The organism is Pseudomonas sp. 5Vm1k (assembly GCF_056161485.1).
Genome location: NZ_JBSPCZ010000007.1, coordinates 230687 through 287404 on the forward strand (window position 1 = coordinate 230687; position 56718 = coordinate 287404).

The 56718-nt window shown below is 59.5% G+C and carries 55 protein-coding genes (2 of these 55 only partly in view); 12 read left to right on the forward strand and 43 right to left on the reverse strand.

Annotated features, from left to right (window positions below; translation table 11 throughout):
* Positions 1-3067, reverse strand: partial view of an NEL-type E3 ubiquitin ligase domain-containing protein gene (locus tag ACWIKB_RS16305; protein ID WP_475268123.1) — the 5' portion only. Its footprint begins 1763 nt before the window's first position; the window shows 3067 of its 4830 coding nt (coding positions 1-3067); its start codon is at positions 3065-3067; its stop codon lies beyond the left edge, outside the window.
* A gap of 364 nt (positions 3068-3431) precedes the next feature.
* On the opposite strand from ACWIKB_RS16305, the gene ACWIKB_RS16310 reads away from it, so the two are divergent.
* The 4 genes from ACWIKB_RS16310 to ACWIKB_RS16325 all read left to right on the forward strand — a co-directional run bounded on the left by ACWIKB_RS16310 (position 3432) and on the right by ACWIKB_RS16325 (position 8858).
* Complete coding sequence (locus ACWIKB_RS16310; protein WP_475268124.1) at positions 3432-5204, forward strand: N-acetylglutaminylglutamine amidotransferase; 1773 nt, start codon at positions 3432-3434, stop codon at positions 5202-5204.
* Positions 5205-5207: 3 nt separating this feature from the next.
* Positions 5208-6956 (forward strand): N-acetylglutaminylglutamine synthetase, encoded by a 1749-nt coding sequence (ngg, locus tag ACWIKB_RS16315; RefSeq protein WP_475268126.1) that lies wholly within the window; start codon positions 5208-5210, stop codon positions 6954-6956.
* Between the two features lie 266 nt (positions 6957-7222).
* Positions 7223-8413 (forward strand): osmoprotectant NAGGN system M42 family peptidase, encoded by a 1191-nt coding sequence (locus ACWIKB_RS16320; RefSeq protein WP_054051863.1) that lies wholly within the window; start codon positions 7223-7225, stop codon positions 8411-8413.
* Between the two features lie 217 nt (positions 8414-8630).
* Complete coding sequence (locus tag ACWIKB_RS16325; RefSeq protein WP_010461751.1) at positions 8631-8858, forward strand: YheU family protein; 228 nt, start codon at positions 8631-8633, stop codon at positions 8856-8858.
* Positions 8859-8863: 5 nt separating this feature from the next.
* Here the strand turns inward: ACWIKB_RS16325 and csrA are convergent, their stop codons facing one another.
* The 3 genes from csrA to ACWIKB_RS16340 all read right to left on the reverse strand — a co-directional run bounded on the left by csrA (position 8864) and on the right by ACWIKB_RS16340 (position 10416).
* A complete protein-coding gene (csrA, locus tag ACWIKB_RS16330; protein WP_475268129.1) occupies positions 8864-9049 on the reverse strand; it encodes a carbon storage regulator CsrA in 186 nt (61 codons plus the stop codon).
* Between the two features lie 153 nt (positions 9050-9202).
* Positions 9203-9535 carry a YnfA family protein gene (locus ACWIKB_RS16335; protein WP_475268131.1) on the reverse strand — a complete coding sequence of 111 codons (333 nt, stop codon included), beginning with the start codon at positions 9533-9535 and terminating at the stop codon, positions 9203-9205.
* 65 nt (positions 9536-9600) lie between these two features.
* Positions 9601-10416, reverse strand: coding sequence for an SDR family oxidoreductase (locus ACWIKB_RS16340; protein ID WP_403027107.1), 816 nt, complete (start codon positions 10414-10416; stop codon positions 9601-9603).
* A 411-nt stretch (positions 10417-10827) separates the two neighbouring features.
* Between ACWIKB_RS16340 and ACWIKB_RS16345 the strand changes: the two genes are divergently transcribed.
* The gene (locus ACWIKB_RS16345; protein ID WP_177331420.1) at positions 10828-10986 is read left to right on the forward strand and encodes a DUF3309 family protein; all 159 of its coding nucleotides are present in this window, start codon (positions 10828-10830) and stop codon (positions 10984-10986) included.
* 62 nt (positions 10987-11048) lie between these two features.
* Here the strand turns inward: ACWIKB_RS16345 and ACWIKB_RS16350 are convergent, their stop codons facing one another.
* The 10 genes from ACWIKB_RS16350 to ACWIKB_RS16395 all read right to left on the reverse strand — a co-directional run bounded on the left by ACWIKB_RS16350 (position 11049) and on the right by ACWIKB_RS16395 (position 20947).
* Positions 11049-13142: an LTA synthase family protein gene (locus ACWIKB_RS16350; protein WP_475268133.1), complete on the reverse strand. Its 2094-nt coding sequence runs from the start codon at positions 13140-13142 to the stop codon at positions 11049-11051.
* A 464-nt stretch (positions 13143-13606) separates the two neighbouring features.
* Complete coding sequence (locus ACWIKB_RS16355; protein WP_475268134.1) at positions 13607-14212, reverse strand: START domain-containing protein; 606 nt, start codon at positions 14210-14212, stop codon at positions 13607-13609.
* 42 nt (positions 14213-14254) lie between these two features.
* Complete coding sequence (locus ACWIKB_RS16360) at positions 14255-14509, reverse strand: YkgJ family cysteine cluster protein (protein ID WP_475268136.1); 255 nt, start codon at positions 14507-14509, stop codon at positions 14255-14257.
* 166 nt (positions 14510-14675) lie between these two features.
* On the reverse strand, positions 14676-15155 hold the full coding sequence (locus tag ACWIKB_RS16365) for a translation initiation factor 2 (RefSeq protein WP_475268138.1): 480 nt from the start codon (positions 15153-15155) through the stop codon (positions 14676-14678).
* Positions 15156-15245: 90 nt separating this feature from the next.
* Positions 15246-16685, reverse strand: coding sequence for an aminotransferase-like domain-containing protein (locus ACWIKB_RS16370; protein WP_054051847.1), 1440 nt, complete (start codon positions 16683-16685; stop codon positions 15246-15248).
* 343 nt (positions 16686-17028) lie between these two features.
* Positions 17029-17841 (reverse strand): OmpA family protein, encoded by an 813-nt coding sequence (locus ACWIKB_RS16375; protein ID WP_475268140.1) that lies wholly within the window; start codon positions 17839-17841, stop codon positions 17029-17031.
* Positions 17838-18194, reverse strand: coding sequence for a DUF4398 domain-containing protein (locus tag ACWIKB_RS16380; protein ID WP_475268142.1), 357 nt, complete (start codon positions 18192-18194; stop codon positions 17838-17840). The genes ACWIKB_RS16375 and ACWIKB_RS16380 overlap by 4 nt, the downstream gene beginning before the upstream one ends.
* 9 nt (positions 18195-18203) lie before the next feature.
* A complete protein-coding gene (locus tag ACWIKB_RS16385; RefSeq protein ID WP_475268143.1) occupies positions 18204-19040 on the reverse strand; it encodes a substrate-binding periplasmic protein in 837 nt (278 codons plus the stop codon).
* Positions 19041-19267: 227 nt separating this feature from the next.
* Complete coding sequence (locus ACWIKB_RS16390) at positions 19268-20197, reverse strand: electron transfer flavoprotein subunit alpha/FixB family protein (protein ID WP_305425765.1); 930 nt, start codon at positions 20195-20197, stop codon at positions 19268-19270.
* Positions 20198-20947 (reverse strand): electron transfer flavoprotein subunit beta/FixA family protein, encoded by a 750-nt coding sequence (locus ACWIKB_RS16395; protein WP_017340080.1) that lies wholly within the window; start codon positions 20945-20947, stop codon positions 20198-20200.
* A 545-nt stretch (positions 20948-21492) separates the two neighbouring features.
* On the opposite strand from ACWIKB_RS16395, the gene ACWIKB_RS16400 reads away from it, so the two are divergent.
* The gene (locus tag ACWIKB_RS16400) at positions 21493-23157 is read left to right on the forward strand and encodes an electron transfer flavoprotein-ubiquinone oxidoreductase (RefSeq protein WP_475268144.1); all 1665 of its coding nucleotides are present in this window, start codon (positions 21493-21495) and stop codon (positions 23155-23157) included.
* A gap of 185 nt (positions 23158-23342) precedes the next feature.
* Here the strand turns inward: ACWIKB_RS16400 and ACWIKB_RS16405 are convergent, their stop codons facing one another.
* Positions 23343-24233 carry an AraC family transcriptional regulator gene (locus ACWIKB_RS16405; RefSeq protein ID WP_475268145.1) on the reverse strand — a complete coding sequence of 297 codons (891 nt, stop codon included), beginning with the start codon at positions 24231-24233 and terminating at the stop codon, positions 23343-23345.
* Between the two features lie 180 nt (positions 24234-24413).
* On the opposite strand from ACWIKB_RS16405, the gene ACWIKB_RS16410 reads away from it, so the two are divergent.
* Entirely contained in the window at positions 24414-25466 is a 1053-nt protein-coding gene (locus ACWIKB_RS16410) for an NAD(P)-dependent alcohol dehydrogenase (RefSeq protein ID WP_475268146.1), read from the forward strand.
* Between the two features lie 15 nt (positions 25467-25481).
* Here ACWIKB_RS16410 and ACWIKB_RS16415 read toward each other — a convergent pair whose 3' ends face one another.
* The 7 genes from ACWIKB_RS16415 to ACWIKB_RS16445 all read right to left on the reverse strand — a co-directional run bounded on the left by ACWIKB_RS16415 (position 25482) and on the right by ACWIKB_RS16445 (position 32283).
* Positions 25482-26285 (reverse strand): IclR family transcriptional regulator, encoded by an 804-nt coding sequence (locus ACWIKB_RS16415; RefSeq protein ID WP_475268147.1) that lies wholly within the window; start codon positions 26283-26285, stop codon positions 25482-25484.
* Positions 26286-26345: 60 nt separating this feature from the next.
* On the reverse strand, positions 26346-27656 hold the full coding sequence (locus tag ACWIKB_RS16420; RefSeq protein ID WP_475268148.1) for an MFS transporter: 1311 nt from the start codon (positions 27654-27656) through the stop codon (positions 26346-26348).
* A 176-nt stretch (positions 27657-27832) separates the two neighbouring features.
* A complete protein-coding gene (gene dgoD, locus ACWIKB_RS16425) occupies positions 27833-28981 on the reverse strand; it encodes a galactonate dehydratase (RefSeq protein WP_090186690.1) in 1149 nt (382 codons plus the stop codon).
* Positions 28982-29045: 64 nt separating this feature from the next.
* The gene (locus ACWIKB_RS16430; RefSeq protein ID WP_475268149.1) at positions 29046-29666 is read right to left on the reverse strand and encodes a 2-dehydro-3-deoxy-6-phosphogalactonate aldolase; all 621 of its coding nucleotides are present in this window, start codon (positions 29664-29666) and stop codon (positions 29046-29048) included.
* Positions 29667-29685: 19 nt separating this feature from the next.
* On the reverse strand, positions 29686-30678 hold the full coding sequence (locus ACWIKB_RS16435; protein WP_475268150.1) for a 2-dehydro-3-deoxygalactonokinase: 993 nt from the start codon (positions 30676-30678) through the stop codon (positions 29686-29688).
* Between the two features lie 99 nt (positions 30679-30777).
* Complete coding sequence (locus tag ACWIKB_RS16440) at positions 30778-31707, reverse strand: hypothetical protein (protein WP_475268151.1); 930 nt, start codon at positions 31705-31707, stop codon at positions 30778-30780.
* A gap of 93 nt (positions 31708-31800) precedes the next feature.
* Positions 31801-32283, reverse strand: coding sequence for an N-acetyltransferase family protein (locus tag ACWIKB_RS16445; RefSeq protein ID WP_475268152.1), 483 nt, complete (start codon positions 32281-32283; stop codon positions 31801-31803).
* A 229-nt stretch (positions 32284-32512) separates the two neighbouring features.
* On the opposite strand from ACWIKB_RS16445, the gene ACWIKB_RS16450 reads away from it, so the two are divergent.
* The 4 genes from ACWIKB_RS16450 to ACWIKB_RS16465 all read left to right on the forward strand — a co-directional run bounded on the left by ACWIKB_RS16450 (position 32513) and on the right by ACWIKB_RS16465 (position 35211).
* Positions 32513-33166 carry an HD domain-containing protein gene (locus ACWIKB_RS16450; RefSeq protein ID WP_475268153.1) on the forward strand — a complete coding sequence of 218 codons (654 nt, stop codon included), beginning with the start codon at positions 32513-32515 and terminating at the stop codon, positions 33164-33166.
* Between the two features lie 112 nt (positions 33167-33278).
* On the forward strand, positions 33279-34481 hold the full coding sequence (locus tag ACWIKB_RS16455) for an MFS transporter (protein WP_475268154.1): 1203 nt from the start codon (positions 33279-33281) through the stop codon (positions 34479-34481).
* Between the two features lie 84 nt (positions 34482-34565).
* Positions 34566-34901, forward strand: a complete 336-nt coding sequence (locus ACWIKB_RS16460; protein WP_475268155.1) for a hypothetical protein — start codon at positions 34566-34568, stop codon at positions 34899-34901.
* Between the two features lie 52 nt (positions 34902-34953).
* The gene (locus ACWIKB_RS16465) at positions 34954-35211 is read left to right on the forward strand and encodes a hypothetical protein (protein ID WP_475268156.1); all 258 of its coding nucleotides are present in this window, start codon (positions 34954-34956) and stop codon (positions 35209-35211) included.
* A gap of 207 nt (positions 35212-35418) precedes the next feature.
* On the opposite strand, the gene ACWIKB_RS16470 is transcribed toward ACWIKB_RS16465, so the two are convergent.
* The 10 genes from ACWIKB_RS16470 to ACWIKB_RS16515 form a co-directional block, all read right to left on the reverse strand.
* On the reverse strand, positions 35419-36348 hold the full coding sequence (locus ACWIKB_RS16470) for a PfkB family carbohydrate kinase (RefSeq protein ID WP_475268157.1): 930 nt from the start codon (positions 36346-36348) through the stop codon (positions 35419-35421).
* On the reverse strand, positions 36341-37807 hold the full coding sequence (locus ACWIKB_RS16475; protein WP_475268159.1) for a purine-cytosine permease family protein: 1467 nt from the start codon (positions 37805-37807) through the stop codon (positions 36341-36343). Before ACWIKB_RS16475 ends, ACWIKB_RS16470 begins: the two co-directional genes overlap by 8 nt.
* Before the next feature lie 179 nt (positions 37808-37986).
* Positions 37987-38985, reverse strand: a complete 999-nt coding sequence (locus ACWIKB_RS16480; RefSeq protein WP_475268160.1) for an ADP-ribosylglycohydrolase family protein — start codon at positions 38983-38985, stop codon at positions 37987-37989.
* Complete coding sequence (locus tag ACWIKB_RS16485) at positions 38982-39695, reverse strand: GntR family transcriptional regulator (protein ID WP_475268161.1); 714 nt, start codon at positions 39693-39695, stop codon at positions 38982-38984. Before ACWIKB_RS16485 ends, ACWIKB_RS16480 begins: the two co-directional genes overlap by 4 nt.
* Before the next feature lie 292 nt (positions 39696-39987).
* Positions 39988-40956 (reverse strand): L-arabinose ABC transporter permease AraH, encoded by a 969-nt coding sequence (araH, locus tag ACWIKB_RS16490; protein ID WP_475268248.1) that lies wholly within the window; start codon positions 40954-40956, stop codon positions 39988-39990.
* A gap of 12 nt (positions 40957-40968) precedes the next feature.
* A complete protein-coding gene (gene araG / locus ACWIKB_RS16495; RefSeq protein ID WP_475268163.1) occupies positions 40969-42510 on the reverse strand; it encodes an L-arabinose ABC transporter ATP-binding protein AraG in 1542 nt (513 codons plus the stop codon).
* 64 nt (positions 42511-42574) lie between these two features.
* The gene (locus tag ACWIKB_RS16500; protein WP_475268164.1) at positions 42575-43579 is read right to left on the reverse strand and encodes a substrate-binding domain-containing protein; all 1005 of its coding nucleotides are present in this window, start codon (positions 43577-43579) and stop codon (positions 42575-42577) included.
* 130 nt (positions 43580-43709) lie between these two features.
* The gene (locus ACWIKB_RS16505; protein ID WP_475268166.1) at positions 43710-44528 is read right to left on the reverse strand and encodes an SDR family oxidoreductase; all 819 of its coding nucleotides are present in this window, start codon (positions 44526-44528) and stop codon (positions 43710-43712) included.
* 198 nt (positions 44529-44726) lie between these two features.
* Positions 44727-45602 (reverse strand): SMP-30/gluconolactonase/LRE family protein, encoded by an 876-nt coding sequence (locus ACWIKB_RS16510; protein WP_475268168.1) that lies wholly within the window; start codon positions 45600-45602, stop codon positions 44727-44729.
* A gap of 134 nt (positions 45603-45736) precedes the next feature.
* A complete protein-coding gene (locus ACWIKB_RS16515; RefSeq protein WP_123510057.1) occupies positions 45737-46453 on the reverse strand; it encodes a FadR/GntR family transcriptional regulator in 717 nt (238 codons plus the stop codon).
* Between the two features lie 223 nt (positions 46454-46676).
* On the opposite strand from ACWIKB_RS16515, the gene ACWIKB_RS16520 reads away from it, so the two are divergent.
* The gene (locus ACWIKB_RS16520) at positions 46677-47549 is read left to right on the forward strand and encodes an esterase/lipase family protein (RefSeq protein ID WP_475268250.1); all 873 of its coding nucleotides are present in this window, start codon (positions 46677-46679) and stop codon (positions 47547-47549) included.
* A gap of 62 nt (positions 47550-47611) precedes the next feature.
* Here ACWIKB_RS16520 and ACWIKB_RS16525 read toward each other — a convergent pair whose 3' ends face one another.
* The 11 genes from ACWIKB_RS16525 to fabF form a co-directional block, all read right to left on the reverse strand.
* Entirely contained in the window at positions 47612-48172 is a 561-nt protein-coding gene (locus ACWIKB_RS16525) for a DUF1285 domain-containing protein (RefSeq protein ID WP_475268170.1), read from the reverse strand.
* A 16-nt stretch (positions 48173-48188) separates the two neighbouring features.
* Positions 48189-48794 carry a DUF4823 domain-containing protein gene (locus ACWIKB_RS16530; RefSeq protein WP_475268172.1) on the reverse strand — a complete coding sequence of 202 codons (606 nt, stop codon included), beginning with the start codon at positions 48792-48794 and terminating at the stop codon, positions 48189-48191.
* A 233-nt stretch (positions 48795-49027) separates the two neighbouring features.
* Positions 49028-49996 (reverse strand): GTP 3',8-cyclase MoaA, encoded by a 969-nt coding sequence (locus ACWIKB_RS16535; protein ID WP_475268173.1) that lies wholly within the window; start codon positions 49994-49996, stop codon positions 49028-49030.
* Between the two features lie 139 nt (positions 49997-50135).
* A complete protein-coding gene (locus ACWIKB_RS16540) occupies positions 50136-50774 on the reverse strand; it encodes a TetR/AcrR family transcriptional regulator (protein WP_008152317.1) in 639 nt (212 codons plus the stop codon).
* A gap of 394 nt (positions 50775-51168) precedes the next feature.
* Positions 51169-51960 (reverse strand): TatD family hydrolase, encoded by a 792-nt coding sequence (locus tag ACWIKB_RS16545; protein WP_475268176.1) that lies wholly within the window; start codon positions 51958-51960, stop codon positions 51169-51171.
* A 14-nt stretch (positions 51961-51974) separates the two neighbouring features.
* The gene (locus tag ACWIKB_RS16550; RefSeq protein ID WP_427634412.1) at positions 51975-52331 is read right to left on the reverse strand and encodes a PilZ domain-containing protein; all 357 of its coding nucleotides are present in this window, start codon (positions 52329-52331) and stop codon (positions 51975-51977) included.
* Between the two features lie 42 nt (positions 52332-52373).
* On the reverse strand, positions 52374-53360 hold the full coding sequence (locus ACWIKB_RS16555; protein ID WP_475268179.1) for a DNA polymerase III subunit delta': 987 nt from the start codon (positions 53358-53360) through the stop codon (positions 52374-52376).
* A complete protein-coding gene (gene tmk / locus ACWIKB_RS16560) occupies positions 53353-53985 on the reverse strand; it encodes a dTMP kinase (protein ID WP_475268180.1) in 633 nt (210 codons plus the stop codon). Before tmk ends, ACWIKB_RS16555 begins: the two co-directional genes overlap by 8 nt.
* A 19-nt stretch (positions 53986-54004) precedes the next feature.
* Positions 54005-55270, reverse strand: coding sequence for an endolytic transglycosylase MltG (mltG, locus tag ACWIKB_RS16565; protein ID WP_475268182.1), 1266 nt, complete (start codon positions 55268-55270; stop codon positions 54005-54007).
* A gap of 3 nt (positions 55271-55273) precedes the next feature.
* Complete coding sequence (gene pabC, locus ACWIKB_RS16570) at positions 55274-56089, reverse strand: aminodeoxychorismate lyase (protein ID WP_475268184.1); 816 nt, start codon at positions 56087-56089, stop codon at positions 55274-55276.
* On the reverse strand, positions 56089-56718 hold the 3' portion of the coding sequence (gene fabF / locus ACWIKB_RS16575) for a beta-ketoacyl-ACP synthase II (RefSeq protein ID WP_109633845.1). Its footprint extends 615 nt past the window's final position; 630 of the gene's 1245 nt are visible here — the last part of the coding sequence; its start codon lies beyond the right edge, outside the window; it ends in the stop codon at positions 56089-56091. The genes pabC and fabF overlap by 1 nt, the downstream gene beginning before the upstream one ends.

Consider the following 56718-nt stretch of genomic DNA (forward strand, 5'->3'; position numbering starts at 1 on the left):
GCGGATAGAGCTTCTTCACTTTGCGCACCAAGGTACGGGCGTGGGTCGATGACGGCAGTGCCGGGTCAGCCTGGATACAGGAAACCGGCGTCGCTGTTTCGGCCAACGGTTTACCTGCCAGTAAACGGGCACACACCTCACGTTCTTCCGTGGCCCGGGTCAACAATTGGCCGCGCAACAGCCCGGCTTGTGCCGGCAGTTGATTACCCAGCCCCATGGCCGTCCGTTGTGTTGCAGGAAGGGCTTGCACGATGGCTTCGTACAAGGCGTCCGGACCTTTTGCCGCCGGGGCGAGGGACTTTCCATCGCTGCCAAAAGCCTGGTAGCCGGCCGATGATTTAACGACGGTGCGCTTCAACACACTGCCCTGCTGACCAACACTGTGCAGCACGTTGCCGGTGACTGAGCCTTCACGCACTTCAAGCAACATTTTGCTGTCCCAACCACGCACGTGTTCGAGCAAGGCCAGCGCCAGTTTTTCGCTGTCGCCACTGGCGATTTCTGGCAAGTACAAGCCGCTGATGGCTTTGTCCAGTTGCACCTGCGCCAAGGCTTCGCGAGACTTTTGCGTCAGCCCCATCGGTATGCGCTTCGTGGCCCGCAGCCGCAAACGCTCGACGCTACTGGCCTGATCGATCAGTTCCTGCGCCATGTCGACGGGCAACTGGGCAAATGCCTTTCTGACGACTTCCACGTCACTCGCCGTGCTGACGTCGTGCAGCGCATACAAGCGATTGAACAGTGGCAAGCGATCCTGCTTCAACGAAGTGGCGAGTTTTTTGGCCAGTGCATCGACTTCCTTTTCAGTGCTCGCTTTAGCTCCGATCAAGGTGTCCACCTCAGTCTGGTACAAGCCAGCCACCACTTTCTCGAACAACTTGCCCTGGGTCAGATCTGTTTCAGTGACATCAACGGCCAGGTCTTCGTCAGCGACACGGGCGGTTTTCGGATACACCGCGCTGACTTTTTGATCGCGCCCCAGCACCCGGATATATCGCCCGGCTGGCCAGCCGCTCATCGATGGCAAGGCCAGCAGGTGCTCCGGCGCATGCTTGGCACTGAGTGGATCGCCTGCTTCCAAAGCGGCGATACAGTCACGGATTCGCTGGTCCAGGCGAAAACGCTCGATGCTGTCCTTCAACCGGGCGCTCAACACCTGGCTTTCTTCGTTGAGATGATGCAGGTCGGGAACTGAGGTTCCGGTAACACGGCGAAGGTTCTCCACCCGACTGTCCTCCAGCGCCGCCAGCCGTGAATCCGCACGTTTGAGCGCATAGCTGCCTTCACGCCATTGATGGGGTTGCTCAAATGCCAGGCGCCAGCCACGCTCGCCGTTGTGTTCCAGGACCGGAGAAAACGCATCGACCCGCGAAGGATGACCCACCCGCCATTTTTTCAGCGCCGGGTCGTAGTGAATCCGATAAGTACTGTCGTCGATGCGGATGTGTGGATGTCCGTCAACCTGGTAAACCCCTTCGGCATCGGCAGCCCGTCCACTCAGCAAACTGAGTGGACGCTTGTACGGCTGGAGGTCGGTCTTCCATAGACGCGGCTTGCCGCTGCCGTTGGTCATCGGTTCGAACTGACTGAAAAACTCCGGGTGTTCGCGCACGGTTTTCTTGATCAGGGAACCGGCCACTTTGCCGCCGACGGCAAAGGCGCCCATCAGGGCAAGGTTTTCCGCGACGCTGAGCAGGTGGGAAAGGGCTTCCTGTTTGTCGCCGTGTTGCCAGTCCTGCACACCGTCATAGACTTCGGCCAGCACCATCGCGACGCTGACGCCGATCATCAACTGCCCCAGCACAGGGACAAACAATGCTGCGACATTGGCGACCGTCAAACCAAGTTCAATGAAGCTCTCCAACCGCTTCTTGTGCACCTCTTCATCCACATCCGCCGTCGGCACGGCCATCTCCCGTGCATCGATCTGCATCTTGCCGAGGGCACTCTGGATCATGAATTGGGAGAGCGACACCGTGATCGGCAGCGCCTTGAAGGTGTCCAGGTTGGCGGCCTGCGCCGCCGACTTGAAGAACGCCAGTTTCTGGTCTTCTTCAATGCCGTGGGCGAAGTAGTCCTTGTAGCTGTTCACCTTCAACTTCAGGCACAGATACAACTTGAACTCGGCAAAGGTCTTGTATTCGTAGAGCGGCCGGCCCGGTTCGTTGGGCATGTAAACCACGCACCAATCATTCGGGTATGTTTCAACCGAACGCTTGGAGAACACCACCACGCCCCACACACAGGTGCCGAACAATTCCATGCCCTGGATGATCAGCGGTTCATTGCCGTGGGTGATTTTCTGGAGGCCCGTCTCGTTGCCTGTTCCGCTTTGGGTGTTGAGCGTAAGCAGGGTTTTATAGGCGGCTTCACTGATGTGTTGTTTCATAAATGCCAGGTGCGCATCGACCCTGAGTTTCTTGATCTTGAGCCACTTGAGGTCGTTGACCAGGCCGTCCGAAGTCGTCGGTAATTGGAACACTTCGCGGATATGGTCTTGATAGCGCTGGCCCAGGTCGAGCTCTCGACAGAGGGTGGCAAAGGCTTGTGGTGTCAGGCCCGCCAGACCTTTCGGGGCCGAGGCGACAGCGACCGTGCTTTCGGCTGGAAACCCGTCCTTTTCGGTTTCAGCGGTGGTGAAGTTTTGCATCGCGGCCTGCAGCAAACTGCGCCGGATCGAGGGGATTTTGATCACCCCCTCGGTTTCCGTCTGTGCGCCATCGCAGCCACAGTCGAACCCGGGAAGCACCAGTGCATCGTGGTTCACATCGAAAGCCACGGGCCACTTTTTGCTCAGCGCACTCGACAGTTGCGACGCGCAAAAAGTGTCCAGCGGTTGCAGTTTCTGCATCAGCAATTCGAATTTTTGCTGGTAGACCAGCAGCTCTCGCGCCTCCGTGTCGAGGGCCGCGAGCACCGTCGAGGATGCCTTGAGTAACCAGGCAGGAAGGCCCTTTTGCAACGTCTCGGCGATGTCCAGATCCCCGGTGGCTTCCAGCAGGGCGGTGAGGGTTTCGGTGTGACTCAATGGCCGGCGCACCGGCACCGGCGTTTGCGGGGTCAACATCAGCAATATCCTTATTGCAGGTCAGTAGCCCCTTAACCTATCGACTCTGCATCAGGAAAAAAAACGCGAAAACTGGGGCGTTCCGGCACTGTTTCAAGCAGTAACTCGCATGCTTCCTATAACTATCTACCACCTGGCGCCCCTGCCGTTGTGCCTTCACGGCTACAAAGCGACGGCGTAGCAACTGACTGCCGAACAACCCCTACGGGGACAGGTTCTAGCTTTGTCCGCAACAGCCCCGCCCTGCTACTTATAACCGATCGATCTAAAACTCCCGCCAACCCATCGGGTCAGTTTCAGAGTACCCGCCGTTTTGGCGCGGTAGCGATTGACCCTCCCCAACGGAAAAACCGGTAAGGACTTTATGTGCGGATTAGCTGGCGAGTTACGCTTCGATCATCAACCTGCGGACCTCGCGGCCGTTGAACGGATTACCCATCACCTGGCTCCTCGCGGCCCGGATGCATGGGGTTTTCACAGCCAAGGGCCGATTGCCCTGGGCCATCGTCGCCTGAAAATCATGGACCTGTCGGACGGCTCGGCGCAGCCGATGATCGACAACCAACTGGGCTTGTCCCTGGCCTTCAACGGCGCGATCTACAACTTCCCGGAACTGCGCACCGAGCTCGAAAGCCTCGGTTATGCCTTCTATTCCGGCGGCGACACCGAAGTGCTGCTCAAGGGCTATCACGCCTGGGGTGAAGCACTGCTGCCCAAGCTCAATGGCATGTTCGCCTTCGCTATCTGGGAGCGCGACGCCAAACGTCTGTTCATCGCCCGTGACCGTCTCGGCGTCAAGCCGTTGTACCTGTCGCGCACCGGCCAGCGTTTGCGCTTTGCCTCGGCGTTGCCGGCGCTGCTCAAGGGCGGCGATATCAGCCCGATGCTCGATCCGGTGGCACTCAATCACTATCTGAATTTCCACGCGGTGGTCCCGGCCCCGCGCACCTTGATTGCGGGCATCGAAAAACTGCCGCCGGCGACCTGGATGCGCATCGAGGCGGATGGCACCACCGAGCAGAAAACCTGGTGGACCCTGCCCTACGGTCCCCACGCCGATGAGATGAACCTGACCCTGGAAGACTGGCGTGACCGTGTGCTCGACAGCACCCGCGACGCGGTAGCGATCCGTCAGCGTGCCGCCGTCGATGTCGGCGTGCTGCTGTCCGGCGGTGTCGATTCGAGCATGCTGGTCGGTCTGTTGCGTGAAGTCGGCGTGGAGAACCTGTCGACCTTTTCCATCGGCTTCCAGGATGCCGGCGGCGAACGCGGCGACGAGTTCCAGTATTCGGACCTGATCGCCAAGCACTACGGCACCCAGCATCATCAGTTGCGCATCCAGGAAAGCGAGATCATCGAGCAACTGCCCGCGGCGTTCCGCGCCATGAGCGAGCCGATGGTCAGCCATGACTGCATTGCCTTCTATCTGTTGTCCCGGGAAGTGGCCAAGCACTGCAAGGTGGTGCAAAGCGGCCAGGGCGCGGACGAGTTGTTCGCCGGTTATCACTGGTACCCACAAGTGGACGGCGCGGCCGATCCGTATGCGGCCTATCGTGATGCGTTTTTCGACCGCAGCTACGAAGAGTACGCCGCCACTGTGCAGCCGAAATGGCTGACGGCGAATGACGCGGCGGGCGACTTCGTGAAGGAACATTTCACACAACCCGGCGCCGATGCGGCGGTGGATAAAGCTTTGCGTCTGGACAGCACGATCATGCTGGTAGACGACCCGGTCAAACGCGTCGACAACATGACCATGGCCTGGGGCCTGGAAGCGCGCACGCCGTTTCTTGACTATCGCCTGGTGGAATTGTCGGCCCGGGTGCCGGGCAAATTCAAACTGCCGGATGGCGGCAAGCAAGTGCTGAAAGAAGCCGCGCGACTGGTCATTCCAAGCGAAGTGATCGACCGCAAAAAGGGCTACTTCCCGGTGCCCGGCCTCAAGCATCTGCAGGGCGATACGCTGAACTGGGTGCGCGAACTGCTGCTCGATCCAAGCCAGGATCGCGGCCTGTTCAAACCGGCCATGCTCGACCGCTTGCTGACCGACCCGCAAGGCCAGTTGACCCCGTTGCGCGGCTCCAAGCTGTGGCAATTGGCGGCGCTGAACCTGTGGCTCAGTGAACAAGGACTCTGATCGATGAAACCCCATGCTACGGCTTACAGCCAACGCTTGTTGCGCGGTCAGTCACCCACTTACGAACGCTTGCAAGCGCGCCTGGCCGAGGACGGCAGTGAACTCGGTGCGGCGCCGATTGCGGTGCATTGCGGTTGGGGCCGGTTGCTGATCGGGCATACGTTTCCTGATCCGGCGAGCATCGCCCAGGAATTGCTCAACGAACATCCCGGCGAGCGCGATATCGCCCTGTATGTGGCGGCGCCCCAGCAAGTGTTGGGGCTGGAGCCGGCTCAGTTGTTTCTTGATCCGTCGGACACCTTGCGCCTGTGGTTCAGCGATTATCGCCAGTCGACCCGGGTGTTTCGCGGCTTCCGTATTCGCCGGGCCCAGAGCGAGGCGGATTGGCAGGCGATCAATCTGCTGTATCAGGCGCGCGGCATGTTACCGATCGATCCGTCATTGCTAACCCCGCGTCATATGGGCGGTCCGGTGTATTGGCTGGCGGAAGACGAGGACAGCGGCGCGATTATCGGCAGCGTCATGGGCCTCAATCATCACAAAGCCTACAACGATCCGGAAAACGGCAGCAGCCTCTGGTGCCTGGCGGTCGACCCACATTGTTCGCGGCCCGGTGTCGGCGAAGTGCTGGTGCGGCATCTGATCGAGCACTTTATGAGCCGTGGGCTGAGTTACCTGGACCTGTCGGTGTTGCACGACAACCGCCAGGCGAAAAGTCTCTACGCCAAGCTCGGTTTTCGTAACCTCTCGACCTTCGCCATCAAGCGCAAGAACGGCATCAATCAGCCGTTGTTTCTTGGGCCGGGGCCGGAAGCCGAGTTCAATCCGTATGCGCGGATCATCGTCGAGGAAGCTCACCGACGCGGCATTGATGTGCAGGTCGATGACGCCGACGCCGGGATGTTTACCCTCAGCCATGGCGGGCGCCGGGTGCGCTGCCGCGAATCGCTCAGCGACTTGACCAGCGCCATCAGCATGAGCCTGTGCCAGGACAAAAGCCTGACGCACAAGGTGTTGAAAGCAGCCGGTTTGAACCTGCCCTCCCAGCAACTGGCGGGTAACGGCGACGATAACCTGGCGTTTCTCGACGAGCACGAACGGGTGGTCGTCAAGCCGTTGGACGGTGAGCAGGGCCAGGGCGTGGCGGTGGATTTGCAGACCATTGAAGAGGTCCAGCAAGCCATCGAAGCGGCGCGTCAGTTCGACACCCGTGTGTTGCTGGAAAGCTTCCACGAAGGTCTTGACCTGCGAATCGTGGTGATTGGTTTCGAAGTGGTTGCGGCCGCGATTCGCCGGCCGGCGGAGGTGGTCGGTGACGGCCAGCATTCCATCGGTGCGCTGATCGAAGCCCAGAGCCGGCGTCGTCAAGCGGCCACCAGCGGCGAAAGCAAGATCCCGCTGGACCACGAAACCGAGCGCACCTTGCAGGCGGCGGGTTACGACTACGAGAGCATTCTGCCGGCCGGCGAGCATCTGTTCGTTCGGCGTACGGCGAATCTTCATACCGGTGGTGTGCTGGAGGATGTCACCGCGATCCTGCACCCGACGCTGATAGATGCCGCCGTACGCGCGGCGCGGGCGCTGGATATCCCGATGGTCGGGCTCGACCTGTTGGTGCCGGCGGCCGACCAGCCGGAGTATGTGTTTATCGAAGCCAATGAACGCGCCGGCCTGGCGAATCATGAACCACAGCCAACGGCGGAGCGGTTTGTGGATTTGTTGTTTCCGCACAGTCAGCCGGCGGTTTCTTAGTGATGTAGTGCCTGGACTGGCGCCTTCGCGAGCAAGCCTCGCTCCTACATTCGACCGCATTCCCCTGTGGGAGCGAGCTTGCTCGCGATGAGGCCTTGGCAGGCGATACAAACTCTCATGATCGTTCCCACGTCGAGGCGTCGAACCGTCTGCGTGGGAATGACTCCTCGGACGCTCCGCGTCCGCTCTTGGGACGCAGAGCGTCCCTGGCTGCATTCCCACGCGGAGCGTGGGAACGATCAGCCGTTTACTCATCAGGAGTTTCCATGACCAGCAAAATTCCAGAACCGGATCTCAACTACCTGCAAAAAGTCCTGCTGGAAATGCTCGCCATTCCCAGCCCGACCGGGTTCACCGACACCATCGTGCGATACGTCGCCGAGCGGCTCGAAGAGCTGGGCATTCCATTCGAAATGACCCGTCGTGGCACTATCCGCGCCACCCTCAAGGGCAAGAAAAACAGCCCGGACCGTGCGGTGTCTGCGCATCTGGACACCATCGGCGCAGCGGTGCGTGCGGTGAAGGATAACGGGCGTTTGACCCTGGCCCCGGTCGGCTGCTGGTCCAGCCGTTTTGCCGAAGGCAGCCGGGTCAGCCTGTTTACCGACAACGGCGTGATTCGTGGCAGCGTGTTGCCGCTGATGGCCTCCGGTCATGCGTTCAATACAGCCGTGGATGAAATGCCGATCAGTTGGGATCATGTCGAATTGCGCCTGGACGCCTACTGCGCAACCCGCGCGGATTGCGATTCCCTGGGGATCAGCGTCGGTGATTTCGTCGCGTTCGACCCGTTGCCGGAATTCACCGAAAGCGGCCACATCAGCGCCCGTCACCTCGACGACAAGGCCGGGGTTGCCGCACTGTTGGCGGCGATGAAAGCGATCATCGACAGCGGTGAAGAACTGATGATCGACTGTCATCCGCTGTTCACCATTACCGAGGAAACCGGCAGTGGCGCGGCGGCGGCGTTGCCGTGGGATGTCAGCGAATTCGTCGGCATCGACATTGCGCCGGTCGCGCCAGGCCAACACTCCAGCGAACACGCAGTGAGCGTGGCAATGCAGGATTCCGGCGGCCCGTACGACTATCACCTGTCGCGTCATTTGCTGCGATTGGCCAGCGACAACGACCTGCCGGTGCGCCGCGACCTGTTCCGCTATTACTTCAGCGATGCCCATTCGGCGGTGACCGCCGGGCATGACATTCGCACCGCGCTGCTGGCGTTTGGTTGCGATGCGACCCATGGCTACGAACGTACGCACATTGATAGCCTGGCGGCGTTGAGTCGTTTGCTCGGCGCGTACATTCTGAGCCCGCCGGTGTTTGCCAGCGATGCGCAACCGGCCAAGGGTTCGCTGGACCGATTCAGTCATCAGATCGAACATGACACGCAGATGGAAAGTGATACGCGGGTGCCGTCAGTGGACAGCCTTGTTGGGCAGCGTAACGAGAGCTGATTTTCAGCTTGAGAAGTTTGGTGTTTGAAAGATCGTCTTCGCGGGCAAGCCTCGCTCCTACAGGGTATGTGTCGATCCCATCTGTCGTGATCGGCGCGAAACCTGTAGGAGCGAGGCTTGCCCGCGAAGGTGTCAGAACAAACACCGCAGGAGACCAAGGCTAGCCGCAAAACCTCATTCGCCGTAGCATCGCGCCATTGTTTTAGCCGAGGTGCCTATGCTGATCCCTTACGACCAACTTGAAGTCGACACTCTCACCCGCCTGATCGAAGACTTCGTGACCCGCGACGGCACGGACAATGGTGATGACACGCCGCTGGAAACCCGCGTACTGCGGGTTCGCCAGGCGCTGACCAAGGGCCAGGCGCTGATCGTTTTCGACCCGGACAGCGAGCAATGCCAGTTGATGCTCAAGCATGACGTGCCCAAGCACCTGTTCGACTGAATCGCTCAGCGGCCTTTGCTTTTAGCCGTTTTGGTCTGGATGCGTTCGTAGACTTCAGCTCGGTGCACATTGACGTCTTGCGGCGCTTCGACGCCGAAGCGCACGCTGCCGCCGTTGACCGCCAGAATGCGCACGGAAATGTTGTCACCGATGGAAATCAATTCACCTACGACACGACTGAGTACAAGCATGGCCTTCATCCTTCAGGGGTTACCGGTCCCTGAAGATGCCCGGCGCGTGTCAGGGCTTCAATGCGCTGCGGGCAAATCAGTCTTGCCCTACAGCGCAGGATATTTCGCCTGACGGACACGTCCTGCAAACCGACCAAATGAAGGACTAATCCTTCAGGATGCGGAGAAGCGCGGGCCGAAAAGGATGACAGACGCGCCGACCACGCACAGCGCCACGCCGATCCAGTCCGAGCCCAGCGGACGCACCCGCTCGACCACCGCCAGCCAGCCAATCGACGCAATGATGTAGATGCCACCGTAGGCGGCATAGGCGCGGCCGGCGTAGGTCGATTCGATCCGGGTCAATAACAACGCGAACAAGGTCAGGCTCAGCAGCGCCGGTATGACCCACCAGACACTTTTGCCTTGACGCAGCCACATCCAGAACGCGAAGCAGCCGGCGATTTCGAACAGCGCGGCGAGGAAAAACCACAGGTAATTGAGCATGCAGACGTCTCGTAGAGGATGGCCGAATGCGGCCACCCTAACGATGGTGTTGTCGGCGGGCAAGATCAGCCGGCGGATTGTTTGGCCTTGGCGCGCATTTTGTCGGCCATGACGGTCATTTCGTTGTAGAGCAGTTGCGGATTTTTCTGCTTCAGCGCCCAGGCCATGCGCCCCTGCTCGTGGGGCAGGATCATGAATTCACCGGCGGCCACTTGCGTATAGATGTAGTCGGCAATGTCAGTGGCAGTAATCGGTGAGCTTTCCAGCAACTTGCCGACCTGGGCTTTCATGGCCGGTGTCGGGCCACGGAAAGAATCCAGCAAGTTGGTCTGGAAGAACGACGGGCACACCACATGCACGCCGACTTCCTGTTGCGCCAGTTCGATCAACAGGCTTTCGGACAACGCCACCACGCCGGCCTTCGCCACGTTGTAGTTGCTCATGGCCGGACCTTGCATCAGCGCGGCCATCGACGCGATGTTGATGATCTTGCCTTTGCTTTTTTCCAGCAGCGGCAGGAAGGCCTTGCAACCTTTGACCACGCCCATCAGGTTGATCGCGATCTGCCAGTCCCAGTCTTCCAGGGACAACTCGCTGAAGAACCCGCCCGACGCCACACCAGCGTTATTGACGATGACATCGATGCCACCGAGCTTCTCTTCGCACGCCTGGGCGAACGCGGTCAGCTGGCTGTAGTCGCGCACATCGCAACGCTGGATAAAACCGTCACCGCCCGCTTCGCGCACCAGTTTCAGGGTTTCCTGCAGACCGGGTTCGCTGACATCCGACAAGGCCAGTTGCCAGCCTTCGCGGGCCCAGCGCAGCGCGATTTCGCGACCCAGGCCTGAGCCTGCGCCAGTGATCATCATGCGATTTTGCATAGCAAACAGCCTTGTTGTTCTGGGGAAGATGCGCCGAGTGTAGCGAAGGATATTGCCCGACCCACGCTCCATCAGATTGCTGAATGGTCCGCGCAAACCGGCGCACGGCTTGGGACCATGTCGCGGCCTTCGCGGGCAAGCCTCGCTCCTACAGGTTTTGCATCGGTCATCACATGCGGGATCGACTCTCCCCCCTGTAGGAGCGAGGCTTGCCCGCGAAGAACGATGACGCGGTTTAACTAACCAACTATCAAATCGCTAAAACGAAATAAGCCTGGTTTCTAAAAAACATTAAAAAACTTTGAATTTTCTTTCATTCGCGTGAGTCGGATTTTGTAAGCAGTTCGGATTTATCGCATTCCGGCTGATAGTTAAAACATTCGGTCAATCCGGAACACTTCCAACAAGGAAATCGTCATGGGCACAATTCTTATCGTTATTCTGATCCTCTTGCTGATCGGTGGTCTGCCAGTCTTCCCACACTCCAGAAGTTGGGGTTATGGCCCATCGGGTATCCTCGGCGTGGTGTTGGTAGTGCTGTTGATTCTGCTCTTGCTTGGCAAGATATAAAGATTTAACCGACCCAAAAAAAGAGGCCCTTGAAAAGGGCCTCTTTTTTATTGCGTCAACGATCAGTCCGGCTTGCCGTTCACCACACCGGCGGTGTTATCCAGCAGGCTCTTGGTCGCGGTTTGCAGGAACGACTCGAGTTTCTGTTTGAGGGCCGCTTCATCAGACGACTCTGGAATCACTTCACCTTTAGGGTTGGCGCCCAGTTCGTAGTGATACAGTTTTGGCGGCATCTCTTTCGGCAACACCAGCACACGGTCGGCGGTTAGCAAGGCCACGGTCTGGTCGCTGCCCGAAGGCTTGATCACGCCGAAACCCTTGTCGCCTTCCGGCAGGTTCAGCAGGTCGCGGCCCCAGCATTGATGAACCACATCGCCACCGACGCGGCCCATGATGGTCGGTACGATGTCGATCTGGGTGCCCACGGTGTGGTCACGCTGACCGAATTTTTCCTGGATGCCCGGGCCGATCATCAGCATCGGCACGTTAAAGCGGCCCAGGTCCATTTCGGTGATCTGCTGCTCGTCGCCAAAACCATGGTCGCCAACGATCACGAACAAGGTTTCATTGAAGTACGGCTCTTTACGGGCCTTCTCGAAGAACTGACCCAGCGCCCAGTCGGAGTAACGCATGGCGGTCAAGTGTTCGTTCAAGGTGCCACGATCGGTCACAGGCGGCACCGGCAGTGGCGTCGGCAAAGCATATGGCGTGTGGTTGGATAGGGTTTGCAACAAGGCATAGAACGGTTTTTTGTCCTTGCCATCGCGAGCCTTCAGTTCTTCCAGGCCACGGTTGAACATGTCCTGGTCGGACACGCCCCACGTCGGATCGGAGAACACCGGGTTCACGAAATCGTTACGACCAATGAAGTTGGTCATGCCCTGGTTGCTGAAGAAGCCCGACTGGTTGTCCCAGGCGAAGTCGCCGTTGTAAACGTACACATCGTCATAGTCGCGAGCGCTGAGCAACTGCGGCAAGCCGGACAACTTGTGGCTGCCTTCCGGGGTCTGCATCAGGTATTCGAAACCCGGCAGGTTCGGGAAGCACGCCATGGTGGCGAACATGCCTTGGTGGGTATGGGTGCCGTTAGAGAAGAAACGATCGAACAACAGGCCTTCCTTGGACAACTTGTCGAAGGATGGCGTGATATTGCCCGGACGGCCCAGCGCGCCCACCGAGTGACCGGCGAAGCTTTCCATCAGGATCACGACGACGTTCTTGATCGGCAACGTCTTGTTGGCGTCAGGCGTGTAGTTACGGCGCACTGCTGCAATGTCGGCGTCGACCAGTTTGTCATTCGGGGTCAGCAGCATGTCACGCACGGTCTGCTGGGCCAGTGGCTGATCCAGCGTCGCTTTCCAGATATTGCTGCGCTCGTCCGACATCCGGCTCTTGGCAGCGGCAATCAGTTGCAAGGTGCCATTGAGGCCCAACTGGTTGGCGAAGTTCGAGTCGGTGGTGTAAACGTCACCCCAACGCAATGGCGGGCCTTGACGCAGAGTGCCGCGGGCGGCAACCACGCAGACCAGCAGACAAACCACGAACACCGCGATACGCGCATACCACGGGGCGATCTGGCGAGTGCCGATGCTGCCGCCGCTGAACGGGCCGCGTGGACGGGTGGCGCGGTCGGCGCCCTTGAATGCCAGGGTCAGAATCAAGGTACCCACGGCCCAGGCCAGCAGGTAGCGAACCACCGGAAAACCGTACCAGAGCATGCTCATTACGGTTTTCGGGTCTTCTTTTACGTACTGGAAGACCAGGCCGTTGAGGCGCTGGTGGAATTCACGGTAGAAGTCCATCTCCATCAGGCCGAGGAACAACGCGATGCTGGAGGTCACGGTCAACCAGAATCGGAAGAGCCCGCGAGCCGCCATGGCTCGGGCGCTGAACAGCGCCAGCAGCAGCGGAATAATGAGATAGACCACAATGCGCAGGTCGAAACGCAGGCCATTGGCGAATGCTTCGAGGAAGGTCGAAGCCGGTGTATCGAGGATCATCGATCGGTTGTAGACCAGCAGCGCGACGCGCAGCAGGCTGAACATGACCATCATGACCAGGGCACACAGCAGCGTGTAGGCCAGATGCGATTTGACGGTCGGTTGCAGCAGGCGACTAGAAGCTCGCTGCTGATTCAGGGCGTCCGGGTTTGCCATGTCGTTTTAGGACCCATTGGAAGTTGAAGTTTCAAAAATACAGCTGCGCCCTGCCCTCTGTTGGCCAGTACTTGGCCCCGGGGCTTGCGCGGGTGCGCAAATGTTGCACGATCACTCGCGGCATTGCTATTGATTACTGTCCAGCGTGCCCAACTCTGCGTGGTAACGCTCTGGAACAAGGGCATTGACGCAATATCGAGGGGAAAGTTGCGCGAAAGGATTGTCTTGGAGGCTTTGTGAAAATTTCGTGCAACGTATATCTGGAAACACAATAAAACCCTGATCTGATAGAGCACAGACCTGTGGGAGCGGGCTTGCTCGCGAAGGCGGAGTGTCAGTCGATATCAATGTTGAATGATTAACCGCATTCGCGAGCAAGCCCGCTCCCACAGGGTTTGTGTTTATGCTTTCCTCAAAGAAAAACGCCCCGAACAAGTCGGGGCGTTGTCGAAAGAGCGGCGCGGTTACTTCTCGGCGCGTTCTTTCAGGGCCTTCAAGGTATTGAACGGCGCATCGACCACGAACTTGTTGGCGATCATCGACGGCACGCTGCCACCTGGCTCGGTGTGCACCTGATAGGTCACTTCGACCTGATCACCCTTGGGTACGAACTTCCAGAAGCCATCGACCTTGGCGACCCGAACAAAGCCTTTCTCTTCAGGAATGTACTTCGGCACGCCTTCGAGTTTTCGGGTCAGGCTGCCATCGGCGCCTTCGACGGTGGTGACGTGCAACACCGAATCGCGCGGGGTGACGGGCCATGGGGTATTGAATTGGGTGTAAGTCCAGCTGTCAGCGCCTTCGTGCTTGAGCAACTTCTGGGCTTTGCACTCGTGAATCCAGGAACAGGCTCCCGCCACGTCTTCCTGAAGTGCGCGCAATTTGGCGACGGTCGTCTTCATCAGGGTGACGCCCTGATAGGCCTTGTAATCGGAACCGGCCACTTCACTCAAGGACACCTTGATGCCCTCTTCGTTTTTGGCGACTTTCCAGTCTTCAGCCTGAGCGGCCGTGGTGGCCAGCGCAACCGTCAAACCACACAGCACAGCAATACGATGCAGCGAACCCATAGTCTTATTCCTTATTGTTGAAGTTCCGTTCGTTTGAGCACATCACGCCGCCGTCATTTGCTCCCACCAGCCAAGCAGCCGGATGGCTTCTTCACTGCTATTTCCGCAGACCTCGATATCGGCCTCGAAGGCCGAACAGACTGCCGGACGTTCTGCCCGGCCGAAAATGTTGCACAGGTTTTCGACAGAAAGTTGTACGCAACGTTCTCCGGCGGCTTTGCCATCTGGCATGCCGGGAATCGGTGAACTGATGGAGGGGGCAATACAACAAGCGCCACAGCCTTCACGGCATTTCATGACGACAAGCTCCTCGCGACGGGTGATGTGTAAAAGGGACGAGGCACAGAGTAACCGCTAAAACGACTGTTTAAAATTACCTGCACCGCAGTTTTTGCGTTCAAGCGAACGTGACTGACCAGTCTCCGACGAAGCGTCTGGCTCGCGGCTCACAGATGGGAATGATTTATTGCTTGAACTCGAATTCCAGCGCCGCGCCTTCGACTTCTCGACGCTCTTCGTTGCGCAGTTGCAGCTTCATTTCATTACTGATCAGGCGACCGTTAAGCTGGAACTGACTGGTCTTGTCGCCAAACATTTGCGGCAACACTCCATCGTGCCTGGGCAACGGCACAGTACCGACGGGCTTGAGTTCGTCGACCATGTGTTGAGGCAGGCTCAAGTCGAGATTGGCGGGCGGCAATTGGGTGGTTTTTACCACTTCACTGGCCGGCTTGGACTTTGAGGCAATGGGTGGACGTTTTTTTACCGGCGCGGCCTGCTTTTTTACCGGAGCCGCTTTTTTGCTCGCAACCGGTTTTTTCGGCGTGGCTGTGGTGGTGCTGGCTCCCGGCGTTTCCTGGGTGGCAGCCGCCATGACACCTTCCGGTAAAGCAGTCAGCAACAGACAGATCGACAGCCAAGCGGCAGAAAAAATCGGTTTCATGGAACCAACGAAGCGAACGGCAGAGGGCCATATGCTCGCTTGTTGCAAGCAACATGACAAGCGCGGGCAGCAGATGATCTGCCCGCGTGATCAAAATCCGCTGGCAGTCTCCTGACAGAGTTGGGTCGCCAACAGCCCGAGCGTCATCAGTGCACGTTCGGCCTCACGGTTCCAGGGCGTGCCACAGTTCAGTCGGATGCAATGATTGAATTGCTCGGTGTTACTGAAAATCAGCCCCGGCGCGATGCTGATACCTTGCTGCAAGGCCCGCACATGCAATTCCTGGGTGTTGACCCGCCCCGGCAGACTGACCCACAAAATGAAGCCACCGGTTGGCCGGCTCATCTGCGTGCCTTCGGGGAAGTACTGCTGCACCGCCAACTGGAAGGCGCTGAGGTTTTTGCGGTACTCCTGACGGATGTAGCGCAAATGCCGGTCGTAGCCGCCGTTTTCCAGGTAAGCAGCAATCCCCATTTGCGTGACGCTGCACGCCGAATGGGTGCTGAATGTCTGTAGACGCTGGATCTCCTGCTGGTACTTGCCGGCGATCATCCAGCCGATCCGCACTCCTGGCGACAAGGTTTTGGAGAAGCTTGAGCAATAGATCACTCGATCCAGCCGATCATAAGCCTTCAACGCTTTGGTGCGCCCTTGCTCGAACATCAACTCGCCGTAGATATCATCTTCGACGATCTGGATATCAAAATCCGAAGCCAGGCGCAGCAGTTGCTTCTGGCGTTCTTCGGGCATGGTGCCACCCAGTGGATTACTCAGGCGGGTGGTCAACACCAACGCCTTGATCGACCATTGGTTAGCGGCCAGTTGCAGGGCTTCCAGGCTCATGCCGGTCGCGGGGTCGCTGGGGATTTCGATGACTTTGAGGCCGAGCAAGTCGGCCAGTTGCAGCAAACCGTAATACGTCGGCGACTCTGCGGCGATCAGGTCGCCCGGCCGGGTCAATACCCGAAGCGACATCTGCAAGGCATCGACGCAGCCGTGGGTGATCACCACTTCGGACGGATCGACCACCACGCCGGCATCGCGCATGCGAATCGCCACCTGACGGCGCAACGGTTCAAAACCCGGGCTGAACATGTAGCTGAACGCCCGCGGGCTATGGAATCGAGTGACTTTAGCCAACTGCTGATGCAGGGCCCGGACCGGCAAATAATCGACGCTCGGCACTGCCGCGCCCAGCGGGAAAACGCCCTCGCGGCGGGATTCGACCAGGACTTGTTGGATGATGCTGCTGCGAGTGACCAGACCGGGCCGTTCGACCCGGGCAATGTCCGGTGTCGGCGCCGTCAGGGCCGGGGTCTGGTGTACGTAATAGCCGGACTGCGGCCGGGCCCGGATCAGGCCCTGATCCTCAAGATTGGCGTAAGCCTGCAACACGGTTGCATGGCTGACATTGAGCTGCGAGCTCATCTTGCGCACCGAAGGCACGCGCTCCCCCGGTTGATAAACACCGCGACGGATGTCCTCGGCCAGTTGCTGAGCAATACGTTGGTAGAGCAAGAGATTGGTCATGACGCAGCACTCGATTTCACGGGCATTTTATTCTTGTGTGAAACAATACCGGAACAGTTTAGAAGTGTACGGGGACAGTTGCCACAATAGTCGACCGTACAGTGCAGTGTCAGCAAAATCTGTACTGCTTTGCGAACCAATTAACAGGCGTAAAAAAACCCGACGCTGACGGGCAGGCCGGGTTTTATGAACCGGATAAATCGTATCAACCCCACAAACCGTAGGAGCTGACGAGTGAAACGAGGCTGCGATCTTTTCAGGCCCACTTGAGTCTCAAGCGATAGATCAAAAGATCGCAGCCTCGTTTCTCTCGACAGCTCCTACAGGAGTACTGGCGCCCCCGTTAGCGGGCGGCGCCGAGCTGGCCTTTTTCGTCGGAGAACACAATTTCCACCCGACGATTCTGCGCGCGACCGCGCTCGGTCGCGTTCACGTCCACCGGGTATTCATCGCCATACCCTTCGACCTGAATGCGTTTATCGTCGATGCCCAGGTCCATCAGCACATCTGCCACCGATTGTGCACGGTCGCGGGACAGTTTGAGGTTGTCCTGCTTGCCGCCGGTGCTGTCGGTATAACCCTCGATCCGCACCACACGCTTGGGATTGAGCTGCAGGAACTGGACGATCTTCAGCACCACGCGGTTCGCCGAGTTCTTCAACTCTGCTTCGCCGGTATCGAACAACACGTCACCCAGAGTCATCACCAGGCCACGGTCAGTCTGGGTAGTGGCCAGTGCGACGATCTGCTCTTCAAGCCACTTGCCCTGTTGCTGCACGCTGAGCAGCTTGGATTCGCGCAGGGCCAGTTGCAGACGCTGGCGTTCCAGTTCGAGTTTCGCCGCCTGCTCCTCGTTGAGTACCTGATTGGTGTGTTCGCGGGCAATTTCGCTGTAGCGCTGACTCAGATACGCGTAATGCACCACATCCGAACCGCTGCCCCAGTAGCTGGACAAACGATCGGCACGGGCCAGGGATTCACCGGCACGGATCACGTCCTTGGGCGCGATGCGCAACACGCTGGAGTCTTCCTTGACCTTCTGGAAGTCGGCGCTGGCTTCTTGCAACGCGGCTTCGCTGTGCTGACCCGCGCAACCATACAGGCTGGCGCAACCAGCGAGAATCAAACCGCCGAGTGCTTTGGATTTGAGGCTCATTGGGCATCTCCCAGTTGCTTGCGCAGGCGAGCGATGCGGGTATTGAGTAAGTTCAACTGCTCTTGGCTCTTGAGGGTCAGGACCCGGGCTTCTGCCAGACGCGCGTCCAGTTCGGCCTGTTCGGCGCGCATACGTGCGTGCTTGTAGGATTGGTCGGTCATGTCGCCCTGGGCGCGCGCGAACTTGTCTTCGGCCAGTTTCAGTTCTGGCACTTCATCAGCGGTGGCGCCAACGGCTTTGGCTTGTTCAAGTGCCTGCTCGGTCAGGCGAATTTGTTCATTCGGCGCCGGATCGGCTGCACAACCCGCCAGAGCCAGAACGGCCAGGGCAGCGAAAAGAGGTCGAATACTCACTAAAAATCCCTACTGTTTTGGGGTACTGGCGGGTTGCTGCTGCGGTTGTTGCTGTTGCGCTTTCCAGCGCTCGATATTGCGTTGCAGCACAGCTTCCGTCAGTCCGGACGCGGGCAATTCTGTCATCTTTTTGGCCAGCTGTCCGCGCAACCACGGATCGTTGCAGGCGGAGTTATGGGAAATCGCGAGGAACAGGCCGGGCCTGTCGACAGGTTGCGGGAACGCCTGCAAGTCATTGGCCATGCCCAATGCCTGCGCGGCCGCCATGCCCGAGTAGCGTCCGGCGAGTACATATTCCACCTCGCCCAGCAGCAATTTCTGAAGGGCCTGGGTCAGGTTTGGTGTACGGAGAAGGGTCAATTGCTGCTCGGCGAAAGTGCCGAATTCGCGGGTCAATCGAGCCTTTTCCGACACGGCGCCGGAGTGTCCGTGCAGGTCTTTGGCTTCGCTGTAGGTCAGCGTCGAGCCCTTGCGGGTCCAGACCAGGTAGTCGTTTTCCAGCAGCGGCGGGTGGATGTAATCCAGGGTTTCCAGCTCGCTGAGCGTCAACGGCGCGTCCGCCAGCATGTCCATGCGCCCGCTGCGCACTTCGTCCAGGGCCTGGGCGCGTTTGCCGGCATACAGCATGTCGATCTTGATGCCCAACTCCCCCGCCACTTGCTGCAACAAGTCGGCGCTGGCGCCGATCAGGTGCTTGGGGTTTTGCGGGTCTTGCCACAGGTATGGCGGTGCATCCGGACTGCCGGTGACCACCAGGCGTTCGCACTTGCCCGCAGCGTTTGCGAGCCCTGACAACAACGTCAGGCCCAGCAGCATTGACCAGCCAGACACGCGATGCAGATCCATGGCAATACTCTCCACTCAAATCCAGTTAAATCGCTTGATTTGTGTAGGAGCTGTCGAGTGAAACGAGGCTGCGATCTTTTGATCTTTCGCTTGAGACTCAAGTGGACCTGAAAAGATCGCAGCCTCGTTTCACTCGACAGCTCCTACACAGCTCCTACCAGCGCCTACAGAAGAACAAAAAAAAGCCCGGCCAAAAGGCCGGGCTCTTTATAGTTTAAGCCGCTGGATTAGACCAGCTTCTCGAACTCAGGGATTGCTTCGAACAGATCCGCCACCAGGCCGTAATCGGCCACCTGGAAGATCGGCGCTTCTTCGTCCTTGTTGATCGCAACGATCACTTTGGAGTCTTTCATGCCGGCCAGGTGCTGGATCGCGCCGGAGATACCGACCGCGATGTACAGCTGTGGAGCAACGATCTTGCCGGTCTGACCGACCTGCATGTCGTTGGGTACGAAACCTGCGTCGACCGCCGCGCGGGAAGCGCCGACAGCAGCGCCCAGCTTGTCGGCCAGGGCGTACAGGTGTTTGAAGTTGTCGCCGTTCTGCATGCCGCGGCCGCCGGAAACGACGATCTTGGCAGCGGTCAGTTCCGGACGATCGGACTTGGCCAGTTCTTCGCCGACGAAGCTCGAAGTACCCGCGTCGTGGGCAGCAGCAACCGCTTCAACGGCAGCGGAACCACCTTCAGCAGCAACCGGGTCGAAACCGGTGGCACGCACGGTGATCACTTTGACCGCAGCGTTCGACTGAACAGTGGCGATGGCGTTACCGGCGTAGATCGGGCGCTTGAAGGTGTCAGCGCTTTCCACCGAGATGATCTCGGAGATCTGGTCAACGTCCAGGGTCGCGGCAACGCGCGGCAGGATGTTTTTGCCGTTGGAAGTAGCGGCAGCCAGGATGTGGCTGTAGCCCTTGCCCAACTCTGCGACCAGCGGAGCAACGTTTTCCGGCAACTGGTGAGCGTAGGCGGCGTTGTCGGCCACCAGCACTTTCGCCACGCCAGCAATTTTCGCAGCGGCTTCAGCCACGGCGCCAGCGCCTTGACCTGCGACCAGAACGTGGATGTCACCGCCGATTTTGGCGGCAGCAGCGACGGTGTTCAGCGTGGCCGGGGCCAGCACTTTGTTGTCGTGTTCAGCAATAACCAAGATAGTCATTTAGATTACCTTCGCTTCGTTTTTCAGTTTCTCGACCAGTTCAGCCACCGACTTGACCTTGATACCCGCGCTGCGTGCAGCAGGCGCTTCGACTTTCACGGTCTTGTTGGTGGAGGCGGTGGAAACGCCCAAAGCGTCCGGAGTCAGCACTTCGAGAGGCTTCTTCTTGGCTTTCATGATGTTTGGCAGGGACGCGTAGCGCGGCTCGTTCAAACGCAGGTCGGTGGTGACGATGGCTGGCAGTTTCAGGGAAACTGTCTGCGCGCCGCCGTCGATTTCGCGGGTCACGGCAACGCTGTCGCCGGACACTTCGACTTTCGAAGCGAAGGTGCCCTGACCGTAGCCGCTCAATGCCGCGAGCATCTGGCCGGTCTGGTTGTTGTCGCTGTCGATGGCTTGTTTGCCGAGGATCACCAGCTGAGGCTGTTCCTTGTCGACAACGGCTTTCAACAGTTTGGCAACCGCCAGGGACGTCAGATCTTCAGCGGATTCGACGAGGATGGCGCGGTCGGCACCCAGAGCCAGCGCGGTGCGCAGTTGCTCTTGAGCGGTGGACGGGCCAACGGAAACGACGACGATTTCAGTCGCAACGCCTTTCTCTTTCAGGCGTACGGCTTCTTCCACGGCGATTTCGCAGAATGGGTTCATCGACATCTTCACGTTAGCGAGGTCGACGCCGGAATTGTCCGCCTTGACGCGAACCTTGACGTTGTAATCCACAACGCGTTTGACAGCTACAAGAACCTTCATGGATTCCTCGTTACTCTCCGGTGAAAAGAAAGTCGCCTAGGCGAACCTGGCGGTTGATGCTCGTGGGCGCAAGGGCACCTCTAAAAACGCTGGCATCTGAACGGGGTGACACTCGCGCGTAAATTAATGACCGTTCGTCAGTGGTGACTGATGAGTCATTCATTACCGCGGCGTGTAAACTGCGCGCCGAATCCTCGCTGCGCATCACCTTGTACTGCCATCGCCCTGTCTTTAGAGGTGCTCTTGAAACCAACAGTCAGCCTACGGCGAGCGCAAAACCGCCCGTATCTTGACCGGAACGCCTATTCCGGTCAATACGGCAAAATGGCCAGTCATAAGCCGCGTTACTTTGATTTCTCTGGCCTGGAGCCAATTCAAACAAACGTTTGTATTGGACGCTAGGAGTGGTGTAGATATAATGCGCCACCCAGAGAGAAAGGTGGTTCATCGATTGTCCTCTTCCGGCATTGCGCCGGAATTCATGGATGCGACACCAAACCTCCAATTAGAAAAAAAACTGTTGAGCCTTGAGTAGGAGATAACCTGTGGAACGCGAATACATGGAATTCGACGTGGTCATCGTCGGTGCCGGCCCCGCTGGTCTTTCCGCCGCCTGCCGCTTGAAGCAGAAGGCTGCTGAAGCCGGTAAGGAAATCAGCGTCTGCGTGGTCGAAAAAGGCTCCGAAGTCGGTGCTCACATCCTCTCCGGTGCCGTGTTCGAACCACGCGCCCTGAACGAATTGTTCCCGGACTGGAAAGAACTCGGCGCCCCGCTGAACACGCCGGTCACTCGCGATGACATCTTCGTTCTCAAGAACGCCGACAGCGCGCAGAAAATCCCAGACCTCTTTGTGCCCAAGACCATGCACAACGAAGGCAACTACATCATCTCCCTAGGCAACCTGTGCCGCTGGCTCGCCCAGCAGGCTGAGAACCTGGGCGTGGAAATCTACCCGGGCTTCGCCGCCCAGGAAGCGCTGTTCGACGAGAACGGCGTAGTCCGCGGGATCATCACCGGCGATCTGGGCGTTGACCGCGAAGGCCATCCGAAGGAAGGCCTGTACACCCCGGGCATGGAACTGCGTGGCAAGTACACGCTGTTCGCCGAAGGTTGCCGTGGCCACATCGGCAAGCAGTTGATCAAGCGCTTCAACCTCGACAGCGATGCCGACGCTCAGCACTACGGCATTGGCCTGAAAGAAATCTGGGAAATCGACCCGGCCAAGCATCAACCAGGCCTGGTGGTCCACACCGCCGGTTGGCCGCTGGACATCATGGGCACCGAAAACACCGGCGGCTCGTTCCTCTATCACCTGGAAAATAATCAGGTGGTCGTCGGTCTGATCGTCGATCTTTCCTACAGCAACACCTACTTGTCGCCGTTCGACGAATTCCAGCGCCTCAAGCATCACCCGGTGCTCAAGCAGTACCTGGAAGGCGGCAAGCGCATCAGCTACGGCGCTCGCGCGATCTGCAAGGGCGGCCTGAATTCGTTGCCGAAAATGGTCTTCAAGGGCGGCGCGCTGATTGGTTGCGACCTCGGTACCCTGAACTTCGCCAAGATCAAAGGCAGCCACACCGCGATGAAGTCCGGCATGCTCGCGGCTGAATCCGTGGCCGAGGCGCTGTTCGCCGAGAAAGATGGCACCGAAGAACTGACTTCTTACGTCGACGCCTTCAAGAAGAGCTGGCTCTACGACGAACTGTTCGCCAGCCGCAACTTCGGTCCGGCGATCCACAAGTTCGGCGCTATCGTTGGCGGTGGTTTCAACTGGCTCGACCAGAACATCTTCGGCGGCAAACTGCCGTTCACCCTGCACGACACCAAGCCGGATTACGCGTGCCTGAAGCTCGCGGCGGACTGCAAGAAGATCGACTACCCGAAACCGGACGGCAAGCTCAGCTTCGACAAACTCAGCTCGGTGTTCATCTCCGGTACCAACCACGAAGAAGAACAGCCGTGCCACCTGAAGCTGACCGACCCGAGCATCCCGATCAGCAAGAACCTGCCGCTGTACGATGAGCCTGCCCAACGCTACTGCCCGGCCGGCGTGTACGAAGTGGTGACCAAGGAAGACGGCGAGAAGCGCTTCCAGATCAACGCCCAGAACTGTGTTCACTGCAAGACCTGCGACATCAAGGACCCTGCACAGAACATCACCTGGGTGGCGCCAGAAGGCTCCGGCGGCCCGACTTACCCGAACATGTAAGCCGAACGCTTGAACATCAAGGCTCCCGAAACGGGGGCCTTTTTGTTGCGCGGGATTCAAGCAGCAACACAAAACAAATGTGGGAGCGGGCTTGCTCGCGAAAGCGGTGTATCAGTCACCCTTTAAATCGACTGACACACCGCATTCGCGAGCAAGCCCGCTCCCACAGGGGGATTTGCGGTGGTTCATGCAGCGCGTTCATCCCCCGGACTACGCTCAAAGTAGCGCTTATATTCGCGACTGAACTGCGACGTGCTCTGGTACCCCACTCGATGCGCCACCTGCGCCACACCCAATCCTTCACCCAGCAACAATTGCTGCGCCTTGAGCAACCGCAAACGCTTCAAATACTGCACCGGCGACAACAACGTGCTGCGCTTGAAATGCTCATGAAAGGTCGATGCGCTCATGTTCGCGCAACCGGCCAGCGTCTCGACATTCAACGGCTCGGTGAAATGCCCGTGCAGATGGTTAAGCGAAGCGGCAATCCGCGCGAATTGCCCCTGCTGCTCCACCAGTGCCCGCAACACATCGGCCTGCGGACCACGCAATGCCACGAACAACAACTCACGCAAACGCGCCGGGCCCATGATCTGGCATTCCAGCGGATCGTGCAGACAGCGTAACAACCGCTCCACGCAACCACGCATGCCGTCATCAAGCACGGTGGAGGTCATGGACTCAAGCGTCTGCGCCGCAATACTGCGCCCCGACACCAGCCCCATGGCCAACACCAATTCGCCGAGTAATACCCGATCGATGGCAATGGAAATACCCAGCATCGGCCCTTCTGGCGCGGCAAAGGTTTCGCACTCGAACGGCACCGGCAACGCCTGAATCAGGTAATGCCCGGCGCCGTACTCCAGGGTACGTGGTCCCAGGTACGCCAACTTGCTGCCCTGAACGATGATGACCAGGCTCGGTTCATAGATCTGCGGACCACGGGCCACATCGCAACTGGCGCGCAATACCTGCACGCCCGGCAATGCCGTGGGGGCAAAACCATCGCGAGTGGTCAGTGGCTGGAGCAGTGAAACCAACGTGGCATTGGCATCTAGATGACGAGTCAACAGCATGGCGAAAACTTCGTAGAAATCGGGATGAAAACATCATCGCAGGTCTGACGGCCAATGCGACCAATCCGAGGCACATGCCGGAGGATTAGGCATGACACCCGGAGGAATCACCATGGCCGCACCCAGGTGCGACGCCCAAAATGGCGCATCTCATCTGTCACTGCTTTTGCGAGGTTCCTCATGTACACCGCTATCGGATACGCCGCCCAGTCGGCCACCACTCCCCTCGCCTCCGTGAAATTCGAACGTCGCAGCCCTCGGGCCGACGACGTCGCGATCGATATTCTCTACTGCGGCGTCTGCCATTCCGACATCCACCAGGCCCGTAACGAGTGGGGCATCGCCGTTTATCCACTGATGCCCGGCCACGAGATCGTCGGCAAAGTTACCGCTGTTGGTACGAACGTCACCAAACACAAAATTGGTGATCTGGTCGGCGTCGGCTGCATGGTCGATTCGTGCCGCAGCTGCGAAGCCTGCCAGGCCGACCTCGAGCAATATTGCCTCGAAGGTCCGACCATGACCTACGCCACCCCGGACCGGGTCGATGGTAGCAACACCATGGGCGGCTACTCGGACAGCATCGTGGTCAGCGAGCATTTCGTGGTGCGCATCCCGGAATCACTCGACCTGGCCAGCGCCGCACCGATCCTCTGTGCCGGCATCACCACCTACTCGCCGCTCAAGCATTACGGCGTGAAGGCTGGGGACAAGGTCGGGATTCTCGGCATGGGTGGCCTGGGCCACATGGGCATCAAGTTCGCCAAGGCCATGGGCGCGGAAGTGACGTTGTTCACCCGCTCGGCGAGCAAGGCTGAAGAAGGTCGTCGCCAAGGTGCGGACCACGTGATCGTGTCCACCGATGCCGAACAAATGAAGGCTGCCGCCGGACATTTCGACTTCCTGCTGGACACCATTCCGGTGCAGCACGACCTCAATCCCTACCTCGATACCCTGCGTTTCGACGGCGTGCACATTCTGGTGGGTTTGATCGAACCGATCGATCCGCCGGTCCATGCAGCCAAACTGGTATTGGGCCGTCGCGTGCTGGCCGGTTCGCTGATCGGTGGCGTTGCCGAAACCCAGGAAGTGCTGGATTTCTGCGCCGAGCACAACATCACCTGCGACATCGAAATGCTCAACATCCATCAGATCAACGAAGCGTTCACCCGCATGATTGCCGGTGATGTGAAGTACCGCTTCGTGATCGACATGGCGACATTGAAAGTCTGATCAGACTTTAGCGCCTCAGACTTTCAAACCAAGCTCCGCCGAGAGCCGGGCCGTGACCCCTTTGATCAGGGGAATCAGCTCGGCCATTTTTTCCAGCGGCATGTATGGCACGGTGCTGGCGATGCTGATGCCGGCGACGATGCGTTTGCTGGCATCGCGGATCGGCGCCGCCACACAGCGAATCGACGGTTCGTTGTCTTCCAGATCGAACGCGTAGCCCCCCGCCACATACTCGACCATGCGCTGCTGAAACTGCTCCCAGGATTGCTCCGGGTGCTGCGGCCAGAACTGATTTTTCCCACCGGCCGGAAGGCTGACTTCGTACAGCCGTTTCCAGTCTTCTTGCGTGTCATCGAGCATCAGCGCCTTGCCGATCCCGGTGCGCGCCAACGGCATACGATGGCCTACCCGCGAACGCATTTCCGGGCCATTGCGCCCCGGATTCTTGTGCAGGTACAACACCTCGTCGCCTTCGCGAATCGCCAAGTGAATGGTGTCGCCAGTCAACGCCGACAACTCATCCAGATACGGACCTGCCAACGTCACCAGCGGCAACTCTTCCCGCGCCTGGAAGCCCAGTTCGATCAGCTTCGGCCCCAGCAAGTAGCCGACTTGCGGCACGACACGCAGGTAACGCTCATCTACCAGGCAACTGGCCAGGCGATGGGTGGTGCTGCGTGTGGTGCCGATCAGCCGGGCAATTTCCTTGAGATCGCGGGCGCCACTGGCCACGGCCTGAACCACACCCAGACCACGAAGCAGTGTCTGGGTGCCGGTCGGCGCGGCGTCCTTGGCGATTTTTGGGGCGTCTTCCTGCATATCCAGCCTTTACCGTTGAGCGAGGGAACGGGCGGCATTATGGTCGCCCGACGGCTACGACTACAACTTGATACGCTCGACCTTGCCGACCAGCAGCACGTAGGAAAGCGCACCAATCAACGCAAGAACCGCGATGTAGGTAATCGCCGGGGCAAACGAATCACCAGTGGCGAGGAAACCTATCACGATCGGCGTGGTAATCGCCGACAGGTTGCCGATGAAGTTGAACACCCCGCCGGTCAACCCGAGCAGCCGTGCCGGGGCCAGGGTCGAGACCAGTGACCAGGTGATCGAGGCCAGGCCGTTACCGAAGAACGCCAGCGCGAGGAAGGCAATTACCAACGGTGTCGATTCGACGAAGTTGGCGCCGATGATCGAGGTGGAAATCAGCAGACCGCCAATGATCGGCAGCTTGCGAGCGAAACCGACGGTGTAGCCGCGACGGATCAAAAAGTCCGAAAAGAACCCGGAGCACAGCACACCCACAAACGCGGCGAGAAACGGCAGCGACGCCAGCAGGCCAGACTTGATGAAGTCCATGCCGCGATATTTCACCAGGTAGGTCGGGAACCATGTCAGGAAAAACCACAACGTCGAGTTGAGGCAGAACTGGCCGAGGTAAATGCCCCAGAGTTTGCGTTTGCTCAACACAATGCCGAGGTCGGTCCAGCTGAATTTGGCTTTGACTTTGGCTTGTTCAGCCTGGATATCCACCAGCCCGCCGCCCTCGCGGATCAGGTCGATTTCCGCGTCGTTGGCACCCTTGAAATCCCGTGGCTCGCGATACACCGCGTACCAGATCACCGCCCAGATAATGCCGACGACACCGGTGCTGACAAACACCATGTGCCAGCCAAACTCATGCTGCAGCCAAGCCAGTACCGGCGTCAGGAATGCGAGCCCGACAAACTGCCCGGAGGTGTAGAAACCGATGGCCGTGGCGCGTTCGCGTTCCGGAAACCAAGTGGTGACCACGCGACTGTTGATCGGATAGGCCGGGGCTTCCAGCGCACCGACCGCCATCCGCAGCACGAACAGCGCGATGAAGCTGCCGGCGAAACCGAGCATCACCGTGGCCAGCGACCACAGCAGCAGCGCGACGCTGTAGAGAATTCTCGGCGGCACACGATCCACCAGCCAGCCGCCGGGGATCTGCATGGCAGCGTAGGTCCAACCGAAAGCGGAGAAAATCAGCCCGACATGGATCGGGTCGATCCCCAATTCGCTGGTCAGCGCCGGGGCGGCGATCGACAGGTTGCTGCGGTCCAGGTAGTTGATCACCACGGTGATAAACAGCAGCACCATGATGAAAAAACGCTTGCGGCTGGGCGTCACCAACGACGCCTGCCCGGTGAGGGTTTGCGGTTGCATGGGGAGTGCCTCTTCTTATGTTTATTGAGGGCGAATCTAAGGACTTGCGCAGTCCCCTTGTGGGAGCGGGCTTGCTCGCGAATGCGGTGTGTCAGTCGACATCAATGCTGAATGATCGACCGCTTTCGCGAGCAAGCCCGCTCCCACAGGGGGATGGGTGTTGGGTCAGGGAGTACTCACCACTCGGCGAAACTGCCATCGGCATGGCGCCAGATCGGGTTGCGCCAGCGGTGGCCGACTGCCGCGCGTTCGATCACGTATTCCTCGTTGATCTCGATCCCCAAGCCCGGGCCATTCGGGATTTTCACGAAGCCTTTGTCGTAGTCGAACACCCGCGGATCCTTGACGTAATCCAGCAGGTCGTTGCTCTCGTTGTAGTGGATGCCCAGGCTCTGTTCCTGGATGAACGCGTTGTAACAAACCGCGTCGAGTTGCAGGCAAGCGGCCAAGGCAATCGGACCCAGCGGGCAATGCAGCGCCAGCGCCACGTCGTAGGCTTCGGCCATGTTGGCGATCTTGCGGGTTTCGGTGATGCCGCCGGCGTGGGAGGCATCGGGCTGGATGATGTCAACGTAACCTTCGCTGAGCACGCGCTTGAAATCCCAGCGCGAGAACAACCGCTCGCCCAAGGCAATCGGGGTGCTGGTCAGCGGCGCCAGTTCCTTCAGCGCTTCGTAGTTTTCACTGAGCACCGGCTCTTCGATGAACATCAGTTTGTACGGGTCGAGTTCCTTCATCAGCACCTTGGCCATAGGCTTGTGCACCCGGCCATGGAAGTCGACGCCGATGCCGACGTTCGGACCAACCGCGTCACGCACGGCGGCGACGTTGGCCAGGGCCAGGTCGACTTTTTCGAAGGAATCGAGGAATTGCAGTTCTTCGGTGCCGTTCATTTTCACCGCAGTGAAACCACGCTCCACCGCTTCTTTCGCCGCACGCGCGGTGTCGGCCGGACGGTCGCCACCGATCCACGAATACACGCGAATCTTGTCCCGCACCTGGCCGCCGAGCAAATCGCTGACCGATACACCCAGGGCCTTGCCCTTGATGTCCCACAACGCCTGGTCGATGCCCGCGAGTGCGCTCATGTGGATCGCGCCGCCCCGGTAGAAGCCGCCGCGATAGAGCACGGTCCAGATGTCTTCAATGTTGCGTGGGTCTTTGCCGATCAGGTAGTCGGACAATTCCTCGACAGCTGCGGCAACGGTGTGAGCGCGACCTTCGACTACAGGCTCGCCCCAACCGGTCACGCCCTCGTCGGTTTCAATCTTGAGGAAGCACCAGCGCGGCGGGACGATGAAGGTGGTGAGTTTGGTGATTTTCATCTTCAGCTCTCTTTTTATAAGTGCAGCTCTTATTAGATGTAACGCGCTCGGCGCCAAAAAAGTCTTAACGCAGAGCGTTCCATCCAGCGACGTAGGCCTTGGCATTGGCGGCCACTTGATCAGGCGTCATGCCCGGCTTGAACAACCCGGAACCCAGGCCGAAACCTTTGACGCCCGCGTCGATAAACACCTGCATGTTGTCCGGGGTGATCCCGCCAACTGGCGCCAGAATGGTCCCGGTCGGCAGGACTGCGAGCCAGGCTTTCACAACCGCTGGCCCCATCTGTTCGGCGGGGAACATCTTCAACACGTCGGCGCCTTCGGCCAATGCAGCAAAGGCTTCGGTCGGCGTCGCCACGCCCGGCGACAGGAACAACCCCGCCGCTTTCGCTGCACGCAGAACCTTGGGATCGCTATGGGGCATGACGATCACTTGGCCGCCCGCCGCTTTCACCTGCTCGACCTGTTCCGGTGTCAACACCGTGCCCGCACCGATCAAGCAATCGGCGGGCAAGGTACTGCGCAGGATGCGGATACTTTCGTACGGTTCCGGGGAATTAAGCGGCACTTCGATGACGCGAAATCCGGCGGCATACAGGACGTTGCCGATGGCCGCCGCCTCTGTAGGACGCAGGCCGCGCAGGATCGCGATCAGGCCGTTTTGCGCCAGGGCTTGCTTGAGCATGTCAGACCTCCAGTCAGGTTTAACGGGATGGATTTTGTGAGACCAGTCCGGCGGCGACCGCCAGTTGCCACAACCCGCGCTCGGTGGCCTGTTCGGCCAGGGTCACCCGGGCAAAACCGCAGGCGTCGAGGGCCCGGCTGTAACGGGCGCAGAGTTGGGCATTACCGATGAGGATGATCGAGGGCAGATGTACGCTGTTGCGTCGGCGCCGCTGAACGTTGGCAAGGGCCGACAGTTCATGGCCGATCAACAGGCCGGACAGATAATCAGGTTGGGCCGTGGCGCTGAGTTCGCCGGTCAGGCCGAGGCTGCGCGCGCTGAACAGCGTCGACAACGGGCCGATCTCGCCGTCCGCCGACAACGCCACTTGTACGCCACGATCAAACGCCTGGCCGTCGAACGACGCAGCTTGTTGCTGGGTGCGCCCGAGAATGCTGTGCTCACTGAGCACGGCGAAGATTTCGCCGGTCATGAAGGTGTCGAAATGGACGATGCAGCCATCGGCCACTTCCACCCATTTCGAATGACTGCCCGGCAGGCCGATCAACAGATCGTTGCCCGCCCCGCCCGGCAGATTCTGCAACACGCCAAGGACCTGGGTTTCTTCGCCACGCATCACGTTCGGCAGACGCGAACGCTGAATCACACCCGGCACGATGTGCACATCGACGCCGCGAAGACTGCGTACGGTTTGTAGGGAAGTTCCGAGATTGGCAACGTTTGCCGGCGTGTCCTGGTAGGAAGCTTCGCGCCAGCCCTGGGCACTGCCGACCATGCCGCAAGCGATCACCGGCAAGTCGGGTTGGGCGTCGAGCCAGTCACCGCAGGCGTCATCGAAGGCCAGTTCAAAACCGTCGGTGCATTCCTGGCCGTTGATGATTCGGGGCGTGCGCGGCAGCTGCATGATCCCGGACGACAGCGAACGCTGTTCCAGCACCTGGCCACCCGCGGCGAGTTTGTAAGCACGTAATGAGGTTGTCCCCCAATCGAGCGCGATCAATTGCGCCAGCATCGCTTCACCTGTTTTGTTTATTGGCAGTGAGTGAGCTGGACTATAGACCTCCTAGAGGGAAAATCTCAATATGTAATTAATACTCCCATATATTGGGATTTATTCGAATTGTGGTGTCCATCGTTCTCTAGCCCCAATTCCCGCCCCGACTTCAACCTTCAGCGTCTCCCGCGTCATGGAACCCACCAGGTGGGTATCGCCGTTCTCAGCCGAGATACCGGGTTCGCGCCGACCATCGCCTCGAATAAGGGTGTAAGCCGTCAGCGGTCTGGGGGTTTGATCCGACCAGGTCACAAGCACCAGTTTCTTGTTGCTGGGTGAGAATGAAGCCAACAGACCGGCGTAGGGCACATCGCGGCATAAACCGACGTCGTCGATCTGGTCGTAAGCCGGTGCCAATTCTTCGCGCCATCGAACGACGCAAACCGGCTCGAATTGCAGCCACGTCAAAGGGCGATCAGCAGGTTTGAGTGAAACGTGCTGAGGCGCAATTCGAGGATTTTTCACCTCGGCAATAATCCGCGACGTCGGGACGTACATCACTTTCGAATAGTAAGCCGTGAAAGGAAACGCGGTGATGACGACTTTACAGGGCACGTAGTCTTGAGGCTCCAGGAGTCGGACTAACCGTGATCGAGCGATATCCCTAATGCCAGTCCGGTCTTCATTGTCCTCAAATCGAATAATGGCCAATATTTCATAACGTCGATCGCCCTCGATCAGGCGCATATCTTCTATGCGGCCATAACCTTCCAGCGCAATGTTGTGTTCAGCGGAGAAGTCGAGATCACCATCGAGCGAACAATGAAGGCTGGTGCTTATCTGTCCGCCGCGGCCGTGTGCTTCATATAAATGAATCAGGTCCCTGTCTGAAGTAAACCGCACGTCATAGAGCGAATAGCTATCGTGATTAATCGATACAAACTCGATGCGTGCCGGCGGTACGTCGAGATGCAGGCACCCCGAACAGAGTGCACAGAACATCATCAAGGTAAAAAAACGCAGGTAAATGCAGAAGCCAGGTTGCATTGCAGATGTCGTCCGTGAGCGCGCAAGGGGCGCACAGATTGCCGGACTAGAGCAGTACCGACAACTGATTCATCCGCAGTTTGCCATCACGCTTCATCGCCCCTCGGCAAACTCGCGCAACACCGCCCCATCCATCCGATACCGCACCCACTCTTCCTGTGGCTGCGCGCCGAGGGATTTGTAAAACTCGATGGCCGGTTTGTTCCAGTCGAGCACGCTCCATTCAAAACGGCCGCAGTCATTGGCGCAGGCGATTTTTGCCAAGTGGCGTAGCAAGGTTTTGCCGGCACCGCCACCGCGCTGATCAGGGGTGATGTAGAGGTCTTCGAGGTACAGGCAGTTGCTGCCCAGCCAGGTGGAATAGCTGAAGAAGAACACCGCGAAGCCGATTGGCAATCCGTCCCGCAGGCAGATCAGGCCGTGGGCGGTGGCGCCTTCGCTGAACAGGCTGCGCTCGATGTCGGCGACGCTGGCGATGACTTCGTGACGGGCACGTTCGTAGTCGGCCAGCTCAGTGATGAACGCGAGGATTTGCGGTGCATCGCTGGGGGTCGCCGGGCGGATCTCGATCGTCATGGACGTGCCTTGTCAGAAGTTGAAAACGCCATACTAAGGCGGCACGCGGCGTGTGGCGAGGGAGCTTGCTCCCGTCCGGCTGCGCAGCAGACGTAAAACTGGCGATGCCGTTGGAACTGAAATACCGTGGCGTCCGGGGTTGGGGCTGCTGCGCAACCCAGCGGGAGCAAGCTCCCTCGCCACAAAAAGTAACCTGTCTGTTGAAAAGATTTCGCAAAAAAGGATGTTTATGACCCCCACCGCTTTCGCACCACTGCAAACCCTCGCCGAAACCCTGCTACCCCACGCCCTGGAACCCTCGGAGGACGGCGCCCACGACCTGTCGCACTTGCAGCGGGTGTGGCACAACGTGCGCACGCTTCAGGCACAGGAAGGCGGAGATCTGGAGGTGCTGCTGGCGGCGGCGCTGTTACATGACTGCGTGGCGGTGGAGAAAAACTCGCCGCTGCGCTCCCAAGCCTCAAGACTGGCCGCGGACAAAGCGGCAACACTGCTGACGTCGCAGGATTGGCCTGAGGCAAAAATCGCCGCCGTCGCCCACGCCATCGAAGCCCACAGTTTTTCCGCCAACATCACCCCGACCAGCCTCGAAGCCCGGATCATGCAGGACGCCGACCGACTCGATTCCCTCGGTATGCTTGGCGTCGCGAGAACCTTTTACATCGCCGGGCGCATGGGCAGCGCGCTGTACGATCCGCAGGACCCTGAAGCCAAGGCGCGAGACTACGACGACAAGCGCTTTTGCCTCGATCATTTCCAGACCAAGTTGCTGCACTTGGCGGACGGTTTCCAGACCACCACTGGTCAACAGTTGGCGCAGGTTCGTCATCAACGGCTCAAGGGTTTCATGGAGTTGTTCAAGGAAGAAATCGGCGTCTGCTGAAACCCTTACTCCGGTCAGCACTAACCCTGGAATCAATAACCTCGGACCTAACAGTGACGCCTCCCATGGTAGATAGATAAACCGCACGTCTATCGGGTCAAGGAACCGTCTCATGTCTACCGCACCGCCCCAGGTTTCAAGCAAGTTGTTCGGCCTGTTTTGTCTCGCCAGCTATCTGCTGTCGCTGTCCTACGGCTCGACGTTCTTGCTTTCGCTGCTGATCGGTTCCCGGGGCGGTAATGAGCATGACGCCGGCAGCGTGATTTCGGCGGCGATGCTCAGCACCTTTGCGGCGGTAGTCGTCTCCGGGCATCTGTCTGATCTGATGGGCGCGGCGCGTTCGATTGCGCTGTTCGGCGTTCTGTTGGTGGCCGCGAGCCTGGGTTTCGCGCTGACGCCGGGCTTCGGCAACCTGCTGCTGTTTTTCGGTCTGCTGCTGGGCTTGGGTTGGGGGGTGTTCTACACCTTGGGCCCGATCATTGTCGCGAGCCTGGTGACGCCCGCCCAACGGGCCAAATACTTTGCGCTGCTGTCGGGCAGCATGATGACTGGCATTGGCAGTGGTCCATTACTGGGCCGGGCCGCCAGCGCATTGGGCTATCCGGTGACGGCGGCGTTTTACCTGGCGGCGCTGGCCAGTCTGATTGGCGTGGTGCTGTTCTGGCGGCTGGATTCGCAGCTCAAAAAAGCACACACAAACCCGGCATCGGTCTCGCGCATTTCCTGGCGTGCAACCCAGCAAGTGCTGTCGTCCAAAGCGCTGTTCCCGATCCTCATGGTCGGCCTCGGTGGCTGCGTGTTCGGCGGTCTGTCGAGCTTTCAGACCAGCTACGCGGCGTCACGCTCGCTGGATTACTCACTGTTCTTTTTCGGCTTCATGGGCGCGGCGATCAGCAGTCGGATGCTGATCGCCAGCTTCGTGGTCAGGCGTGATCCGTTCCGCGCGTCGTGCCTGTTGTCGGGACTGATGATGGCTTCGATTGTGATGTTCGGGTTCGTAGTCGATAGCAGCGTCACCTATCTGCTGGCGGCGATCATGCTCGGCGTCGGCTACGGCCTGACGTATTCGGTGATTAACGGCCTGGCGGCGAACGAAGCGCCGAGCGGCACCACCGCACAAGCCTTGCTGCTGTTCAGCCTGTCCTATTTCATCGGCGTGTTCGGCTTTCCGCTGCTGGCCGGGAAACTCATCGTTGAATACGGGATGGCGACATTATTGTTTACAGTTTTGCTGATCGCCGCGTTGAACTGGCTGATCACCGTGGGCCGGTTGCTCTGGCGCAAAGCCATCGCCAAAAACCTGCAACAGGCCTGAACCGTTCGTCGTTAAACAGGCACCAATCCAAATCGGGAGCGGACCAACATCAGGTAAGGACTCTAATAATCTGGAGACGACACCATGATCATGTCCCGCCTGACGACCCTCGCTCTCGCTGCCCTGCTGTCCACCACGGCCCTCGCCGCCACTACGGCGACCGGCACTGGCCCGACCGACCCGGTCGAAAAACCCAAGGCCCCTGCCATCCAGAGTGCGCCCGGCATGAACACCAACGGCTCGGGCGTCGATAGCAGCCTGCCGCCCGCCACTGGCACCGATCCGCGGTTGCAAGGTAACGACGCTGGCCGTCAAGGTGGCATGAACATGCCGGACTCCCAGACACCCGATAACGCCGGCAGCGGCACGAGTTCGAAAACTACCACCGGTGGTTCGGGCTCCGAAGGTGCCAGCAAATAGTTCGCCCACGCGAGCACGCAACACCCTATCCACAGCCATGAAAGAGGTAACCATGAACGTTGATAAAAACCTGGAACAAGAAGTCCTGACCCGTCTGTTGCACGCCCACCCAAGCGGTTTGGGCAAGGAGGTCCTGGACAATTACCGGGGGGAGAAAGTCGTGGCCAGCACCCTCGCCACTTTGCAGGAACGCGGATTGATCCAGCATGGTCATGTGACTTGCAATGAGGCCGGCGAGCATTCGCTGAGCCTGCCGATCAAACTCAGCGCGGCAGGGGTTGAGGCGGCGCGTAAGCTAGAACTTCAGTAAGCCGGAACAGGTCGCAGTCGTGCGCGACTGCGGCCGTTAGTTAGACAGACTCTACACGCAGCAGGAGAAATCCCATGCCACGTGGCAGCACAGACTGGTGATCAATTTTTGAGTTGAATTTGATGGCCCCTTCGCGGGCAAGCCTCGCTCCTACAGGGGATTGCGTAAACCTGTGTAGGAGCGAGGCTTGCCCGCGAAGGCGTCAGATCAGTCGCCGAGCGTCTTACGGATAAACGTATCCACCTCAGCAGCCCCCGGCGAAGTCGCCGGCCCCCACCGAGTCACGGCCAAAGCCGCCGCCGCATTCGCCCGCCGAGCCGCCTCAACCACCGGCAACCCTTGCGCCAACCCGGCCACAAACACCCCGGCATGGGCATCCCCGGCGCCATTGCTGTCCACCGCGTCAACCTTGAAACCCGGCACGTGCTGACAATCACCACGCTGTCGAATCCAGCACCCCTGCGGCCCATCGCGAACCACCATCAACACATCCGCCGGCAGATGATCGACCAACCGATCCAGCGCCTCGGCAATGTCCGCCGCCCCGGTAAACCGCAGCGCCTCGACACCGTTGCTGGTCCACACATCAATGCGCGCCAGCAGCGCTTTCATCAGCGGCTCATCCGGCGAATCAACCAACGGGCCCGGATCGAAAATCACGTTGATCCCTTTCGGCAACGCCAACACCCAGTCCACCAGCGACTGGGCCTTGCCGGCGTGCAGCAAGCTATAGCCGCTGACATAGACATAATCGCCCGCCTCGGCCGGCACACTCGCCAGGTCTTCAACGCTCACTTCACCTTCAGCGCCGATGTAGGAAATGAAACTGCGTTCCGCCGAAGCGTCAGTCACCGCGACGCACAACCCGGTATCGCGCTCGGCTTTGTGGTCGATGCCAATCCGGATGCCTTCAGCCTTCATCGCTTCTCGGGCCAAATCACCGAAACGGCCAGTGCCATGGCGGCCGAGATAGACCACCGGCAAACCATTACGCTGGGCGGCAGCCATCACATTGAACCCGCCGCCGGCCTCGAAACTGGCGGATTGCGCCAGCACGTCGCCGCCCGCCTGGGGCAGTTTATCCACGGCCATGACCAGGTCGATGATGACCTGGCCGGTATGCAACATCTTAGGCATGAGCATTCTCGATCAACGCAGCACGACGATCCTTGGCCCCGCCGAGTACAAAGTAAATCCCGCCGGCCACCAGGAAGGTCACGATCCAGCCGAGGCCGTTATGCCCCAGATACGAGTCGGACAGGAAACCGCGGAACCAGATATTTTCGGCGGTGGTGCCAATAGTGGTAAAGCTGAAACCCAGCACAATCGCGAACGCCCAGGCGCCGAAGGCACGCCATTCGATGCCGCCGCGATACCAATAGGCGCTGCTCGGGCTGACGTCCAGCAGGTCTTTGGGGCTGTAGTAATGACGGTGAATCAGGTCGACCACGAAGATCCCGACCCATGCGGTAATCGGCACTGCCAACAGGGAAATGAAGGTGATGAACGGGCCGTAGAAGCTGTCGGCAATCAGCATGAAGTAGATCGAACCGGCGAAGATCGCGACGATATCGACTACCACCGCGTAAACGCGAGGGACCTTCAAACCGAGGGTCAGCGTGGTCAAACCGGCGGAGTACACCGACAGGTTGTTCGACAGCAGCAACCCGCCGAACGCGGTGATCAGGTACGGCACGGCCATCCAGGTCGGCAGCATGTCGCGGATCGCGATGATCGGGTCAGTGGCCTGGGCCAGGTCGTTGTTACCCACCGACAGCAGGCCGCCGAGGGTGATCAGCAACACCAGCGGAATCCCTGCACCGAACGCCGCCGAGGCCACCAGGCGCACGGCTTTGACGCTTTTGTGCTGGTAGCGCGACATGTCGGCGCCCGCATTGGCCCAACCGATCCCGGTGCCGGCCGCCATGGTGCCGACGCCGATGATCATCGCGCTCAGCGGTGCCGGCGTGGCGTTGAACACCGCGCTCCAGTCGATGGTGGCGCACAGGAAGCCGCCGACCAGCAGGTTCAGCGCGCCGAACACATAGGTCGCCCACTTCTGGATCACCAGCAACGTGGCGTGGCCGAGGCCAGACACCGACAGGGTCAGCAGCACGAAAATCGCAATGAAGATCAGCGTCAAGACGGGAGCGCTTTTCGCTTCCACCGGCGAGCCGAACAGGATCGAGCACAACGACAGCAACACGAACGCTGCGGTGGTGGTGTTGACGGTTTCCCAGCCCAGGCGCGACATCAGCGAGACCACGGTCGGGCCAATGTTGCCACGTACGCCGAAGATTGCTCGGGACAGGGTCAGGCTCGGTGCGCGACCACGACGGCCGGCGATGGAGATGATCCCGACCACCGCGAACGAACCGGCGGCGCCGAGGATCGCGACGATGATCGCCTGCCAGATGGCCAAGCCGCGAAAGGCCACGAGGGTCGCGCCCAACGGCAGGCCGAGGATGGAGATGTTGGCGGCGAACCAGACCCAGAACAGTTGCAGCGGATGACCGTTGCACTCGCTTTCCGGGACCGGCTCGATGCCACGGGTTTCCAGTTGCCCGGCGCTTGGCCCGGCGTTCGATGAACTCATGATGGATGCTCCTGTTGCCATTGTTTTGGTTGTGGGCAGACGGATTTCTAAGTGACCTGCGCAACCCCACGTAGGAGCTGCCGAAGGCTGCGATCTTTTGATCTTGATTTACAGTCGCCTCAAGGCTGCCAAGATCAAAAGATCGCAGCCTTCGGCAGCTCCTACAGGGTTTTCGATCCTCAGCGCAGGGTGAGGAGTCCTTTCACAAGGGGTTCCAGCTCCAGACCATTAACGGCTTTGACCTTCTCGATCATCGCCGCCGGCCAGCTCTCAAGCCCCAGGCAAGCCCCGAGCATCGCGCCGAGAATCGCCGCGATGGTGTCGGTGTCGCCGCCCAGGCTCGCGGCCATGCACACGGCTTCGAAGGCGTTCATTTCACCGATGGCCACTTGCTGGGCCAGGGCAAACGACACCACCACCGACTCCTGCGAGGCCACCGAAGTGCCGATCACGTCGTAGAGCAAGTCGGCCAACAACGCCTTGTCGCTGTCGATGCTGATGGTCCGCGCCCAACTGATCCGCGAGGCAATGCGGCCGCCAGCAACCCAGTGACCATGACCTTCAGCTTGCTGGGCGATTTGCATGCCCAGGTTCAAGGCCTCACCGAGGTCCATGCCGTTGATTCCGGCCGAAACCACCGCCGCCACTGCCGCCGCGCTGGAGATTCCCAGCGTGGTGTTGTGGGTGACCTGGCAGGCCTGCACCACCGCTTTGATAAAACGCTGCGGGTCGGCGACATCCGCCGCAATCCCCACCGGGGTGATGCGCATCGCCGCGCCATTGGTGGTGCCGTAGCGCCCTGCCTCTTCCGGCGAATGCCCGGCGAGAATCATCTCGATGGCGCGTTTGGTCGAAGGGCCGAGCAAATCCTGCGAGCCCTTGGCCTGCATCTCGGCTTCCCATTCGATCAATCGCTGGGCGAGCACCGACGGTTCGATCCGGCCTTCGCCTTCGATCAGCAACTGACCGACCAGGATCGCCTGTTCGGTGTCGTCGGTGATCGAGCCCTTGGGCATGTTGGCGGCGATCGGTTGATCGGGGCCGGCATCTTCCAGGTCGGTGATTTCGCCGAAGCGCGCCTTGATCTCGGCGCGGCTCAGGGATTGGGTCGGCATGCCCAGGGCATCGCCCAGAGCCAGGCCATAGAACGCGCCCAAGGCACGATTGAGCGCGGTCACTTTGACTCTCCAAATTGCAGGTGCAGACGAAAATGCACAGGGTCGAGCAAACTTTCGACCTGTTCCATGAACCGGCCCTGACGGTCGTACGTGGTGCGCAGGGCCTTGAGGAATACCGTGCCGAACGGACGACCGAGCAATTCGGCGTCTTCGGCGTTCAGCGGCTCCGCGCCGATCCACTGATCACCGCGTTCGCCGATGTAGCCGTAAGCGGCCAGGGTGATGGTCAGCGAGTTATCGATCAGGCCCACTCGCGGCAGACTTTCCAGGGTGCCGGAGGCGGGAATCAGTGAACGTTCCAGGGACACCAGCGTGCCGTCGTTGGCGCGGCGGCGACGGTCGAGCGTGATGAATTTGTCGGTGCCGAACCGCGACAGCAAGTCAGGTCGGCTGACCGCCTCCAGCCGCAGCACTTCGGTGTTGATCAGCGCCCCGCTGTCCGCCAGAGCCTGGGCCCAGCCGCTGCGCTGATCGAGCACCACACCGTCGAAGGTGACGATAGAGCCGACTCCGCTTTGCGTGGCGATGTAGTTACGCCTCTTCAGTTCGGCCAGGGCTTCACGCAGCGTGCCGCGGCTGACCTTGAATTCTTGAGCCAACTGATGCTCGCCCGGCAACAGAAAGCCGTCCTCCATGAGGCCGCTTTCGATGCGCCGGATGAGCTCGTCGACCACCCGTTGTTTCTTGTCAAATCGAACCTGTCTAATCATGTACAAAGTGATAACCGAAACAGGGTCGGGCGAGCAAGGGATATTTTTCGGGAAGTGACAGGAGGTGTGGCTTGCATGATCGTTCCCACGCTCTGCGTGGGAATGCAGCCCGGGACGCTCTGCGCCCCAAGAGCGGACGCAGAGCGTGGGAACGATCAAGGATGGGCAGCGAAAAAATGCGGAGGGACACAAATCAAATGTGGGAGCGGGCTTGCTCGCGAAGGCGGTGTGTCAGTCAAATTGATATCGACTGACACACCGCCTTCGCGAGCAAGCCCGCTCCCACAGGGGTTTAGCGCTGTTTCAGACGGTCAATCACCACTGCCAACAGCAGAATCGATCCGCGAATCACATACTGATAAAACGTATCAATGTTCTTCAGGTTCATCGCGTTCTCGATGATTGCCAGAATCAACACCCCGGCAATCACATGCCGAATCATGCCGATCCCGCCGCTCAGCGAGACCCCGCCCAACACGCACGCCGAGATCACGGTCAGTTCAAAACCCTGGCCAATCATCGGCTGACCCGAGGTCATGCGCGAGGCCAGGATCACCCCGGCCAACGCACCGATCAAACCGTGCACGGCGAAGATGATGATCTTGGTCCGATCCACGTTAACCCCGGCCAACAACGCCGCTTCCTGGTTACCGCCGATGGCCATGGTGTTGCGCCCGTAGGTGGTGTAGTTCAGCAACCAGCCGAAAAACAGGAAGCAGACGATGGTGATCAGGATCGGCACCGGCACGCCGAACAACTGGCCGTTACCGAATACGAAGAACTGTTCCTGGGACACGCCCACCGCTTTACCGTTGGCAAAGATGTACGCCAGGCCCCGCACAATCTGCATGGTCGCCAACGTCGTGATCAACGCATTGACCCGCAACTTGGCGATCACAATCCCGTTGATCAAGCCGACAATCAGCCCCATGAACAGCGCCGCCGCGACACCAAGGAACACGCTGTCGGTGTCACGCATCACCACCGCCGCGACCACGCCGGCGCAGGCAATCACCGAACCCACCGACAAGTCGAAATGCCCGGACGCCAGGCAATACAACATGGTGCACGCAGCGATCCCGGTGGTGGAAATCGCCAGGCCCAGGCCGCGCATGTTCAACGGCGAGAGGAAGTTGTCGATCAGCAAGGTGCAGGCCAGGAAAATCCCGATGGCTGCCGCCAGCATTACCCAGTCATCAAGAAAACGCCGCAGGTCCAGGGGTTTGCGCTGGGTGGGCAAAGCATTGTTTTGGATGGTCATCATAGTTACCTCTCAGTTCGCCACGCCGTCAGCGCGTTGGCGCGGCAAAGCCAGTTGCAGCAGGTTGGATTCATTGGCCTCGTCGCGGGACAGCTCGCCGCGCATCGCGCCTTCGCACAGCACCAGGATGCGGTCGGAAATGCCCATGACTTCCATCAAGTCGCTGGACACCACGATCACCGCAATGCCACTGGCCGCAAGGTTATGGATGATCTGGTAGATCTCGGCTTTCGCACCGATATCGATGCCGCGCGTCGGTTCGTCGAGCAGCAGGACTTTCATCGGCATCGACAACCAGCGACCGAGAATCGCCTTCTGCTGATTGCCACCGGACAGGTACATGATTTTCTGCGACGCGCTGGGGGTCTTCACTTTCAGCGCGGCGATCTGCTTCTCGGCGTTGCCCTTTTCCCACAAGCCGCGCAACAGGCAACCGAAGGTGGAATGGGCACCGCGCGCGCTGATGTTGATGTTCTCGGCAACGCTGGAGAGCGGCATGATGCCCTCCTTCTTGCGGTCCTCGGGGCACAGCAGGATCCCGGCGGCAATCGCATCGCGAGGTGAACGCAGTTTCAGTTCGTGACCGCGCAATTCCAGGCGTCCGGCGGTGTTGCGGGTCAGGCCGCTGAGCATGCGAAACAGCTCGGTGCGCCCTGCCCCGACCAAACCGAACAGCCCGAGGATTTCGCCTTTGTGCACTTCGAAACTCACCGGCTCACGCAGGCCCGGCCCGAGCAGGCCGTCGACCTTCAGCGCCACCGCCCCACGTTGACGCGGGCGGTAATCGTAGATGTCCTGGATATCGCGACCGACCATGCAGGTCACCAACTGATCGTGTGTCAGTTCGCTCATATTCTCGAAGGTGCGCACAAAGCGACCGTCCTTGAACACCGTCACCGCGTTGCAGATGCGGAACACTTCTTCCATGCGATGGGACACGTAGAGCACCACTTTGCCTTCGTCCCGCAGGCGACCGATGATCGCCATCAAGCGATCGATCTCCCGGGCCGAGAGGCTGCTGGTCGGCTCATCAAAAGCGATCACATGCGCACCACGGGACAACGCCTTGGCGATTTCCACCAATTGGCGCTGGCCAAGGGACAGGCGCCCGACCTTCTCTTGCGGATCGATTTCATCGGCCAGGCCCTTGAGGCAGGCCAACGCTTGCTGGCGCAACGCACCGCGATTGATCAGGCCAAAACTGGCCGGCAGATGCCCGAGGAACAGGTTTTCCGCCACGGTCATTTCCGGGACCAGATGCAGCTCCTGGTGAATCACCGCGACGCGGCTGGCGATGCTGTCGGCGGTGGACTTGAAGGCCATCGTCTGCTCGCCGATCTGCAGGTCGCCGCTGCTCGGGATGTACGCGCCGCCGAGGATTTTCAGCAATGTCGATTTGCCGGCGCCGTTCTCGCCCATCAAGGCATGCACCTGCCCCGGATGCGCGACGAAGCTGATGCCATCGAGCGCCTTCACCCCGGGAAAGGTCTTGCCGATCCCGTTGAAGCGCAAGCTGCCGCCGCGGTGTTCTTGTGTTTGTGTTTGCGCTTGCATAACCACCTCATCACACAGATCAGGCAGCCCCGTCGCCAGGGCCGCCGATGAAATCAACCGGCCTTCAGTTCCACAGGCCGATCTTTTCCAGTTCCTGCTTGAAGTTCTCGCGAGTGATCAGCGTCACGTCGTCCATGGCGGTGTATTTCGGCGGCTCTTTGCCGGTGGTGACCCACTCGTACATCATCGCTGCGGTGTTGTAGCCCTCGATGTGTGGGCTTGGCAGCATCGAGCCAAAAAAGCCGCTGTTGGGCTTTTTCAGTTCGCCGATGGCGTCGGTGCCGTTGATGCCGATGCCGATCACGTTGGCCGCGGTAAACCCAGCGCTTTCGGTGGCGCGCACGCCGCCCAGCACGGTGTTGTCGTTCATGCCGCCGATGATCAGGTTTTTCGCGCCGCTGGGCAGTTTCACCAGGGCCGAGTTGGTGGCGTCCATGCTGCCGGGTACGTCGAGGGTTTTCTGCGCGGTGAAAAGGATGTGGTCTTTCGGCAGGCCCGCGTCTTCCAGGGACTTGGCCGAACCGTCGGTGCGTTTCTTGCCAGTGTCGAGCTCATTGAAGGTGTTGATCACGGCGTAGGTTTCTTTCCAGTCCCAGCCGCGTTTTTTCGCTTCGGTGGCCATGGCGGTGCCCTGTTTCTGGCCGACTTCAAACGCGGCCATGCCGAGGTACGGCACGTCTTCCATGAACTTGCCGCTGGCATCGACGAAACGGTCATCGACAGTCATCACTTTCAAACCGTTGGCTTTGGCCTTGGCGACGATGGCCGGACCGAGGCCGACATCCGGCGGGCAGATCACGAAGCCTTTGGCGCCGTTGGCCGCCAGGCTGTCGATAGCGGAAAGGGTTTTCTCGCCGTCAGGCACGGCAATCTTGATCACGGTGAAGCCTTTGTCCTTGCCGGCCTTTTCGGCGAAGGCCCATTCGGTCTGGAACCAGGGCTCTTCCGCCTGCTTGACCAGAAAACCGATTTTCACTTGCTCGGCCGCCAGCAGCGAACTGCTCAGGCTGACCGCCGTGACCGCCAAAGCGGCACAGCACAGGGAACGGATCCCAGGACGACGATTCATAAGCTGACTCCTTGTTATTTTTTTTGAGCGTTATTTTGAAAGCCGATGCAGCGGTCAAGCGTGTAACCAAAAGTCATATCGTATGATGATTGGGTTTCGGACGGAGTTCCGCGTCTGAAACCCGATGTGCTCAGTCGTGGTACATGACAGAGCGACCACCATCGATGGTGATGCATGACGCATTGATGAACGGCGCCTCATCGCTGGCCAGCAATACGGCGGTCATCGCCACTTCCATCGGCTGGCCGATGCGGCGGGGCGGATGCAGATCAAAGGCCCGCTGACGTTCGGCCTGGGGGTCGGCAAAACCGTTCCAGTAATCGACGTTCAGTTGGGTTTCGATATAGCCCGGCGCGATGGCGTTGACGCGAATGCCCTTCGGCGCGTACTCGATGCCGAGGGCGCGGGTCAGGCCGAGCAAGCCATGCTTGGCCACCGGGTACGGAAAGCAGCCAGGAATGATGTGGGAAGAATGGGTCGAGGCGATGTTGATGATGCTGCCGATGCCCTGCTCGATCATCTGCGGTAACACCGCTTTGCAGCCGAACCAGGCGCCGTCCAGGTCGATAGCGAAGCAGCGGCGCCAGTCTTCCTCGGTCATTTCCAGCGGATCACGGAACACGTTGACCCCGGCGCAGTTGACCAGCACATCGATGCGGCCATGGCGTTCGACGGCCAATTTGGCCATGGCGTGCAGGTCTTGCTGGTTGGACACGTCCGCCTTGATCGCTTGCACGTCAAAACCTTTGTCCCGCCAAAGGGCCGCGACGTTCTCGACTTTCTCGCCCTGGATGTCGCTGATGATCAGTTTGGCTTGCTGGGAAGCGAAGGTCGCGACGATGGCTTCGCCGATGCCTTGAGCCGCGCCGGTCAGCAGCACGACCTTGTTTTTCAGGCGTTCGCCCTTCGGCGGCTCGGGCACCGGTGGCAAGGAAAGAGGCTCAGCCATGAATCCCGGCTCCCTTTTTCATGCACGACAAAAACCGGGCATCTGTCGATGTCCGGCCGAAAAACTGTTTGGAAAATCCCTGCATCACTTCACCTGTTTTGTTTTTTTAAGTGTGAGTGCGTGTAACTGATGGAGCCGACTATAAACCCGACCGCCAAATAATCTCAATATATAATTTTACATCCCATATTTTGGGATTTATCCAGCAAACCTCGTACAGGCTTTTCCGGGCTCATCGACTCGAATCGACAGCACCGCGCCGTCCAGTGGATGGTTGAGCGGGCTGGCGGCGCTGGTGATGTAGAGGGTTTTCAGGTCTTCGCCGCCAAACACGCAACTGGTGGGGCGGCTGACCGGCAGTTCGATTATCCGATCAACCTGGCCTTCAGGGCTTAACCGGAGCAGACAACTGCCATCCCAACGGGCGTTCCACAGATAACCCTGCGCATCCATTGCCGAACCATCGGGGCCGCCGCGTTCGTGGGGGCCGAACCAGACTTGGGCCGGGTCGAGGTTGCCGTCGGTGCGGATGAAGTGTTGATAGAGCGTGCGGTCGAGGCTGTCGGCGAAGTACAGGCGCGTCGAGTCATCGCTCCACAATAGGGTGTTGGGAATGCCCAGCCCCCGCAGCAGCGGCGTGACCCGGGCATCGCGATCAATGCGGAACAGGCCGCCGGAGCGGCGCACGATCGGCAAGTCTTCGCCGTTGTCGCCAATGTTGTTCTGCATGGTCCCAAGCCAGAGCCGGCCTTGCGCATCGCAACGGGCCTCATTGGGGCGATTGCCCGGTTGTGGATCGGCGACGCAGAGCAGGGTCAGTCGCGGTTCCAGGCCGGGGGAATCCAGATCCAGCCGGTAGACGCCGCTGCTCATCGCCACCAGGGCATCGCCGCTTTCGCAGGGGATGAAGGCGGACACGTGCTCGGGCATCTGCCAGATCTGCACGTTACTGCCGATAAGCCGCAGCGCTTGCTTGCCAGCGATGTCGACCCAGTAGAGTGCCTGGGTTGGCGCGTCCCAAAACGGGCCTTCACCGAGCTGGGCGCGGTGTTCGGTAACGGCAGTCCACGTCATGAAACCTCCTTCTTTATTGCTTTTCTGTGTAGGAGCGAGGCTTGCCCGCGAAAGCGATTTCATGATCAACAGAGATGTTGAATGTTAAATCGCCTTCGCGGGCAAGCCTCGCTCCTACAAGGGGTTTGGTGTGATTAGCTGGCTTTTTTGTCGGCCATGACTTGCGGGTAGAAACGCTTGATGGCCAGGTCGGCGTTGTCGATCAGGGTCATGCAGGCCCACACACCCCGCGCGGCATCCCGGGCGGCGATGGCGTCGGCCATGTCTTTGTGGATCGGTAGCGTGCGGCGGAGTTCATCCGGATCAGCGGCAGACACTTCGAACGACACCGCCAACAGCGCGCCGAGGGCCGGGACCATTTGTTCGATGAATTGATTGTGGCTGGCCGCGAGGATGCACTCATGGAAGAACTGGTCGGCGCGGTTGTAGTCGATGCCACTGTCCACGGCGCGTTCCAGTGCGTTGTAGGCCTGGAGAATGGCTTGGACTTGTTCGACAGTGGCGCGCTCGCAGGCCCAGCGCACGGCCATGGGTTCAATGGTGCGGCGCAGGTCAAGCAAGTCATCGACGAAGTTTTCCGGCAAACCACTGCGGGACAGCCAGCCGACGACTTGCGGATCAAACAGGTTCCAGCGGCGCACTGGCAGCACTCGCGTGCCGACTTTCGGCCCGACTTCGAGCATGCCTTTGGCGACCAGGGTTTTGATGGCTTCACGGATGACCGTACGACTGACCCCGAGCTGCTCGCCCAGGTCCGCTTCAACCTTGATGGTTTCGCCGGGCTTAACCTGGCCGGCGGCTATCCAGCCACCTAGCCAATCGACCGTCGACGCATGAAAACTGCTGGACATGAAAACCTCGAAGCAGGGACGGCAAAAAACCGTTCGTGATGGAGGTCACGCTAATCATCATATGATTGGCTGTCAATTTGATTTTATCCGCGACCTTCGAAGCTCACGGCATTTCATCCGGAAGATTTGAAGCAACCCGCTTTGTAACCTACGGTTAGCCCGCGACAGATCAAGCAGTCAATAGCATCTGTTCCACCAAAGTCCGCTATCGACAGGTATGAGTATGAACATGGATGCGTCTACGCAATACCCGATTGTATTGGTCCACGGCCTGTTTGGTTTCGACACCATTGCCGGTTACCCCTACTTCTTCGACATCAAGGAAGCTCTGGAACGGGCTGGCGCCAAGGTATATGCCGTTAATATCCCAGCCGTTAACGGGAACGAGGAACGTGGTGAAAAACTGCTCGAACACGTCAATCGCATTTTGCGCGAAACGGGAGCCGCCAAGGTCAACCTGATCGGTCATAGCCAAGGACCCTTGGCCGCCCGCTACGTCGCAGCGCTGCACCCGGAAAAGGTCGCGTCGGTCACCTCGGTCAGTTGCCCTAATCACGGTTCCGAAATTGCCGATCAGTTGCACAAGGCACTGACGCCCGGCGAGTTGCCGGAAGCGGTCGTGCTGGTGCTGCTTGAAGCCGTCGGCACCTTCATCTCGTTGATCAGTGGCCACCCGGAAAATCCAGAGGATGCTCAAGCAGCCTTCGCATCGTTGACCAGCGCCGGATTGGCAGCCTTCAACAAGAAATACCCACAAGGGGTACCGAAACACTGGGGCGGGGAAGGCAACGAAGTTGAAAACGGTGTGTATTACTATTCCTGGAGCGGGATCGTGCAGAACTTTCAAAGCCTGCAACCGCTCGATCCATCCCATTTGAACTGTATCGTGCTGTCGAAGTTATTTTATAAAGAGAAACACGCCAACGATGGGCTGGTCGGGCAGTACAGCTCGCACTTGGGCAAAGTCATTCGTTCGGATTACCCCATGGACCATTTCGACGCAGTCAATCAAATGGCTGGAATCACGAGTTGGAACGTAAGCCCGGTTCACCTCTATCTTGAACACGCCGCCCGGCTCAAGGACAAGGGTTTGTAAGTCCAATAAAAATGGCCCGCTAAAATAGCGGGCCATTTTCCAGAACATCAAAACATCGCACGTTAAGGCTCAAGGCCTATCGGGAAGAACTCCCCGCCACTCCACACGCCCAACCACCGCTGCCCGTCGATCTCACGACTCACCGCCAGTTCGACCAATTGGTAAAACACGTTGCGATGGATCAGCGCTTCAAGGTTGGTGCGCACGTGTACGTACGGCGCAGGCTCTTGGGTCAGCGGATCGATCATCACGCGAATCGGGTGTTCGGTACCCGCCTCGGCCGTCTCATCGACGTTGGTGGTGAAGCGCAAGATTTGAGCTTCGCCCTCGCCTTCGACGTCTACGGCAATCGCCACGAAAGGTGCGTCGTCGACCTTGATCCCGACCTTCTCGACCGGAGTGATCAGGAAGTAATCATCGCCGTCGCGGCGGATGATGGTGGAGAACAACTTGACCATCGGCTTGCGCCCGATTGGCGTGCCCAGGTAGTACCAGGTGCCGTCCCGGGCGATCCGCATGTCGATGTCGCCGCAGAAGTCGGGGTTCCACAAGTGGACCGGTGGCAAGCCTTTGGTTTTGGGGATTTGCCCCAACAGGTCGTTGGCTTTTTGCGGGCCACTCATGGCGTTCTCCTTTGGATTACTGGTCGCCGAGCCCCAACAGGCTACGAGCGTATTGCTCCAGCGGCGGGCCCAGCAGGTCTTCTGGCTTGGTGTCGTGGAACGTCAGTAAACCGCCACGACTCTTGATCCGTGCAGTATCGATCAAATACTGGGTGCTGGTCTCGATCAACATGATTTGAATGACACCGCTGTCGATACCGAGGCGATCCACGGCTTCCTGATCGAGCCATTCGTCCGAGTTGCCGATACGGTCGTCAGCCTTGGCAAACCGCGTGTAGAGCAGGTAATGCGCACCGGCTGCACGGGCTTCACCCATGGCAGCATCGAGGCCTTCAGGAGCCCGCGCGCGGCGGACCATCGGGAAGTATTCGATAAAGCCGTCGAAAGCTGTTTCAGCCACCACGTTAGGTCGCGGGTAGGCACTGCCAGGTGGCGCGAACGCCCCCTGAGCGATGTAGATAAACGAGTCCGGCTGAATGCGGAAGTTATTCACGCGCTGACTGTTGCTGTGATCCAGCAAACCCGCGTCACTCATGTGGTAGCGAACACCTTCGCCCATGTCGCTGACATTCATGCAGCCACCAAGCACCAAAATGGCCAGCAGCAAAACCAGGCTACGCATCCTACCCTCCAGAAGCCGGTGACGGAAAACCGGCGAATGGGCGTTGAATGCAGCTTCCGCGCCAGTCCTTGAGTCTATCGATATTTCGGGTTGGAACACGGACCTGTGGCGAGGGGGCTTGCCCCCGTTCGGCTGCGCAGCATTCGTGAAATCAGGTGTCTCGGCGGAGTTGAAAGAATGCAGAGGGCCGCTTTGCGACCCAACGGGGGCAAGCCCCCTCGCCACAGGCCCGATCAGCCGCCGATAATTTTCATGATGGTCGCGCCACCGGAGAATGCCACTTCCTGCTTGTCCCCCAGGGCTTTCACCAGCAGTCGCTGCAAGGCTGGCAATGCCTGGTGACGCGGTTTGTCCAGCAAATCGCCGACATAGTGACGGTTGCTCGACGACAGGCAGCCATGCAGCCAGCCCGTGGATGACAGCCGCAGCCTCGAACACGTCCGGCAGAATGGCACGCTTTCGTTGGCGATCACGCCGAAGTGGCCCTGCCCCGGAATCTCATAGCGCACCGCCGTGGCATCCACCGGCGCGTCGGCCTGCAGGTATTCGTAACGCTCGCCGATCAGGCTCAGCAGTTGCTGAAGGCTGACGAACTGTTGCAGAAAGGCGTTGTTGTCGCTGGCCAAATGGCCCATGCGCATCAGCTCGATGAAGCGCAGCTCGTAGCCACGTTCCAGGCAGTAATCTAGCAGCGGCATCACCTGATCGAGGTTCTGCCCACGCAATGGCACCATGTTGACCTTAATCTTGATGCCGGCGGCCGAAGCCTGATCCATGCCGTCCAGTACGGTGGCCAGATCACCGCCACGAGCAATGCTGCGAAACGCACTGGCGTCCAGGGTATCGAGGGAAACGTTGATGCGTCGAATACCGGCATCCACCAACAACGGTAGTTTTTTCGCCAGTAGCTGACCATTGGTGGTCAGGCTGATGTCTTCCAGGCCCATCTGGCCGACGGCCGCCATGAAGGCTTCGAGTTTGGGGCTGACCAGTGGTTCACCACCGGTGATGCGCAAACGCTCGATGCCGGCGGCTTCGATCAGATAGGCCACACCTCGGGCCATGGCCTCGGCCGACAATTCATCCTGCGCAGCGACCAGCCGCTTGCCGTTCGGCACGCAGTAGGTACACGCGTAATTGCAGGCTGAGGTCAGGCTGATCCGCAAATTGCGAAAACGCCTGCCTTGACGGTCAACGATCATGGAGCACTCCGGCAGAAGAATTTCGGGACTGCTAAAACTTGACTCACAAATCAAGTTTTAGCAATACCTAAGCCTGAGTATATTCCTGCGGTACTGCGCCATGTAGCGAAATAATGGCGCAATCAGGCAGCTGAATGCCTCAGCTGCTTGGGGTGTCGGTGTCGCGCTTGCGCTTGTTGCCCATGCGCACGCCGATGTCCATCAGGAACTGGAAGAAGCCTTCCTGATCTTCCAGCACATTGCTCCAGAACGGCGAGTGATACAGCGCCACGGCGCCATGCACCAGCGCCCAGGATGCGCAGTAATGGAAGTACGGCGGCACGTCTTCGAGCTTGCCTTCGCTGATCCGGCCCTTGATCAGCAAGGTCAGGCGTTCAAAGTTCGAGGCACGGATCTTGTGCAGTTCCTCGACCATCTCCGGCACCTGGTTGCCCTTGACCACCTTTTCTTCCAGGCGATCGAACAAGCGATAGCGTTGCGGGTCGCGCATGCGGAATTCGAAGTAGGCCCGAGAGAGGGCTTCCTTGTCCTTGTCGACATCGGCCGAATGCAACAGCTCGTTCAAATCGCGCTCGTAATCGAGCATCAGGCGCAGGTAGATCTCGGCCTTGGATTTGAAGTGCTTGTAGATCGTGCCTTTGCCGATACCGACGGCATCAGCAATCATCTCGACGGTGACACTGTCTTCACCTTGGTCGAGGAACAGCTTGAGCGCGGTATCGAGAATTTCTTGCTCGCGGCGACGAAACTCACGGACCTTACGAGGTTCTTTATGCATAAGAAAAGGTCTGTAGGGGTCAAAATTCGAAGCCGCGTATTATGCCTAACTTGCGCAAAAATGCACGGATCATCCGAGCATATCTGTGTTTCTTGATGATTTCACGCAAGGTCACCGGTTGATGAGAACTCTTCCGAAGCGGCCGTATTCCAAATTTGTTTAAAAACCGGGGCGGCTAAACTGGCGCCGACGCAATAGTGATCAATACTTGAACTGTCGGCGAGGCATCTCCCCCAAGTGTCGCGCCGATATAGGTACCAACGGACCGCGTACCTTTGTTTTACTCCTAATGGTCTTAACCCGGATTCACCCCCCAGAACCCGGGTTTTTTTTGCCTGCGATTCAGGGGCATCGCCCCCGCAGGAGCTACCGAAAGCTGCGATCCTTTCCGGCGTTACGCCGACGTCTTGACGTGCGCCAATGGAAACAACCGCTTGAAGTTTTCAGTCGTTTGCTCGGCAAATCGCTCATAGGACTCACCGCGCAACATCGCCAGGAACTCTGCCACTTCCCGCACATATTGCGGCAGGTTCGGTTTGCCCCGATAAGGGATCGGCGCCAGGTACGGCGAATCGGTTTCTACCAACAAGCGATCGGCTGGCACTTTGCTCGCCACGTCACGCAATGCATCGGCATTGCGGAAAGTGACAATCCCGGACAGAGAAATGTAATAACCCATGTCCAGCGCAGCCTTGGCCATGTCCCAGTCTTCAGTGAAGCAATGCAGCACACCGGCCTGGGGCAACGCGGCTTCGCGCAACAGGCTCAAGGTATCGGCACGGGCGCCACGGGTGTGAATGATCACCGGTTTGCCGGTTTGTTGGGCGGCTTGCAGATGCAGGCGAAAGGATTCCTGCTGCAACTCCGCCGCTTCCGGTTCGTAGTGGTAATCCAGGCCGGTTTCACCAATAGCCACCACGCGCGGATGATTCAGCTCCTGCAACAGCCAATCCAGAGCAGGCGCGGCACCGGGTTGCACATCCAGTGGATGCACGCCGACCGAACAATCAACGTCGTCATAACGCTCGGCCAGGGCTTTGACATCGGCGGCGTTGTCGACACTGACGCCAATACATAAAAAGTGCCCGACTCCGCGCTGGCGGGCCGCATCGAGTGCGGCATCCAGGGAACCGTCATGGGCGGCAAGGTCGAGGCGATCAAGGTGGCAATGGGAATCTACGAGCATAAAAGGGCTGCAACTTACATCGTATGAGTGGGACGGTCGGATTTCAGCGCTCCGGCCAGATGGGTTTCGATTCGACTGCGGGCGGTGTTGTCACCGTCGTTGAACTGCACGCCAACCCCGGCGGCCCGATTGCCCTGGGCACCTTTGGGCGTGATCCAGGTGACTTTGCCGGCGACCGGAATCTTTTCCGGCTCGTCCATCAGGTTCAGCAACATGAACACCTCGTCACCCAACTTGTAGCTTTTGTTGGTCGGGATGAACAGGCCGCCGTTTTTGATAAACGGCATGTAGGCCGCGTACAGCACGGATTTGTCCTTGATGGTCAGGGACAAAATGCCGTTGCGCGGCCCGGTGTTGACGGGTTCATTCATGCTGACCTCCACTGCTGATGCTCAGAGTCTAGGCTCAGACGGTCACTTCTGGGTAGGTAAAGACACCCATTGCACCAGCAGCGCTTCAAGCAACAACGCCGGATTGAGGTTGGCTTTGCTCATGACTTTCTGCCGCTGGGCGAGGATCCAGTCCTGGATGTTAAGCACTTTGTCCTGTGCGGTTTTCTGCGCCAGGTACTGAATGACCTTGCGCATGTCCATCAGGCCAAGGCCTTCTTCATCCCGGGTCAACTGATAGCGCAGGATCAGGCTCGACCAGTCGCAGAACCAGTCAAACAGCAGCAATTGCGGAATGCTTTTCCATTCTTCGGCCAGCTGGGTCGGTGATTTCTGTTGCTTGAGCAACTGCTTCACCCCTTCGACCACCAGCAACCGCTGTTCGCGTACGCCCTGAGTCTGCAACTTGACCGCGGCCAATGGCGAACCGGCGGCCAATGTCAGCAATTCGACGCGTTCTTCCTGCGAGCAATCCGGCAAAGCCGTCGCCAACCACGCCAGACTCATCGCCTCGCTCGGCAACGGGCAAGCCTGCTGCTGACAGCGGCTCTTGATCGTTGGCAACAAACGACTGGTCTGGTGGCTGACCAGCAGCAACACGGTATCGCCGGACGGTTCTTCAAGACTTTTGAGCAAGGCGTTGGCGGCGTTGACGTTCATCGACTCGACAGGCTCGATCAGCACCACTTTGCGCCCGCCCATCTGCGCGGTCTGGACCACGAAGCTGACCAGATCACGCACCTGATCGACCTTGATCGCCTTGTCCGCTTCTTCCGGTTCCAGGATGTAGTTGTCAGGGTGACTGCCCGCCTTGAGCAGCAAGCAGGACTTGCACTCGCCGCAAGCATCCTGGGCCGTCGGGCGCTGACACAACAAGTGCGCCATCAACCGCTCGGCCAATGCACGCTTGCCGATCCCGGCCGGACCATGGAGCAAATAGGCGTGGGCGTGCTGTTTACGGCCCGCCAGTTGCTGCCAGAGCTCGTCCTGCCATGGATAGGCCTCAGCCACGGGTCAGCTCCAGCAAACGTGGGAGCAACGCATCCAGGGACTGCTGAACCTGTGGCAGTGGCTGGGCGGCATCCACCAGCACATAACGTGCAGGTTCTGCTTCAGCGCGCTTGAGAAACGCGCTGCGCACCGCATCGAAGAAGGCCCGGCCTTCGAGTTCGAAACGATCCAGTCGACCACGGGCGCTGGCGCGGGCCAGGCCGACTTCCACCGGCAAATCGAAAATCAGCGTCAGGTCCGGACGCAAGTCGCCCTGGACGAACGTTTCCAGGGTCGCGATGCGCTCCAGCGACAAACCGCGACCGCCGCCCTGATAGGCATAAGTCGAGTCGGTAAAACGATCGCACAAGACCACTGCGCCACGGGCCAGCGCCGGGCGAATGACCTCGGCCAGATGCTGGGCACGGGCGGCGAACACCAGCAGCAACTCGGTGTCGGGGTTCATGACTTCGTCCACCGGGGCCAGCAGCACTTCGCGAATGCGCTCGGCCAACGGCGTACCGCCCGGTTCGCGGGTCAGCAGCACTTCGATACCGGCGGCGCGCAGGCGCTCGGCCAGGTATTCGCGATTGGTGCTCTTGCCGGCGCCTTCCGGGCCTTCCAGGGTAATAAACAAGCCAGTCACAGGCAGTCCTTAGTCAGAGTCATTGCGGGCTTTGCGGTGCCGGCGTCGGCGCTGGCGCTGGCGCATCCGGCTCGGGTGCGGGAGCGGGAGCGGGTTCTTGCGCCGGCATTGGCGGTACGGCTTCTGGCGCAGTCGTCGGCTCAGGTGCGGGAGGCGGCTCTTGCGCCGGCACTTGCGGCACCGCTTCGGGCGCGGTGTCGGGTGAAGCTGCGGGAATTGGCGTCTCGGCTTCCGGCGTCACCGGGGCGCTAGCCGGTGCCGGGCTGGAACGGTAGTCAGCCCGACGCTTGAGCTGAAACTCGCGCACTGCCGAGTTATGGGCATCCAGGTCATCGGAGAACACATGGCTGCCGTCACCGCGAGCAACAAAATACAGGCTGTTGCCGGCCACCGGGTTCAGCGCCGCATGGATCGCTTCACGCCCGACCATGGCAATCGGCGTCGGCGGCAGGCCAGAGATCATGTAGGTGTTATACGGCGTCGCTTCCTTGAGGTGGGCGCGGGTCAACTTGCCGGTATAGCGATCACCCAGACCGTAGATCACTGTGGGATCGGTCTGCAGCATCATGCCTATCGCCATCCGCCGCACAAAGACGCCAGCAATCTGCCCACGCTCCTGCGGCACGCCGGTTTCCTTCTCCACCAGCGAGGCCATGATCAGCGCCTGATAGGGTTCGGTGTACGGCACGTCGGCGGCGCGTTTGTCCCATTCCTTGGCAAGCACTTCATCGAGGCGCTCATAAGCTTTTTTCAGCAACTCGGCATCGGTCATGCCGCGCACGAAGCTGTAGGTGTCCGGGAAGAAGCGGCCCTCAGGGAAAATCCCGCTATGACCCAGTTTGTCCATCACTTGGGTGTCGCTCAGGCCGGTCAAGGTTTGTTTGAGCTTGTCATCCTTGGCCAGCGCAGCGCGGACCTGATGGAAATTCCAGCCCTCGACCAGCGTCACACTGTATTGCACCACTTCGCCGCGCTTCCACAGGTCGATCAAACCGTCGACGGTCATCCCCGGCAGCATGCGGTATTCGCCACTGTGGATCGGCGTGGCGGAAAGGTTGAAGCGCCAATAGACGCGCAACCAGAAGGCATCCTTGATGACGCCATCGGCTTCGAGTCGATAGAAAGTGCGGGTCGGTGTCGTGCCCTTGGGCACTTCCAGCAGTTCTTCCTGGGTGATATTCAGCGGCTGTTCCAGCGCCGAATGGATTTTCCAGGCCGAAGCAGCTGACAGCAGCCCTGCCAGAACCAATCCGGTTTCCAGCAGCAGCAAGAGTTTACGTCTCACGTATCAAGCATCCAGTAGCGCGCGGGCAATGGTTTGGAGTTTACGGGTGAGCGGGCCAACCGACCAGCTCAGTGCTGCATAGGCGCGCACCGGCCAAACGCCATACACGCTGTTGCAGACGAAGACCTCATCGGCCCATTGCAGCTGATCGAGGCTGATGTCGGTGATTTGCGTGGGGATCCCCAATGACTCAGCCTGAAACAATAATTCGGCACGCATCACGCCAGCCACGCCGCAACGCTTGAGATCGGCGGTGATCAGCACACCATCGCGCACCAGGAACAAGTTACTGAAGACGCCTTCGATGACACGACCGACCTGATCGAGCATCAAGCCTTCGGCGTGTTCGGTGTCTTGCCATTCGGCACGGGCAAGCACTTGCTCGAGACGGTTCAGGTGTTTGAGCCCGGCGAGCAGTGGTTGTTTGGAAAGTCGTGTGGTGCAAGGGAACAAACGAATGCCCTGCTCTGCAAGGACAGCAGGATAAGCAGCGGGAGGATTGCCTTGCAGAATGCGTCGGGCCTGGGCCGAAGGATCGGGGGCGTAACCGCGCAAGCTGTCGCCACGAGTGAGGATGAGCTTGAGCACGCCCTCACCCAGTGCGGCGGCGTAGGCCAGCAGCTCGCTGCGGATCAGCGCTTGATCGGCAGTGATCGCCAGGCGTAAGCAACCGTCAGCAAGACGCGACAGATGCCGCTCCAGCAACAGCGGTTGCCCGCCTCGCACAGCGATGGTCTCGAACAGACCATCACCGTAAGTCAGGCCGCGATCCTTCAGCGACAGAGCGTCAGCCGGCTGACCGTCGACCCAGCTGTCCATCAGTCAACGAACCGACGGAACACCAGCGAGCCGTTGGTCCCGCCAAACCCGAAGGAGTTGGACAGCACCACATCGATATCCATGTTGCGCGCGGTGTGCGGCACGAAGTCGAGGTCGCAGCCTTCGTCCGGCTCATCAAGGTTGATGGTCGGTGGCGCCACTTGGCTGTTGATCGCCAGCACACTGAAGATCGCCTCGACCGCGCCCGCCGCACCCAACAGGTGACCGGTCATGGACTTGGTGGAACTGACCGCCAGTTTGTAGGCGTGATCGCCGAACACCGACTTGATCGCACAGGCTTCGGCAAGGTCGCCGGCCGAAGTCGAAGTGCCGTGGGCGTTGATGTACTGGACCTGGTCGCCATTGATCTTGGCGTCGCGCAGGGCATTGGTGATGCAACGTGCAGCACCGGCGCCATCGGCGGGAGGCGAAGTCATGTGGTAAGCATCGCCACTGGTGCCAAAGCCGATCAGCTCGGCGTAGATGGTCGCGCCGCGGGCCTTGGCGTGCTCCAGCTCTTCCAGAACCAGCGCACCGGCACCATCGGACAGGACGAAACCATCACGGCCCTTGTCCCATGGACGGCTGGCGCGGGTCGGCTCGTCATTGCGGGTCGACAGCGCACGAGA

What these genes read in the sequence shown, in the direction of transcription:
- ACWIKB_RS16520 (WP_475268250.1), top strand. Translation starts at nt 46,677, where the DNA reads ATGAACATGGATGCGTCTACGCAATACCCGATTGTATTGGTCCACGGC.
- csrA (WP_475268129.1), bottom strand. Translation starts at nt 9,049, where the DNA reads ATGCTTGTACTCAGTCGTGTCGTAGGTGAATTGATTTCCATCGGTGAC.
- araG (WP_475268163.1), bottom strand. Translation starts at nt 42,510, where the DNA reads ATGCAAGCGCAAACACAAACACAAGAACACCGCGGCGGCAGCTTGCGC.
- ACWIKB_RS16440 (WP_475268151.1), bottom strand. Translation starts at nt 31,707, where the DNA reads ATGCAACCTGGCTTCTGCATTTACCTGCGTTTTTTTACCTTGATGATG.
- ACWIKB_RS16430 (WP_475268149.1), bottom strand. Translation starts at nt 29,666, where the DNA reads ATGCTCAAGCAAGCCCTGGCGCAAAACGGCCTGATCGCGATCCTGCGC.
- ACWIKB_RS16370 (WP_054051847.1), bottom strand. Translation starts at nt 16,685, where the DNA reads ATGACCAATCTCTTGCTCTACCAACGTATTGCTCAGCAACTGGCCGAG.
- ACWIKB_RS16435 (WP_475268150.1), bottom strand. Translation starts at nt 30,678, where the DNA reads ATGCTGGCGCAATTGATCGCGCTCGATTGGGGGACAACCTCATTACGT.
- ACWIKB_RS16515 (WP_123510057.1), bottom strand. Translation starts at nt 46,453, where the DNA reads ATGTCCAGCAGTTTTCATGCGTCGACGGTCGATTGGCTAGGTGGCTGG.
- pabC (WP_475268184.1), bottom strand. Translation starts at nt 56,089, where the DNA reads ATGGACAGCTGGGTCGACGGTCAGCCGGCTGACGCTCTGTCGCTGAAG.
- ACWIKB_RS16360 (WP_475268136.1), bottom strand. Translation starts at nt 14,509, where the DNA reads ATGAAATGCCGTGAAGGCTGTGGCGCTTGTTGTATTGCCCCCTCCATC.
- ACWIKB_RS16510 (WP_475268168.1), bottom strand. Translation starts at nt 45,602, where the DNA reads ATGACGTGGACTGCCGTTACCGAACACCGCGCCCAGCTCGGTGAAGGC.
- ACWIKB_RS16525 (WP_475268170.1), bottom strand. Translation starts at nt 48,172, where the DNA reads ATGAGTGGCCCGCAAAAAGCCAACGACCTGTTGGGGCAAATCCCCAAA.
- ACWIKB_RS16465 (WP_475268156.1), top strand. Translation starts at nt 34,954, where the DNA reads ATGAACGTTGATAAAAACCTGGAACAAGAAGTCCTGACCCGTCTGTTG.
- ACWIKB_RS16540 (WP_008152317.1), bottom strand. Translation starts at nt 50,774, where the DNA reads ATGCATAAAGAACCTCGTAAGGTCCGTGAGTTTCGTCGCCGCGAGCAA.
- ACWIKB_RS16335 (WP_475268131.1), bottom strand. Translation starts at nt 9,535, where the DNA reads ATGCTCAATTACCTGTGGTTTTTCCTCGCCGCGCTGTTCGAAATCGCC.
- ACWIKB_RS16365 (WP_475268138.1), bottom strand. Translation starts at nt 15,155, where the DNA reads ATGAAACCGATTTTTTCTGCCGCTTGGCTGTCGATCTGTCTGTTGCTG.
- ACWIKB_RS16375 (WP_475268140.1), bottom strand. Translation starts at nt 17,841, where the DNA reads ATGAGCCTCAAATCCAAAGCACTCGGCGGTTTGATTCTCGCTGGTTGC.
- ngg (WP_475268126.1), top strand. Translation starts at nt 5,208, where the DNA reads ATGAAACCCCATGCTACGGCTTACAGCCAACGCTTGTTGCGCGGTCAG.
- ACWIKB_RS16485 (WP_475268161.1), bottom strand. Translation starts at nt 39,695, where the DNA reads ATGATTAGACAGGTTCGATTTGACAAGAAACAACGGGTGGTCGACGAG.
- ACWIKB_RS16450 (WP_475268153.1), top strand. Translation starts at nt 32,513, where the DNA reads ATGACCCCCACCGCTTTCGCACCACTGCAAACCCTCGCCGAAACCCTG.
- ACWIKB_RS16455 (WP_475268154.1), top strand. Translation starts at nt 33,279, where the DNA reads ATGTCTACCGCACCGCCCCAGGTTTCAAGCAAGTTGTTCGGCCTGTTT.
- ACWIKB_RS16460 (WP_475268155.1), top strand. Translation starts at nt 34,566, where the DNA reads ATGATCATGTCCCGCCTGACGACCCTCGCTCTCGCTGCCCTGCTGTCC.
- ACWIKB_RS16550 (WP_427634412.1), bottom strand. Translation starts at nt 52,331, where the DNA reads ATGAATGAACCCGTCAACACCGGGCCGCGCAACGGCATTTTGTCCCTG.
- ACWIKB_RS16325 (WP_010461751.1), top strand. Translation starts at nt 8,631, where the DNA reads ATGCTGATCCCTTACGACCAACTTGAAGTCGACACTCTCACCCGCCTG.
- ACWIKB_RS16395 (WP_017340080.1), bottom strand. Translation starts at nt 20,947, where the DNA reads ATGAAGGTTCTTGTAGCTGTCAAACGCGTTGTGGATTACAACGTCAAG.
- ACWIKB_RS16445 (WP_475268152.1), bottom strand. Translation starts at nt 32,283, where the DNA reads ATGACGATCGAGATCCGCCCGGCGACCCCCAGCGATGCACCGCAAATC.
- ACWIKB_RS16475 (WP_475268159.1), bottom strand. Translation starts at nt 37,807, where the DNA reads ATGAGTTCATCGAACGCCGGGCCAAGCGCCGGGCAACTGGAAACCCGT.
- ACWIKB_RS16390 (WP_305425765.1), bottom strand. Translation starts at nt 20,197, where the DNA reads ATGACTATCTTGGTTATTGCTGAACACGACAACAAAGTGCTGGCCCCG.
- ACWIKB_RS16500 (WP_475268164.1), bottom strand. Translation starts at nt 43,579, where the DNA reads ATGAATCGTCGTCCTGGGATCCGTTCCCTGTGCTGTGCCGCTTTGGCG.
- ACWIKB_RS16350 (WP_475268133.1), bottom strand. Translation starts at nt 13,142, where the DNA reads ATGGCAAACCCGGACGCCCTGAATCAGCAGCGAGCTTCTAGTCGCCTG.
- ACWIKB_RS16405 (WP_475268145.1), bottom strand. Translation starts at nt 24,233, where the DNA reads ATGCTGTTGACTCGTCATCTAGATGCCAATGCCACGTTGGTTTCACTG.
- ACWIKB_RS16340 (WP_403027107.1), bottom strand. Translation starts at nt 10,416, where the DNA reads ATGCAAAATCGCATGATGATCACTGGCGCAGGCTCAGGCCTGGGTCGC.
- ACWIKB_RS16535 (WP_475268173.1), bottom strand. Translation starts at nt 49,996, where the DNA reads ATGATCGTTGACCGTCAAGGCAGGCGTTTTCGCAATTTGCGGATCAGC.
- ACWIKB_RS16310 (WP_475268124.1), top strand. Translation starts at nt 3,432, where the DNA reads ATGTGCGGATTAGCTGGCGAGTTACGCTTCGATCATCAACCTGCGGAC.
- ACWIKB_RS16320 (WP_054051863.1), top strand. Translation starts at nt 7,223, where the DNA reads ATGACCAGCAAAATTCCAGAACCGGATCTCAACTACCTGCAAAAAGTC.
- ACWIKB_RS16420 (WP_475268148.1), bottom strand. Translation starts at nt 27,656, where the DNA reads ATGCAACCGCAAACCCTCACCGGGCAGGCGTCGTTGGTGACGCCCAGC.
- ACWIKB_RS16385 (WP_475268143.1), bottom strand. Translation starts at nt 19,040, where the DNA reads ATGGATCTGCATCGCGTGTCTGGCTGGTCAATGCTGCTGGGCCTGACG.
- ACWIKB_RS16470 (WP_475268157.1), bottom strand. Translation starts at nt 36,348, where the DNA reads ATGCCTAAGATGTTGCATACCGGCCAGGTCATCATCGACCTGGTCATG.
- ACWIKB_RS16545 (WP_475268176.1), bottom strand. Translation starts at nt 51,960, where the DNA reads ATGCTCGTAGATTCCCATTGCCACCTTGATCGCCTCGACCTTGCCGCC.
- ACWIKB_RS16410 (WP_475268146.1), top strand. Translation starts at nt 24,414, where the DNA reads ATGTACACCGCTATCGGATACGCCGCCCAGTCGGCCACCACTCCCCTC.
- araH (WP_475268248.1), bottom strand. Translation starts at nt 40,956, where the DNA reads ATGACCATCCAAAACAATGCTTTGCCCACCCAGCGCAAACCCCTGGAC.
- ACWIKB_RS16355 (WP_475268134.1), bottom strand. Translation starts at nt 14,212, where the DNA reads ATGGGTTCGCTGCATCGTATTGCTGTGCTGTGTGGTTTGACGGTTGCG.
- dgoD (WP_090186690.1), bottom strand. Translation starts at nt 28,981, where the DNA reads ATGAAAATCACCAAACTCACCACCTTCATCGTCCCGCCGCGCTGGTGC.
- ACWIKB_RS16505 (WP_475268166.1), bottom strand. Translation starts at nt 44,528, where the DNA reads ATGGCTGAGCCTCTTTCCTTGCCACCGGTGCCCGAGCCGCCGAAGGGC.
- ACWIKB_RS16415 (WP_475268147.1), bottom strand. Translation starts at nt 26,285, where the DNA reads ATGCAGGAAGACGCCCCAAAAATCGCCAAGGACGCCGCGCCGACCGGC.
- ACWIKB_RS16530 (WP_475268172.1), bottom strand. Translation starts at nt 48,794, where the DNA reads ATGCGTAGCCTGGTTTTGCTGCTGGCCATTTTGGTGCTTGGTGGCTGC.